The organism is Njordella aestuarii, from assembly GCF_056494165.1.
Genome location: NZ_CM151397.1, coordinates 3171925 through 3229595, shown reverse-complemented (window position 1 = coordinate 3229595; position 57671 = coordinate 3171925). Strand labels below are relative to the sequence as shown.

Annotated in this window: 51 protein-coding genes and 3 pseudogenes (2 of these 54 only partly in view); 31 read left to right on the top strand and 23 right to left on the bottom strand. The window is 50.7% G+C overall.

Going from position 1 to position 57671, the window contains the following annotated elements; all coding sequences use genetic code 11:
- The 4 genes in view from SH451x_RS12660 to SH451x_RS12645 are tightly spaced (at most 56 nt apart) and all read right to left on the bottom strand, a layout consistent with a single transcriptional unit that may run on beyond the window.
- Window positions 1-284, bottom strand: the 5' end (the start) of a protein-coding gene (locus tag SH451x_RS12660) for an alpha/beta fold hydrolase (protein WP_479362821.1). 709 nt of this gene lie to the left of the window's left edge; 284 of the gene's 993 nt are visible here — the first part of the coding sequence; its start codon is at window positions 282-284; its stop codon lies beyond the left edge, outside the window.
- 43 nt (window positions 285-327) lie between these two features.
- Window positions 328-798, bottom strand: coding sequence for a nuclear transport factor 2 family protein (locus SH451x_RS12655; RefSeq protein WP_479362820.1), 471 nt, complete (start codon window positions 796-798; stop codon window positions 328-330).
- Between the two features lie 56 nt (window positions 799-854).
- A complete protein-coding gene (locus tag SH451x_RS12650) occupies window positions 855-1250 on the bottom strand; it encodes a YHS domain-containing (seleno)protein (protein ID WP_479362819.1) in 396 nt (131 codons plus the stop codon).
- Between the two features lie 49 nt (window positions 1251-1299).
- Window positions 1300-1884, bottom strand: coding sequence for a carboxymuconolactone decarboxylase family protein (locus SH451x_RS12645; RefSeq protein WP_479362818.1), 585 nt, complete (start codon window positions 1882-1884; stop codon window positions 1300-1302).
- Between the two features lie 219 nt (window positions 1885-2103).
- Between SH451x_RS12645 and SH451x_RS12640 the strand changes: the two genes are divergently transcribed.
- On the top strand, window positions 2104-3711 hold the full coding sequence (locus tag SH451x_RS12640) for a sigma-54-dependent Fis family transcriptional regulator (RefSeq protein WP_479362907.1): 1608 nt from the start codon (window positions 2104-2106) through the stop codon (window positions 3709-3711).
- A gap of 350 nt (window positions 3712-4061) precedes the next feature.
- Here the strand turns inward: SH451x_RS12640 and SH451x_RS12635 are convergent, their stop codons facing one another.
- A complete protein-coding gene (locus tag SH451x_RS12635; protein WP_479362817.1) occupies window positions 4062-5036 on the bottom strand; it encodes a phosphatase PAP2 family protein in 975 nt (324 codons plus the stop codon).
- Window positions 5037-5190: 154 nt separating this feature from the next.
- Here SH451x_RS12635 and SH451x_RS12630 point away from each other — a divergent pair, with 154 nt between their 5' ends.
- The 4 genes from SH451x_RS12630 to SH451x_RS12615 all read left to right on the top strand — a co-directional run bounded on the left by SH451x_RS12630 (window position 5191) and on the right by SH451x_RS12615 (window position 9031).
- Window positions 5191-5379 carry a hypothetical protein gene (locus SH451x_RS12630; RefSeq protein ID WP_479362816.1) on the top strand — a complete coding sequence of 63 codons (189 nt, stop codon included), beginning with the start codon at window positions 5191-5193 and terminating at the stop codon, window positions 5377-5379.
- A 300-nt stretch (window positions 5380-5679) separates the two neighbouring features.
- Window positions 5680-7011 carry an OprO/OprP family phosphate-selective porin gene (locus tag SH451x_RS12625; protein ID WP_479362815.1) on the top strand — a complete coding sequence of 444 codons (1332 nt, stop codon included), beginning with the start codon at window positions 5680-5682 and terminating at the stop codon, window positions 7009-7011.
- Between the two features lie 429 nt (window positions 7012-7440).
- Window positions 7441-7929: a MarR family winged helix-turn-helix transcriptional regulator gene (locus SH451x_RS12620; RefSeq protein WP_479362814.1), complete on the top strand. Its 489-nt coding sequence runs from the start codon at window positions 7441-7443 to the stop codon at window positions 7927-7929.
- Window positions 7930-7990: 61 nt separating this feature from the next.
- A complete protein-coding gene (locus SH451x_RS12615) occupies window positions 7991-9031 on the top strand; it encodes a TSUP family transporter (protein WP_479362813.1) in 1041 nt (346 codons plus the stop codon).
- Between the two features lie 300 nt (window positions 9032-9331).
- Here the strand turns inward: SH451x_RS12615 and SH451x_RS12610 are convergent, their stop codons facing one another.
- Window positions 9332-10660, bottom strand: coding sequence for a DUF1444 family protein (locus SH451x_RS12610; protein WP_479362812.1), 1329 nt, complete (start codon window positions 10658-10660; stop codon window positions 9332-9334).
- A 712-nt stretch (window positions 10661-11372) separates the two neighbouring features.
- On the opposite strand from SH451x_RS12610, the gene SH451x_RS12605 reads away from it, so the two are divergent.
- The 6 genes from SH451x_RS12605 to SH451x_RS12580 all read left to right on the top strand — a co-directional run bounded on the left by SH451x_RS12605 (window position 11373) and on the right by SH451x_RS12580 (window position 16780).
- Window positions 11373-11825, top strand: a complete 453-nt coding sequence (locus SH451x_RS12605) for a transposase (RefSeq protein ID WP_479362811.1) — start codon at window positions 11373-11375, stop codon at window positions 11823-11825.
- Window positions 11826-12277: 452 nt separating this feature from the next.
- Complete coding sequence (locus tag SH451x_RS12600; protein ID WP_479362810.1) at window positions 12278-13540, top strand: hypothetical protein; 1263 nt, start codon at window positions 12278-12280, stop codon at window positions 13538-13540.
- A gap of 123 nt (window positions 13541-13663) precedes the next feature.
- Entirely contained in the window at window positions 13664-13876 is a 213-nt protein-coding gene (locus tag SH451x_RS12595; RefSeq protein ID WP_479362809.1) for a hypothetical protein, read from the top strand.
- Window positions 13877-14164: 288 nt separating this feature from the next.
- A complete protein-coding gene (locus SH451x_RS12590) occupies window positions 14165-14614 on the top strand; it encodes a hypothetical protein (RefSeq protein WP_479362808.1) in 450 nt (149 codons plus the stop codon).
- Between the two features lie 242 nt (window positions 14615-14856).
- Window positions 14857-15360: an RNA polymerase sigma factor gene (locus SH451x_RS12585; RefSeq protein ID WP_479362807.1), complete on the top strand. Its 504-nt coding sequence runs from the start codon at window positions 14857-14859 to the stop codon at window positions 15358-15360.
- A 34-nt stretch (window positions 15361-15394) separates the two neighbouring features.
- Window positions 15395-16780, top strand: coding sequence for a LolA family protein (locus SH451x_RS12580; protein WP_479362806.1), 1386 nt, complete (start codon window positions 15395-15397; stop codon window positions 16778-16780).
- Window positions 16781-16844: 64 nt separating this feature from the next.
- On the opposite strand, the gene SH451x_RS12575 is transcribed toward SH451x_RS12580, so the two are convergent.
- The 4 genes from SH451x_RS12575 to SH451x_RS12560 all read right to left on the bottom strand — a co-directional run bounded on the left by SH451x_RS12575 (window position 16845) and on the right by SH451x_RS12560 (window position 19781).
- On the bottom strand, window positions 16845-16973 hold the full coding sequence (locus tag SH451x_RS12575) for a hypothetical protein (protein ID WP_479362805.1): 129 nt from the start codon (window positions 16971-16973) through the stop codon (window positions 16845-16847).
- 206 nt (window positions 16974-17179) lie between these two features.
- Entirely contained in the window at window positions 17180-17476 is a 297-nt protein-coding gene (locus SH451x_RS12570) for a pyridoxal-phosphate dependent enzyme (RefSeq protein ID WP_479362804.1), read from the bottom strand.
- 447 nt (window positions 17477-17923) lie between these two features.
- The gene (locus tag SH451x_RS12565) at window positions 17924-19075 is read right to left on the bottom strand and encodes a hypothetical protein (RefSeq protein ID WP_479362803.1); all 1152 of its coding nucleotides are present in this window, start codon (window positions 19073-19075) and stop codon (window positions 17924-17926) included.
- On the bottom strand, window positions 19059-19781 hold the full coding sequence (locus tag SH451x_RS12560; protein ID WP_479362802.1) for an RNA polymerase sigma factor: 723 nt from the start codon (window positions 19779-19781) through the stop codon (window positions 19059-19061). Before SH451x_RS12560 ends, SH451x_RS12565 begins: the two co-directional genes overlap by 17 nt.
- A 1041-nt stretch (window positions 19782-20822) precedes the next feature.
- Here SH451x_RS12560 and SH451x_RS12555 point away from each other — a divergent pair.
- Window positions 20823-21755, top strand: a complete 933-nt coding sequence (locus SH451x_RS12555) for an ADP-ribosylglycohydrolase family protein (protein ID WP_479362801.1) — start codon at window positions 20823-20825, stop codon at window positions 21753-21755.
- Between the two features lie 128 nt (window positions 21756-21883).
- Complete coding sequence (locus tag SH451x_RS12550) at window positions 21884-22168, top strand: hypothetical protein (RefSeq protein ID WP_479362800.1); 285 nt, start codon at window positions 21884-21886, stop codon at window positions 22166-22168.
- Window positions 22169-22362: 194 nt separating this feature from the next.
- Here SH451x_RS12550 and ahr read toward each other — a convergent pair whose 3' ends face one another.
- On the bottom strand, window positions 22363-23370 hold the full coding sequence (gene ahr, locus SH451x_RS12545) for an NADPH-dependent aldehyde reductase Ahr (protein ID WP_479362799.1): 1008 nt from the start codon (window positions 23368-23370) through the stop codon (window positions 22363-22365).
- A gap of 457 nt (window positions 23371-23827) precedes the next feature.
- Here ahr and SH451x_RS12540 point away from each other — a divergent pair, with 457 nt between their 5' ends.
- From SH451x_RS12540 to SH451x_RS12510, 7 genes are all read left to right on the top strand, one after another.
- Window positions 23828-24280, top strand: a complete 453-nt coding sequence (locus SH451x_RS12540) for a four-helix bundle copper-binding protein (RefSeq protein ID WP_479362798.1) — start codon at window positions 23828-23830, stop codon at window positions 24278-24280.
- Between the two features lie 395 nt (window positions 24281-24675).
- Window positions 24676-25140 carry a hypothetical protein gene (locus SH451x_RS12535; protein ID WP_479362797.1) on the top strand — a complete coding sequence of 155 codons (465 nt, stop codon included), beginning with the start codon at window positions 24676-24678 and terminating at the stop codon, window positions 25138-25140.
- Window positions 25141-25500: 360 nt separating this feature from the next.
- On the top strand, window positions 25501-26106 hold the full coding sequence (locus tag SH451x_RS12530) for an RNA polymerase sigma factor (protein ID WP_479362796.1): 606 nt from the start codon (window positions 25501-25503) through the stop codon (window positions 26104-26106).
- A 2-nt stretch (window positions 26107-26108) separates the two neighbouring features.
- A complete protein-coding gene (locus SH451x_RS12525) occupies window positions 26109-26948 on the top strand; it encodes an anti-sigma factor family protein (RefSeq protein ID WP_479362795.1) in 840 nt (279 codons plus the stop codon).
- Window positions 26949-27046: 98 nt separating this feature from the next.
- Window positions 27047-27952, top strand: coding sequence for a hypothetical protein (locus SH451x_RS12520; protein ID WP_479362794.1), 906 nt, complete (start codon window positions 27047-27049; stop codon window positions 27950-27952).
- Window positions 27953-27978: 26 nt separating this feature from the next.
- On the top strand, window positions 27979-30201 hold the full coding sequence (locus tag SH451x_RS12515; protein ID WP_479362793.1) for an efflux RND transporter periplasmic adaptor subunit: 2223 nt from the start codon (window positions 27979-27981) through the stop codon (window positions 30199-30201).
- A gap of 6 nt (window positions 30202-30207) precedes the next feature.
- On the top strand, window positions 30208-33630 hold the full coding sequence (locus SH451x_RS12510; RefSeq protein WP_479362792.1) for an efflux RND transporter permease subunit: 3423 nt from the start codon (window positions 30208-30210) through the stop codon (window positions 33628-33630).
- A gap of 17 nt (window positions 33631-33647) precedes the next feature.
- Here SH451x_RS12510 and SH451x_RS12505 read toward each other — a convergent pair whose 3' ends face one another.
- The gene (locus SH451x_RS12505) at window positions 33648-35168 is read right to left on the bottom strand and encodes an ankyrin repeat domain-containing protein (protein WP_479362791.1); all 1521 of its coding nucleotides are present in this window, start codon (window positions 35166-35168) and stop codon (window positions 33648-33650) included.
- Between the two features lie 500 nt (window positions 35169-35668).
- Between SH451x_RS12505 and SH451x_RS12500 the strand changes: the two genes are divergently transcribed.
- Window positions 35669-35956 (top strand): VF530 family protein, encoded by a 288-nt coding sequence (locus SH451x_RS12500; RefSeq protein WP_479362790.1) that lies wholly within the window; start codon window positions 35669-35671, stop codon window positions 35954-35956.
- A gap of 109 nt (window positions 35957-36065) precedes the next feature.
- On the opposite strand, the gene SH451x_RS12495 is transcribed toward SH451x_RS12500, so the two are convergent.
- From SH451x_RS12495 to SH451x_RS12485, 3 genes are read right to left on the bottom strand one after another with little or no spacing between them, the layout of a single operon-like run.
- Window positions 36066-36524, bottom strand: coding sequence for an SRPBCC family protein (locus SH451x_RS12495; protein ID WP_479362789.1), 459 nt, complete (start codon window positions 36522-36524; stop codon window positions 36066-36068).
- A gap of 28 nt (window positions 36525-36552) precedes the next feature.
- Window positions 36553-36936 (bottom strand): VOC family protein, encoded by a 384-nt coding sequence (locus SH451x_RS12490; RefSeq protein ID WP_479362788.1) that lies wholly within the window; start codon window positions 36934-36936, stop codon window positions 36553-36555.
- A 10-nt stretch (window positions 36937-36946) separates the two neighbouring features.
- Window positions 36947-37831, bottom strand: coding sequence for a YciI family protein (locus SH451x_RS12485; protein WP_479362787.1), 885 nt, complete (start codon window positions 37829-37831; stop codon window positions 36947-36949).
- Window positions 37832-38180: 349 nt separating this feature from the next.
- Between SH451x_RS12485 and SH451x_RS12480 the strand changes: the two genes are divergently transcribed.
- Window positions 38181-38924 (top strand): phytanoyl-CoA dioxygenase family protein, encoded by a 744-nt coding sequence (locus SH451x_RS12480; protein ID WP_479362786.1) that lies wholly within the window; start codon window positions 38181-38183, stop codon window positions 38922-38924.
- A gap of 36 nt (window positions 38925-38960) precedes the next feature.
- A pseudogene (locus SH451x_RS12475) lies at window positions 38961-39853 on the top strand (M28 family peptidase).
- Window positions 39854-40322: 469 nt separating this feature from the next.
- Here SH451x_RS12475 and SH451x_RS12470 read toward each other — a convergent pair.
- Window positions 40323-42638 carry a hypothetical protein gene (locus SH451x_RS12470; RefSeq protein ID WP_479362785.1) on the bottom strand — a complete coding sequence of 772 codons (2316 nt, stop codon included), beginning with the start codon at window positions 42636-42638 and terminating at the stop codon, window positions 40323-40325.
- A gap of 229 nt (window positions 42639-42867) precedes the next feature.
- Here SH451x_RS12470 and SH451x_RS12465 point away from each other — a divergent pair, with 229 nt between their 5' ends.
- A complete protein-coding gene (locus tag SH451x_RS12465; protein WP_479362784.1) occupies window positions 42868-43041 on the top strand; it encodes a hypothetical protein in 174 nt (57 codons plus the stop codon).
- 72 nt (window positions 43042-43113) lie between these two features.
- Here the strand turns inward: SH451x_RS12465 and SH451x_RS12460 are convergent, their stop codons facing one another.
- From SH451x_RS12460 to SH451x_RS12445, 4 genes and pseudogenes are all read right to left on the bottom strand, one after another.
- Complete coding sequence (locus tag SH451x_RS12460; protein WP_479362783.1) at window positions 43114-43686, bottom strand: chalcone isomerase family protein; 573 nt, start codon at window positions 43684-43686, stop codon at window positions 43114-43116.
- A 430-nt stretch (window positions 43687-44116) separates the two neighbouring features.
- A pseudogene (locus SH451x_RS12455) lies at window positions 44117-45694 on the bottom strand (L-lactate permease).
- Between the two features lie 317 nt (window positions 45695-46011).
- Window positions 46012-46413 (bottom strand): DoxX family protein, encoded by a 402-nt coding sequence (locus tag SH451x_RS12450; RefSeq protein ID WP_479362782.1) that lies wholly within the window; start codon window positions 46411-46413, stop codon window positions 46012-46014.
- Between the two features lie 31 nt (window positions 46414-46444).
- Entirely contained in the window at window positions 46445-47002 is a 558-nt protein-coding gene (locus SH451x_RS12445) for a DUF1579 domain-containing protein (RefSeq protein WP_479362781.1), read from the bottom strand.
- Between the two features lie 177 nt (window positions 47003-47179).
- On the opposite strand from SH451x_RS12445, the gene SH451x_RS12440 reads away from it, so the two are divergent.
- The 4 genes from SH451x_RS12440 (at window position 47180) to SH451x_RS12425 (ending at window position 50261) form a co-directional block, all read left to right on the top strand.
- Window positions 47180-47644, top strand: a complete 465-nt coding sequence (locus tag SH451x_RS12440; RefSeq protein WP_479362780.1) for an SRPBCC family protein — start codon at window positions 47180-47182, stop codon at window positions 47642-47644.
- A 19-nt stretch (window positions 47645-47663) separates the two neighbouring features.
- Window positions 47664-47981 (top strand): ArsR/SmtB family transcription factor, encoded by a 318-nt coding sequence (locus SH451x_RS12435; protein WP_479362779.1) that lies wholly within the window; start codon window positions 47664-47666, stop codon window positions 47979-47981.
- Window positions 47982-47994: 13 nt separating this feature from the next.
- Window positions 47995-48453 (top strand): SRPBCC family protein, encoded by a 459-nt coding sequence (locus tag SH451x_RS12430; protein ID WP_479362778.1) that lies wholly within the window; start codon window positions 47995-47997, stop codon window positions 48451-48453.
- Window positions 48454-48581: 128 nt separating this feature from the next.
- Window positions 48582-50261 carry a hypothetical protein gene (locus SH451x_RS12425; RefSeq protein ID WP_479362777.1) on the top strand — a complete coding sequence of 560 codons (1680 nt, stop codon included), beginning with the start codon at window positions 48582-48584 and terminating at the stop codon, window positions 50259-50261.
- A gap of 69 nt (window positions 50262-50330) precedes the next feature.
- Here SH451x_RS12425 and SH451x_RS12420 read toward each other — a convergent pair.
- Window positions 50331-50658 (bottom strand): annotated as a pseudogene (locus tag SH451x_RS12420) (four-helix bundle copper-binding protein).
- A 459-nt stretch (window positions 50659-51117) separates the two neighbouring features.
- On the opposite strand from SH451x_RS12420, the gene SH451x_RS12415 reads away from it, so the two are divergent.
- Complete coding sequence (locus SH451x_RS12415; protein WP_479362776.1) at window positions 51118-51339, top strand: carbon storage regulator; 222 nt, start codon at window positions 51118-51120, stop codon at window positions 51337-51339.
- 119 nt (window positions 51340-51458) lie between these two features.
- Here SH451x_RS12415 and SH451x_RS12410 read toward each other — a convergent pair whose 3' ends face one another.
- Window positions 51459-52493 carry an AI-2E family transporter gene (locus SH451x_RS12410; RefSeq protein WP_479362775.1) on the bottom strand — a complete coding sequence of 345 codons (1035 nt, stop codon included), beginning with the start codon at window positions 52491-52493 and terminating at the stop codon, window positions 51459-51461.
- 779 nt (window positions 52494-53272) lie between these two features.
- On the opposite strand from SH451x_RS12410, the gene SH451x_RS12405 reads away from it, so the two are divergent.
- Window positions 53273-53884 (top strand): CAP domain-containing protein, encoded by a 612-nt coding sequence (locus SH451x_RS12405; protein ID WP_479362774.1) that lies wholly within the window; start codon window positions 53273-53275, stop codon window positions 53882-53884.
- Between the two features lie 121 nt (window positions 53885-54005).
- Here the strand turns inward: SH451x_RS12405 and SH451x_RS12400 are convergent, their stop codons facing one another.
- Window positions 54006-56108, bottom strand: a complete 2103-nt coding sequence (locus SH451x_RS12400; RefSeq protein WP_479362773.1) for an alpha/beta hydrolase family protein — start codon at window positions 56106-56108, stop codon at window positions 54006-54008.
- 206 nt (window positions 56109-56314) lie between these two features.
- Between SH451x_RS12400 and nagB the strand changes: the two genes are divergently transcribed.
- Window positions 56315-57671, top strand: the 5' portion of a protein-coding gene (gene nagB / locus SH451x_RS12395; protein WP_479362772.1) for a glucosamine-6-phosphate deaminase. The gene runs 572 nt beyond the window's last position; only the first 1357 of its 1929 coding nucleotides appear in the window; it begins with the start codon at window positions 56315-56317; its stop codon lies off the right edge, out of view.

Below are 57671 nucleotides of genomic sequence, written 5' to 3'. Positions count from 1 at the left end.
ACGTGGTATTTTTCAGCAAGCGCGGGGATCAGATCGCGAAACATTTGTGAGCTGGTGGGAAACCCGTGCAGTAACAAGACGCTTGGCGCATCCTTCGGCCCAGCTTCGCGATAAAAGATTTCAAGACCATCAACAGCGACAGTCTTATAAGCCACAGTCGATGCCGCTGAATGCTTCGCAGTCGCGCTGGGCGTCTGCGCAAGCGAAGTTCCGCTAGCAACGAAGGTGGAGGAAATCGCTGCTAATGCAGCGACGAATAGCTTCTTCCGAATGTTAAATTTCATGATCGTTTACTTTTCGAGTTAGATTTGCAGAGAGATATTACGCTTACTTCACGTCGACGATGCCGACGTGGTCTAGAGGACGAGGTCCTGGTGCATCCCAGAAGAACTTGCGTTCGCTTTCTGTGATTGCAACATCGTTAATGCTCGCTTCTCGGCGACGCATCAATCCGTTGTCATCGAACTCCCAGTTTTCGTTGCCGTAAGCACGAAACCAGTTGCCCGATGCATCATGCCACTCGTACTGAAATCGAACAGCGATCCGATTGTCGGAATAGGCCCAGAGCGACTTCACCAATCGATAGTCCAACTCACGATTCCACTTGTCCGACAAGAATTCTCGTATTTGGTCACGACCGGTAATGAACACGCTGCGGTTTCTCCACACCGAGTCTTCCGAGTACGCCAGCGAAACACGATGTGGATCGCGTGAGTTCCAAGCGTCCTCGGCGGCGCGGACTTTTTTCGTCGCCGTTTCGAGGGTAAAGGGTGGGCGAAGATCAGCTTGAGTTGGCATGATGAGGTTCCTTAGCCTATGTTTTCGATATCAGGATGATCGAGTTGCAGATGCGATTAGGCGTGCGCTTCGAAGCTGCCTTCGCGCCAGTGTTTGTCGGCCGCAGCGCGACGTTCCGCTTCGTTCTCGTTCCATTGCGGCAGCGTGTCACCACCGACGCCGCGATAGAACAGAGCAAGCCGATTGTCAGCAGTGATTTTGAAGTTCGTGGGGTCGACTCCAAAAAGCTTTCCTTCGCTGGCTGCGGTCGCGCAGTAGCCGCCGTAGAGCGGAATGTAACGCTGTGGGTCTGCGTCGAATTTCTGCTTGTTGGCTTCACTTGAGAAGTGATACAAGCCATCGTCGTGGATCGAACTAAACGCCGGATCACCGGCAATCGCCTGACCATCGAAGTAAGCCACTGCGTCGTACCCGCTAACTGCAACTTGAAGTTGTTTGATTTGATTCGTCATGATTCTTACCTTTGGAAAAACAATTTGTTTGATGGATTGGTTCTGAGATCTAGTTCACAGCACAGGATTGGTGAGCGTCACAGGTTTCGTGTGCGTCAACGATTGCTTCGGCGCGAGGAAAGTCGATCTCGGTTTCCGCAACGTGATTGAAGTAGTTGGTGAAAATGTTGAGCGCAACGTTGGCGACAATTTCTGCAATCGCACCATCATTCCAGCCCGCACTTCGAACGGCCGATACGTCGGCGTCGCTGACCAAGCCGCGTTTGTCAACGAGTTGGCGCGCAAAGCGAAGCACGGCGTCTGTCGTTGGCTCTGCTGATGTTCCGCGACGGCTATCGAGAATCTGCTCCGCGGTAAGTCCCACCATCTTGCCAATGGTCGAGTGAGCGCTGAGGCAGTAGTCACACGAGTTGGCTTGGCCTACCGCAAGCGCGATTTGCTCGCGAGTCTTCGCTGGCAGATCGCCACTGCCCAAGCTGCCACTAAACTTCAGGTACGCATCCAACGCGGCTGGCGAGTTGGCCATGACGCGCATCAGGTTGGGTGTCATTCCCAGCTTGGACTTCACGCCGTCAAGCAGTTCTTTAGCTTTGCCTGTCGCTAGCGTTGGGTTTACGGTTTCGATTCGAGACATGGTTAGACTCCGATAGATGCGAAGGTTTCTACTTATCAGCAAAAGCTGCTGATCATGCCTCTTCTAATCGCACTTGCGATGCCAAACACATCCTGACTACATAAGTCGTTTCTTGGCAACCACTTGCGTCAATTTATGCTAATGCGATCTGTGCACGAGATCTCGTGGAAAAACGAAAATCCGTTGTTAGTGCACGAAATCTCGTGTATACCTATCGATATGCTCGAACAACATTTGCCGTTAATTCCCGATCCTAAATCGTTGCTCTTGGCGATGGCCCAGCAGCGAAGTGTGGATGAGGTGTTGAAGCTGGTCGTTGCGGAACTGGCGAGTTCACAAGTGGTCGCCTTGGCTCGCATCTGGTTAATCCGACCGGGGGCTGGCTGCGAGACGTGTCGGATGCGTTCGGAGTGCCCCGACCGAACGAACTGCCTTCATCTGGTGGCCAGTTCTGGGACTTCGATTGTCGACCCGGGTAACGCGCTCGATCGCATTGATGGATCGTTTCGCCGCTTCCCGCTTGGCGTTCGTAAGGTGGGACGAATCGCCGTGACTGGCGAGCCGCTCGAAGTCCAAAACCTCGACGGTGAACCTGAGTGGCTGGTAAAGCCTATATGGGCTAAAGACGAGGGTATTCGTGGCTTTGCGGGACAACCGTTGGTTCACCGTGGCCAAGTGTTGGGAGTGCTCGGTGTCTTCAGCCGCACAACGATTGGTGACCAGTGTCTCGGCTGGTTGCGAATGATCGCCGACCACGTCGCTTCCGCTATCGCCAACGCCCAGGCGTGGGAAGAGATAGAATCGCTGCGCAAACGCCTGGAACTCGAAAACGACTACTTGCAAGAAGAGTTGCGCGGCGAGTCTTTCGGTGACATGATTGGACAAAGCGCGCCGCTTCAAATGGTAGCGCAGCAAATTAGTCTCGTTGCCCCGACCGACGCAACCGTCTTAGTGACAGGCGAAAGTGGAACAGGTAAAGAGTTGGTTGCACGCGAGATTCATGCTCGCTCATCGCGACACGCGAGACCGTTGATCAAGGTCAACTGCGCTGCGATTCCTCGCGAGCTCTATGAGAGCGAATTCTTCGGGCACACTAGAGGTAGCTTTACCGGTGCCCTCCGAGATCGGGTTGGCCGCTTCGAATTAGCCGATGGTGGCACTTTGTTTCTTGATGAGGTCGGCGAAATTCCACTCGATCTACAGAGCAAGCTGTTGCGGGTTTTGCAAGAGGGAGAACTTGAAAGAGTTGGTGAAGAGCGAACTCGCAAAGTCAATGTTCGCATCATCGCCGCCACCAATCGCAATCTCAAAGCTGAAGCGGATGCTGGTAAGTTCAGAAGCGATTTGTATTATCGCTTGAGCGTATTTCCCATTGAATTGCCGCCGCTGCGAAAACGTAAAGAAGATATTTCGCTGCTCGCCGAGCACCTGCTGGGAATTCTATCTCGGCGTCTTGGAAAGCAGCCGCCGCGATTGACGCAAGCCAATGTAGCCGAACTATTGCGATACGATTGGCCAGGCAATATACGAGAACTACAACATGTGCTTGAGCGTGCCTTGATCACTTCGCCGAAAGGCAAGTTGCGTTTTGAACTTAACTCTGGCGAGCCCGCCAAGTCGACAGCGACTAGTTCCACACCGCTTTCGAACGAGGAGATCTTGTCTGACTCACAGCTACGAACCTTCGAAGCGGCAAACATTCGTCGCGCGTTGCAAGCATGCGACGGTAAGGTCTATGGCGACAAAGGCGCGGCAGCTCTGCTCGGTATGAAACCCACCACACTGTCGTCACGGATAAAAAGCCTAGGAATTGCCATCAGAGATTAGGCAATGAGGCAGAATGAACTTCCTTGAGTCAGTGTTGAGCTCTGAATTTCGTTTCAGTCTGTGTTCGAGTGCCACCGACCGAATTTCCATTTAGATTAAACGCACATTGACCGGACCGCCTAACGAATACATGCGTAAAACGCCGAGGGTTTTCGAGTGTCTCAAACAAAATCTGACCCAAGCTTGCTTGTTCAAGGACTAGAGATGCCCGCAAAGAATGAAACCCAACTCAGAATCCAAACAGGACGCGGCAACTGACGTGCTTTGGCTGAGTCTGCATCTCTATGGTTTTCTGGCATATGGGCTCCGACCACGGTATTTAGGCAATTCGATAGGCGCACATAGTCGAATCAGTATCGAAATTCCGCCTTCATCCCCGAGCTGTCCCCAGTTGAATAGGGATAAAACCGCCATTGAGTGTTAGGGTTATCGGTCGCGTCGATCGCACTCGCCGCCAAGTATGCCATCCACCAACCCAATGCGACTTGCGACGGGTAGTGGGCGTTATCGTTAACTCGCGAAAGTGGTGCGACTGCTGAACCTGCATAGAAGAGAATCTTATAACCACGGTTATCAGTCATCTTGGCTGCGGTGATGAAAGGTAACGAACCCATGAATGCGTGACCGCTGATACCGTTATTGTCTCGAAACGGATGCCACTCTGAACTTTCATCAGTCTCCGTCGGTCGTGAGCCTCCAGTTAGCTGTTGCATGATGATTAAAGGCGGCGCGCCGACAACGAAACCTCTTAGCGATCGCTCCCCCCATCGGCCGCTCGTTTCCACAAGTGCGTTGTCTGGAAACAATTCGCCCGCAGCCCATGCCGATGCAAACACAGGCAGAGTGTACATTCCGTTACCGAGTTCCTTACTGGCGTGAAGAGACTCGAACCAATCGTCCGAAGTCGCGCCACGCACGCTGCTCTGAAAATGGCGATGGATACCATCATCTATCGACGAGTTCGCCATCGCTCCCCCGATGACTAGGCCACCACCGAGCAATGTCAGGGATTCCGGAGAATAAAAGTTCCTTTGATCGTTCCACATTCGGCCAACCAGAGATGCAGGTCGATCAGTTTCAAATATCTCGTTGAACTCATTCGTTTTCGTTCGAGCACCTGGAAGTGGATCGAATTGCCAACGGTCTGAATCCAAAAGATCTGAATGCAAGTCGTCGATGGCAGGCGCCGCATCGACGGTGGGAACCTTCGATTCGTTCGCGACAACAGATGAAATGGAGTCATCGGCAGTGTCAGAGCGGCGAGAACCTGGATCACTAACTAAGCTCAGCGGAGTTGAAATCAAGGCAACTTTTGGTTCGCCCATCGGCCTTTTGACCTGTCGAAGTAACGTGGGTGCAGTGGCAATCGAATGCGAAGTCACCTGAGGAACTTGGCACCCCGAAGTGATCAAAAGACTGCTAGCTATCAACCCAGTAGTGAATCCCCCCTTGATAGTACGCCAAAGGACTGCCTTGGATATGAATGACAGATTCATGCGTGGGTGGAACTTTCACTCGCCGGGGCGTGCTCGCGACCTTCGCGAGTTAACGGCTAGACTCGCAAATACAAAAGACAATAGGTACGAGACAGGCTGTGGTACAAGTCGAACTTTGGAAAGTTTAGATGTTGCGGGTGAAGACGATATACCGGTAAAAACACGGCTCTAGACGATGCGACATTACCAAATAGGCAACCCCGCGCCGTTTTCCCGAATGTTTTGCTCAATCCATACATCCGTAAAAGACGATCAAACATTGAGGCTGTGATAGAAAACTATCGAACTTCTCAGGAATGCCTGCACGAACGCAAATGCAGACTGGTTGCTAGCAAACATGTTTTATCTGCGAAGCGTCGTCTGTGTTGGTTTTGTTGCATTGTCAACCTTGTTGACATCATCAACTCTTCAAGCGCAGGTAGTCCCAACTACTGCCCCGCCTTTCTCACTGGGCAGCGAGGAAAACCTCAAAGTGATTGGAGAGACTGACCTGCTAGATCGCATGCAGGCTATGGAATCGCAGTCTATTGAGTTGCGCGAAAAGATTAAGACTCTAGAAGATGCGAACAAGCAAAAGGATGCGGCCAAGACGAAATTGCCCAGTGTGACAATCAACGGGGTATTCCAAGCTGATGGTGTCGTATTCGATCAAGACGACGACGGTCGAGCAGCGTATGGACGCGTTGAGAGTGGCGGTGATTTTCGTCGCGCCCGGCTCGGTGCAAAAGGGGCTGTCACCGATCGCATGGATTACTTCATGCAAATGGACTTTGCTTTCTTTGGACGCCCTACATTCACAGATCTGTGGGTGGATTTTAAGGACGCAGGTCCGCTCGGAACGGTTCGGGTTGGCCAGTGGAAACAACCATTTTCCCTGGAGGTTGTAAGCAGTTTTCGCTACACGACTTTCATGGAAAGAGCAGGAACTTTTCAGGCATTCACTCCGTTTCGTCACCTCGGGATTGGGTTCTACGATAACTCAGATGACCTAAACTGGACTTGGGCCGCTTCTTACTTTCGAACCGGACAGGACCAGTTTGGTGGATCGTTAAGTACCGACGGCGGAAATGGGTTGGCAGGTAGATTGACTCACCTTCTTTGGTACGACGGCGCTATGGGCGAGGATTACTTACACGTCGGAGCTGGCTATTTTTTGAATGCGCCGCCCAACGAAAGAGCTCGATTCCGCAGTATCCCTGAAATCTACGTCGGTGAGTTTGTTGTGCCAGCGGGAGAACCTATTGGTACCAGTGGTCAAGCTGTTCCGGATGTAGCCAATGGAACGCCATTTTTTGTTGACACTGGAGTGCTGAATGGTACAAGCCTGACTCAAAGTTTTGGAACTGAGGCACTGTGGGTTCGAGGGCCTCTGTCTTGGCAAAGCGAAGCGATCGGAACGGCGGTTGACACATCCACAGTGGGCAACGGTTTCCTCTGGGGCGGATACTCACAGGTTGGCTTCTTTTTGACCGGTGAGCACCGTCCCTATGATCGCAAGGCGGGTGCAATTGACCGAATCATTCCTTGCAATAGCCTTTCAAAAAACGGCTGCGGCCTCGGAGCATGGGAAGTTGCCGCGCGTTGGTCCTACCTGAACCTTACCGACAAGCAAATCCAAGGCGGCGACATGCAAAACATGACGTTAGGGCTGAACTGGTATGCGAATCCGAATTGCAAGTGCGTCTTCAACTACATTCATTCTTGGGCAGAGTCGAGGCCGATCCGCAATGGAAGCATCGTTGGGAATCAGTTGATTGCATCGGAAACGGATGCTTGGGGAATGCGAGTTCAATTGGACTTCTGATTGCGTGCACAGGATTTTCAAAGGTGTACGCATTAGTTCGTCGATCCCACAAGTCGCGTCTCTCATTAAGCGCGCATCAAAAGCGAACCGTAAAGTATCAGAGTTTTATCAAGACGCCCCTGTTACTCGTGCGAAGTCAGGTCTGAGCAGCCCGAACAGACCGACAATCTGGGTTTCTGTGTGCCCCCAGCAAACGACTGCCCGCATTGAGCAGTTGGCTTGAGTAGTATTTGGAAAGCCAATCGTCCACAAATTGGACTCGCGGCTTGGCAGCAGACTTAAATCTTGTGCAGCTCCTACGGCATCGTCCTGTTTGAACAACACTTGTTCAAACAAACCAGGGCGGCTAGCATATTGCGAAAACTTCCTGGGCAGGTAGGACTTCGCTCCCTCAATTTTCGCGTGGCCATTCAATTCGAAACCAAGACGATGACAGATTTACAGGCAGTCGAGAAGTCGATCGGCTTCGACTCGAGCGAACAACGAGTTTTTCTTCACTTGTGGAGAACGTATGACTTATTCAAAGCGATCGAGGATACCTGCCTGTCGAATTTTGGAGTGACCCCACAGCAGTACAACGCACTGAGAGTTCTCAAGGCCGCCTATCCAAATGGCATGCAGACGATGCAACTCGGCCAGCGGATGATATCCCGCGGCCCTGACATGACTCGAATGCTCGATCGCCTCGAGTCAATGAAACTCATTAATCGGGCTAGGGGGAAGGAAAATCGAAGAGCTGTTGAAGCGGTAATTACACAGGCTGGCCTAACACTTTTAGAAACGATGGCGACCGAGATCGTTGCTATGCATCAACACCAGTTAGGGCACCTCTCTCCAAATCAACAGACGCAGCTAGTTCGATTACTTCGAATCGCGCGGCAGCCACACGAAGACTTGTCATGTAACTGGCTTGAGTAATTTCCAGCGGCTTTGCAGATTCGTTCGTGTGAAACTAAGGCTTGAACCCAAAAATCTTCTGATGTTTCGAAGTAAGATATTCACCACCTGGTTCATCGCGGCATTTTGTGTCTGGGCTTGGCTCTTTCACACTTACTGCAGCGTTGGCTTCCTTCAAGAGTACTGGCACTATCCGCTGGTTATGGTGCTCGGTGCTTTCGTAGCTGGACTGACGCCTGAGGGCGGCGGAGCCGTCGCTTTTCCCGTGCTCAGCGTCTTCTTTAACATCGACCGTGTTCTCGCTCGTGACTTTAGTCTGATGATTCAAAGCGTCGGAATGACCAGCGCGTCGATATTCATCTTGACGCAACCAGGAACAGATCGGCGAGTTTTCCGACCTCTGTTATGGATGCTCCCAGTTGTGTGTGCAGGTTTCGTGCTTGGCATGGTGACACTTCAGTCGATACCCGTCTATCTGATTCAATCGCTCTTTTTAAGCATGATCACAGCGTTTGCTTTTTCATATGCGTGGGGCGATCACCGCGGCACCAAGCAGTCACTCTGTCTCGAGTCCAACTGGGATGCGTTTTTCATCGGGTTGATTCTGTTGCTCGGTGGTCTGTGCGCAAGTCTCTTTGGCACCGGTGCAGATATTCTTCTCTACTCTTTGCTCGTTACGCGATTCCGAATGTCGGAAAAGAATGCAACGCGTATCTGCATCATGCTGATGGCAGGAACAAGCGTTTTCGGTTTCGGGTACCGACACTTTTTCGAAGCCGGTTTGCAGGCGGACCAGTATAAAACTTGGATTTGCGCCTACCCCGTCGTGCTCTTCATGGCTCCGTTCGGCGCTTACGTTCTGAGTAAGATCAACGTTGAGTGGATGATCAAGGGGATCGTGGTGTTAAACATCGCTCAGTTGGCTTACTTCAACATAAATCGCCCATCGGTCGAGAAGCTCATCGCATCGCTGCTCTTCATGGCCGTCCTGCTGTTTCTCTTTCTTCGGTCCTTTGCGAGGTTGTCTGCCACGACGCCTGAGGCTTCGCCACAGCCGAGCGGTCCGGCAGAACAACCGCTTGCCAATCTGCCACAAACCGATCAGGAAGAGATTGCCGTCTAAGCACCAATCTTCTTCGCTTCGTTGCTTGTCGAATTTGTGCGCACGAGCAATACACTACCAGCAAACCAGGAAGTGGTTTGTTTGAGCTCAACTCCACAATCCGTTATTTTTGTGTGTTGACAAATCACGCTGCCAATCCACGGCAGATGGTACGTTGCACCATCGCATTCGGCATTCACTTCGCCACGCCCCTCGGGAAACACACGCTTCAGCCAAAATATGGGCGCGAGACGCTGGGACATTGCCACAGTGAACTGATTTCCGTTTTTACCTTGGGCAACGTGGACGCGGAAATCCTCGCTACAGCAGCGCGATGCCGTCGGGAGTGACTCTGAAGAGACGGTCGGAAACTGGGTGATTAGTCGTTGAAAAGTCGTGAGAAACCGCGTTCAGTAGCGATGCGCGCTGACCACGATACTCGAACAGAATCAGTGCATCGCGAGATGGGACCGCAGCGACAATTTCACCTTCCATTTGGCTGCTGGCAATTTTGTGCAGCTTTGGATGAAGCAGGTAGCTCGAGACTGCACCTGCGGAAGGTTGCAAGCCTCCGACTGCGGGTTCGTTCTCCTGAAAATGCATGACCAATAACTTTGGCTCGGGGAGTGCTTCTAAGTTCTCTATGGCAACCTGCGCAATTGTCTCAAGGGAAACATTCCAGCGCTGGATGTCATAGCTGTTGATGAAACGGAATGTCTCTTTGTCGTCGAGAGCAAAGCAAATTCTCAAATCAGCGAGCCACGGAAGACTGACTAAAAACGAAGAACTGTCTGAGTCATGTCCTTTGCGAGTCGTGCGCTCATTGGCTTCTTGAATATACTTGTCTGTTTTGAGCATCGGTTGGATACGGCTGCATACTTCGTCCCACGACTCTCGCCCGAGGGTTTCCTGGTGGCGAGATAGGCCAAGCGTGCCCCGAATAAACTGATCCACGATCTCGTCGAATCGAATCGGATTGCGCTTGACTTGAGCCAGAAGATTTTCGATCGAGACCTCGAATTTGTCTGTCTTTATGGTCAGTCCATCATTCTGCACCTTAGCGTCAGGCAACGCGGCGGTGATCGCATGGAGTACGCGAGTGAGGATTCGACTGGCGATCACCTCATCGTCGCGGTTGATTCGTAGTGACGATAGCATGCGTTCGAAATGCGGGGTGTAGGCTTCCTTTTTTTCGATCGTGCAGTTTGTAGAAATGCCGAGTATTAAATCGGCGGCCGATACGAACCAACGCTGTCCCGCTTGATCCTCCTCTGGTCGATCGGCTGCGTAGTTGTTGTAGATGATTGTTGGGTCGCTACGAACGTTGTTCGAGTTGACCTTGGCAAACATTGCAGTGGCAATTTGTTTGAAGCGACCAGACTTTTCAATCTGTTCGGCGTCAATAGGCACGGGGACGCGAAAGAGCATGATTCCGGCCCGTTCGTCTGTCTCCGTTGCCGAGAACTCGACCGAGCCGTCATCTGACTTTTCAATCTTCCAATGCGCGGGGTAGTCGATGACGAGCAGATTGTCAGGATGGAAGTAGGTTATGTAGATCGGTGCAGCGTCCGTGGAGTTGTGTTTGCGTCTTCTGTCCAAAGCCTTTCGGGCCTTCTTCAGCGATTTGATTCGATCTTGCTTCTTGTTCATAAGTGCATTCCAAGGGAGTCGCGTGTATAGACGCATTTTATCGGTAAACGCCCTCACACCGAAAGTCAATACATTACCTCATTACTTTGGCAAGGCAGCAAGCAATGTTGAACCCCGTTGGGGTTCGCGCGTAATGGTTGCCCCGATTCCCAGGGTGCGCTGCGCGACCCTGGGCTTTGATATTGAACCCCGTTGGGGTTCGCAAACGTTGAACCCCATTGGAGTTCGCACGCAACCGGCGCATCAACCCCGAAGGGGTTTAACAACAAAGCCCGGGGTCGCGCAGCGCACCCGGGTCAAGACGCAGCGCCACCGCACCAACCCCGAAGGGGTTGAACATGACGCCGTGTTGAACCCCGTTGGGGTTCGCGCGTAATGGTTGCCCCGATTCCCAGGGTGCGCTGCGCGACCCTGGGCTTTGATATTGAACCCCGTTGGGGTTCGCAAATATTGAATCCCCGTTTGGGTTCGCACGCAACCGGCGCAACAACCCCGAAGGGGTTTAACAACAAAGCCCGGGGTCGCGCAGCGCACCCCGGGTCAAGACGCAACACCACCGCACCAACCCCGAAGGGGTTGAACATGACGCCGTGTTGAACCCCGTTGGGGTGGTGTGATATTCTGTGCATATTCCAGGGTGCGCAATGCGACCCGGGGCTTTGTTATGGGATCGCTTCTCGGTCGAATTGGGGTTGAAATTGGGAGACTCCCGATGGGTCAATCACTTGTACAGATTTACGTTCATCTTGTGTACTCGACGAAAAACCGTGTGCCGTTTCTTAAATCTGTCGACGACCGGAAACGCCTGTACGCATACCTCGCCGGAATCCATAGGAACCACGGTTCACCAGCCCTGATTATCGGCGGCGTTGAAGATCATCTTCATGTGTTGTGTCGCCTCGGGAAAACGGTGGACGTGTCCGACCTGATCCGGGAGACTAAAAAGGAGTCGTCGTCATGGGTAAAGTCAGAGTTGTCGATTCCGGACTTTCATTGGCAAGCAGGATACGGCGCGTTCTCAATCAGTCCCAGTCACGTGCCAGCGTTGACGACGTACATCGAGACTCAGGAGGAGCATCACAGGAAAGTTACATTCAAGGACGAGTTCCGAAAATTGTGTAAGAAGTATGGTCTCGAGATGGACGAACGGTACGTGTGGGATTGATGGAGTTTTGTCTCGCCTGCGGTTGATGTCGCCGCGTTGAACAACGTTTTAAACCACGTGAGTGTTCGCAGGCAATCATCAACCCCGAAGGCGTTTAACAACAAAGCCCGGGGTCGCGCAGCGCACCCCGGGTCAAGCTTCAGTCGGTCTTTGGGTTAGAATGGCCTTGGGTCCGCCGAGTCGGGAAACGGCACACACCTGGACTTCTCCTGCAGACTGCGAGGTCCATCATGTTCGACGTGCTTTCGAGTACAATCAGATTTCAGATACAGCTGTTGAAACATTTGTAGAGAGACTCGATGGCCAAGTCGATTTATTGTTTCACAGAAAATACATTGGCAATTAACAAAGGGTTGCAGACGACGCCGTCGAGCAGCTGTTTTGACTTTTGGTGAGTCAACTACTCAGGCACACTGAACCCCATATTTAGTCGTTGTAATTGCTACAGTCAAATGAGACCTCGAATCACATTAAGCGTGATTGTCATATTCGCCGCTGTTTCAGCGGGTTGGTTCTTTCTTCTGCGTCAATCACTTTCGGACGCTGAGCGAGAATTAATCGCAATTAATGCCGAGTTGGAAGAAGCTTATACGGTGTTTTGGAATAAATACGAAAAAGCATCGATTGAACAGCGGCTTTCTATTGCCCAGAGCGATGATCCAATTCTTGGCTCAGCGGAACAACTTTTTCAATTCGAGTTAGAGCATCGTGGCACCGTCGAAGCATTGATGGCACTCCGAATCGTAATAGGTAACGCTGGCCGTGGTGGGCCTATTGACGGCCCGAGAGACGAAGCGAGACGCAAAGCACTTAAGCTGGTGCATTACTATGCGACTATACCAGAGATAGTTGAAACAATTTCCAATCTTAATTTTGGCAACCCCGATCCTCTTCATCAAAGTGTAATTCGCGAACTGATCGACGCGGTTGGTAGCGACACAGAGGTTGGCGCTAATCTCAGAATCGAATTGTGCAATCAACTGCTTACCAACCGCAGTCAGTTCCGGTGGATGTCAGAGAGGTGCACTGCGATTGAAAATGGATCGCCAGAGAAGTTTGCAAACGAACTGAATGGCCTTCGTGTCGTCCTGGCATTGCTACCAGACATGGAAACTATAGAGCGGCAATACGAGGAAGCGTTAGACGATCTGAAGACAATCTCTAGGTCAGGGTCTGGTTATCGCACCTTAGTAAGCCGTTCATCGGCCGGATTCCCATGCATTGTGCGATGCACTTCAAGCGAAATCGCTCCAGCAATTTCCGAGGTTGCAGAGGGGCTTTTGATTCGTGAAACTATTGCCAATGGCGGGGTTCAACGAAGTCTGAATGTAAGTCTCTTAGATGGCAGTAATTGGCGCTCTTCGGATCACGGCGATAAGTTTGTGGTAATACAATTCTCGACCATTCCATGTGCGCCCTGCGACCGGATGTACGTAGAGATGCAGCAGCTTTGTCAATCACAGCAATTCCAATGCTTGACATTATTCCGGTCAACAGACAAAGAAGCTCGTGACAAAATGCGTGATGCGAACATTGGATGGTCAGCCGCGTGTGTTGTTGAGAATGATCCATTGTTAACACAGTTCGCGGTCAATTCATTCCCAACCGCGTTTCTCGTTTCTCCAGAAGGGACGTTTCACGAACTGGGAAACACTTTTAAGGCCTCGATGCTTTTGGAATCGTTGGAGTTGGAAACCCGGCGAACAAATCAGTGAACTCACAATCCCCTAGCGGCAGCTCCGATACGGCTGTCGTTTGTACTATCAGAAGGTCTTAGTCTACGCAATGTATCCCCTTCCATTAACATCTTTTGTACTTCAAAAGGAATCGAGTTAACAATGAAAGTTTTCGTTTTTGGCATTCCGCTGATGCTTGGACTAAAAGATGAATTTTCGATTCGAATCGCTCGATGGTCAATCATGTTATCGCTGCCAATGTACGTTGGTTTTCTCGGGTTCCTAAGTTACCTAGCATACGTTCCAGGACTCGATGGAATCGGATTCACTGGCTATCTGGCTTCTACGGTTTCTTTGGCTTCTCGAGCTTTCTAAGCCTGCTTGGATGTGCTGCAATGATGGAACGGCGGACTCAGGCGCGAGGTCAAGCGTAGATAAACCGGACGAACAAAAAATGGACTGCGTTGCGGATCGGGCTTTTCCTTAAACCAATGTCTCGTGGCTGCAACCGGGTGATTTTAGGCGCTAGTGAGGCTGAAACAATTAAATCGAAATTAGACAGAGTTGGCTACAAAGTGAGACTTCAGCGGGCAGGCACTTCAATGCGGAGCAGCGACTCGCGAAATGGGCGCTTGACTCAACTTTAGAGAGGGTTTGTATGACATGCGTTCGCGTTGTGCATTAGCTTTGGTTTCTCTGGTCTTATCTGGCTGTGGTTCCGGAATAAAGTACGAACATGATGGTCTTAGGCTCGGCGAACAGGCGACGGCGAAAATGTTGGAAGGTGCACGGCTGACCAATGCGGGTTTTCCTTATGCGCAAGTCGAAAACAAACCTTCGCCGCTATATGGAACTACGTTAGTACAGTTGCATGAGAAGCGGATCGAAGACATTTGGTTTGCTTTCGAACCAGACCGAAGTGACGAAGTATTCTCCTTCAACGAAAACAAATTCGGAAAGCCGAGCGAAGTGCAACATGGTCAACTTGGTGGCGTGCAACTTCCAGATGTTTTGATTTGGAAATTAAGGGACGGTGGCCGATTCGAGTTGCATTCTGACGGTTGGGGTCGGGCAACCTCTCGCAAAATGTTGGCTCTAAAAAAACGCAATTAGCCGATTGCGATCCCTTGAACAGATGGAACTACACTCGGCCACCTCACGCCAGCCAGGGTAGCACAGATTATGAACCCGAGGTTGCTGGCTCCAGATATTGAAGAACCCTTACTGAGATTGCCTAGGATCAACTGCGGGATAGTCCGCGTGCAAAAACTTCCGTCTTCGCCGTTATAAATTGGGCTCTCCTTACGTCAGTATTGATTGAGCAGGTTGAAGATTGCTAATCCTGGAGTTTTTCGATGCACGACTGGGAAGAGATCCGTCAATGCCACGGCAAGATGGTTTGGAGCACCATTGGTAGAATCCTCCGAAACGTAGAGGATATTACCGATTGTTACCAAGACGTCTTTCTTGAGGCTTTTGAACGATCCTGCACTCGTACCATAAAGAACATGCCAGGGCTTCTTCGGTGGCTAGCAGTCCACCGTGCCTTGGACTCATGGCGCAAGATGAAATCTAGGCCGCAGGTCGCGATTAACCAGGCGATTGAAAATATCGCATGTGATGAGACTCGTGAATCGCAGCGCATTCACGAACTCTTGGAGACGGTCCAGTACGAACTGGCTTCACTTTCGCAAGAGCAGTCCGAATGCTTCTGGCTCTGCTGCGTTGAGGGACTGAAGTATCGTGAAGCAGCCGCAGTCATGGAGCTTGATCCTAAGCACGTCGGCATGCTAGTTCATCGCGCCCGGAAGCACTTAAGCCAGACGCTCATCGATTGGGAACATGCGCGCACCGTATGACTATAACGAAACTGTACACAAGGAGCGAGGAACAATGGTAAGTCACGATCTGAATCACGGTGAAAGAATCCTTGAAGTGGCTATTCAGCACTTAAGAGCGCAGGCTATCCCAGAATTTCCCGACCCAACCGTCGAATTGCCCTGGGAACATTCACAACGACAACAAATCGAATTCAAATCTGATGCGAAAAATAGAAAGGATGTCGCTATTTCTAGGCGGCGTTCGCTTTCGCTAGCGGCAGCCGTGCTTGCGACTATTGCAGGTGGCTTGGCGGTCTGGCCTTGGGAAACTTCTAGCCAAAAGGCGTTTGCGCAACTGCAAGAAGCCGTTCGCAGCCTGAACTCACTCGTATTTGAGTTGAAGTCGTATTCCGGTTCTCAAGTCACAGGACAATTCCAAATCACGTATGCAAAGTCGAGTGGCGTTCGCATGGATAGTGGCTTGGCCGTCCATGTTCTTAATACTGCAACTAGGGAGTACACGACGGTGGATGATACCAAACGGGTTGTTACGATTCAGCCCGTTTATGATATGGATGCCATACAAGACCAAATCTCGGGCCCGCTGGGCGCCCTGTTGAGCTTGCAGCCGTTGCCGTCGACCACCATGCGTACGTTGACCAACGACGGCAAACTTGCAAAGGAGTTCAAGACCGTTTGGGATGGCAGTGTTGCAACTGTACTAGTTGACGATAAAACGAACCTACCAATCAGAATCGAGTTAGATCGGGGCAAGAGCGAAGGCGACAAATCGATCCGTGAAATTGCAACGAACTTTCAATTCAACGTCAGCGTAGACGCTTCCCGTTTTACGCTGCTTCCTCCCGAAGGTTATGACGTAACGCGAATCGAAAGTCGCGCCCCAATCGTGTCGTCCGAAGAGCTAGTTTTAACTCCAGGAACAGGCGTTGGTCCCGTGCGTTTCGGGATGAGTTTGCAGGAGGTGCGAAACCAGCTTGGGGATCCGGATACATTCAGCTCAAAACCTGCTATGGTTGCAGTGCTTGATGACAAAGGGCAACTCAAGCTGCCGATGAAGCTCGTGCCGGCTAATCCACCGCAAACAATTGGCATTATGCAATACCAGTCGTTAGGATTGCAGGTAGACGTCTCATCGATCGGCGGAGTTGAGTGGATCAGATGTTATGAAAAGAGACTGACATGGAATCGGTTTGAGGGAAAGACTTCCCACGGTCTCAAGATCGGTATGTCTAAGCAAGAAGTCGAAGCGATGTTCGAAAATGATGAGTCAGTTGGCAAGAACTGGAACCAAGTCGATGATCGATGGAACTTAAATGGAATGGACATTAGCTTCGCAAACGACAAGTGTGTAGAGCTACATATTGGGAAGACAAATTTTGTCAAGCAGCAACAGGTAATAGAGTCCGGACCACACACGACAACACACACGAGCCGGTAATGCGAACCGAGCGTGTTTTACACGTTTCAAGTATACAGACGTTGAACCGGAGGCCAACACGCGTTTACAGTTCAAACGCTTCGACATCAGCGACGAATCGCTGGTTGTTGTCGGCGAGGAACGCACTGATCACGTTGAACACGGAGTCAGGAGAATTTTTATTTGAGAAGTTCGAAGGTTGTAAAGCGATCACGATGAAACCTCTTGTTTTCAAATTTCGCCATTCAGACTTCAGGCGTTAGTGGTGTCGTCCTGTTCCGACCAAGCTCTCGTTATCGCTATCGAGAACGATGCCGAAGAACTTGCGCTTCGCATGCTTGAGATGGGCATTACAAAGAAGTGTGAATTGTGCAGTTAGAAGTTTAGATGCCGAGGAAGACGAATCTTCACACTTCACAATTAGAACCTCGAACTTCTCCCGCCCATCATACGAGCCAGTGCAGCCCAAAGCTTCGGTCCCTTGGCAGCATCAGACAACAAGTCCCATCGGTCTCCGCATAACTCCGCATCCTTGACTATTTGCTTCGCAATCCGATCTTTCTTCGAGAATCCCGGATTAAGAAATTCCAATTTAGCTAGAATTCGACCGACCATGCCGCGAGTAAGTCGCGACAACTCGACCACGGGTGTGCAACCAATGGCTTCGATAACAGAGTTTAAGACTTCAGTTGAACGATCTTGACAAGATGGGGGCATTAATCGCGAACCTTGGTTATAAACGTGCGATGGTCCAATACGCAAATTACATATCAAAAAATACACAATTCTGAAAAACTAGAAGCTAGCGGGAACGCAGTGATTCGAACACTGTCCATCGGCTTTGGAGACCGAGTCCGCACATTCGCAAGCTTCGAGGAGTGAGTTACGAGTAGTGAGGCTACGCGCATAACCATCACACCCGAGTTGATGTGCCGCGTCAGTTAAACGTAGGGCAGATGAAGTGCATCGCAGAGTGCATTGGCGTGTCGCCGAGTCTGGTCGTTCTCAAGCTCCGTGGAAGCGAGCCAAGCCGTTCTCGTCGATGACTCGCTAGTTCTCGATCGCTAACGCGACGGAAAGAAAAACCTGCTGTGCCTCAGGCCGAAGCGACGCCGCTTCGGCCTGGATCTTGGATGCTATCGAGATGGTCAAACTAGCGAGTAGCTATTTCTTAGGCAGGTCAGCGTCTGCAATCGATGCGACTGTGAAGTCGCTGTAGACGGCTCGAAGCTGATTTTCTGGGTTTCGGTACCAGAAAACAATTGCTTTCTTCATGCCGACCTCCATGCCAGCCCCCACGTAGTCGTAATCATCATGGGACATACCTGTGAGATACGGAGTTAATGTTCCTAGTCGTGCAGCCAGTGTGGTCCTCGGAATACCGTCTTTCGATAGTATTGTCATCCATTCAGCACTATCTGTGATGCTCTTTGGGAACTTACCATCACTCAGCTCGGTATAACCTTTGATTGCTTCAACCAAGCTTTCTTCGAACGGCAGCAACTCCGGCAGCTTCGCGGCGGTTGACGACTGATATCCTTGAGGAGCATCGAAGCTAAACATCATCGGATCGATTGCGACATTGAATTCAAAATCCTTCATCACAGATTTCGTAACCGACGAACCTTTGGGCATCCCCATAAATTCGACTTGAACCAAATCGCTCGTTTTTGCATCGACCCAAACGGCGTAAACTACAGATGCACCAGGTTTTACTTCGAACCCCAGGCAATCACGACCATCGATTCTCTTCGAACCGAGTTCCTTATCGGGCTTCTTTCCATAGGATTTTAGCTGTTCCAACCATTTGATCTGCCACTCCGGCTCAACCTGCATGACTTCCATTGGCGCATGTACTGTTGCCGACAATGTTGCTTCGTTTAACGACAGTCGAACTTGCCCAGTCGAATCGTGAATCGAGACTAAACCTAGCATGGCTCTCCGCGCACGACCATCCTCTGAAACCGCTACTTGGACTTCGACTGGTTTCTCCTGCGTTGTCAGATAGACCAGTTCCTTGTATTGAAACGCCCCTGCATTCATTAGCTTCTCAATCGCTTCCGCGAAGGCATTGGACGCAGAGAAGAATGGCACAACGAGAGCCAACAGGGAAGCTGCGACGGCTAAAGCACCAACGCTCCATCGTCCAAGGTAGCGCTGACGGTTGGCTATAACGGTCGCGTTGCCAGCTTGCTGAGCAACCATCGTTTTAGTGGCCAAAATCAGTTCTTCGGAGGGGAGATCTCGAGGTGCACGGTCAAGTACCGCCTGAGTTGCTTGATCGAGCAGTTCGTCGTAGTCATTTTCGTTTTGCATGGGAACGGACTCCTGTTTCTGATTTTTTTGATGTCTCGGGCGCATACGAATGCAACTGTTCTTTGAGGGCCGCGCGTGCTCGGTTGAGTAGGACGCCAACATGCGACTCGGTAATCCCGATCGTCATCGCCGCTTCGTCGTAAGTCATCGCGTCCAGACATATCATGGAAAATATCTGTGCTTGGCGCGGTTCGATGGTCGCAAGCGCTGCTCGCAACGCACCGGCTAACTCAGTTGAGTCAAGCCGTTCTTGTGGGTGCGCGGTATGTGAGTCCGCAATTTCCACCAGGTAATCGCTGTGTTGAATTTGGCTGTCGCGATATCGCCGTCTAAGGCAGTCGATTGCCTTAACCGATGCGAGATGTCGAAGCGTGGCGGTCCAACTGAGGACCTTTTGTTTTCGGGAGAGGCCCAAGGCGGCCGAGAATACTTCCTGAAAACAATCTGACGCATCATCGCGATTGCCAATCAACCGACGAATTGTGGACCAAACCAATGGCCCATGTTTGTCGATCAAATCTGACCAATCATGCATGAATGTTCCTTCGCGTAAGGGGGCGAATTGTGTTAAGGAAATAAGTCGGGCGAGAAGCTTTTTCCTTACAAATAATTCCGACATCTCGGCAAAATACTGCTTTGACTTGGCAAAAGTGCTTACTTGTCTGTCGGTTTGCTCCCAAACGAACTCACTTTCCCAAAGACGCATGTAAAGTACTCGGTTGCGACGATTTTCTCAAACCACGGCCTGCTCATGGCAAAAGACGTAGTCGAATCAGAGTTGATTCACTTGGCGGGTGCGATCCGCTGGGCAACTTTTACGCCTCAAACGACTCAGGCCGAAGCGATGTAGCTTCGGCCATGATTTTCGACGACTATTCTTGCTGCAACTAGTTTTTTGCAGGTGGTTGATCGGCATCAACGATTGTCAAATCCCCACCAAAACAATCAGTCGAAGCGAGGGACTACATAGACTCGTTTCAAACGCCAATCGTAGTCGTTTCGATGAAGTGTTGTAGATCTGACTGCCGATCATGCTTGCCCGCCCGGTTCACTGGGCGGCAAACCACCTGAGGAATACGCTCGTCGCCGTGCTGCTTCCGTTACGGCTGCGCCTTCACTCCAGCCGCACAGCGATCCTTTACGTATTACACAAACGTCACTCTCATAACACCTGGACAAAAATGGGGACACTTCATGGGTAAGCTCTCGAACATTGGTGTAGAGCGTAATCACGCTGATTACACGCAACAAGAAATTACTTACTACTAGTAAGGCAATGAGTCGTTCGTTGTTAGCACACCTCATCCAATGCATTCAATTGCAGCGGAGCTCTTCGGTGCTATCGTAGAATTTGCGGTGCGGAAAAGTCAGCGAAATGAGCATAGTAATCTGGAATTTGTTGCAAGACAAAGAATGCTTACTGCGTCGGTTACTTCGTGCATATCACCGGACGACGTTTCATATACTTTGGAAGAGTTTAGGTAGGAGATGTAATGTGTCAGCGGATCCAGCCCTTGACTAAGATAGCCGGCCTCAGATATGCCTAAGTTACGCTCCGTTCATGCAGTGAAAGGTGACTATCACGTCCCGAAAATCTTATGTATTCATCAGTAATAGGGCATGGAAGAGCGATAATGCGTAAGGACCAGGTTGGTATCGCTACCTGAAAGAATCAAGCTGTCGTCCGTCAAAACAGTTCGCTTGTGTTAGAATTACCATGTGCAGGATTTGACGCCAGGAACTTATAATGAATCCAATAGCCGACAAAATTTATGGAAGCCTTATCGGTCTGGTTTTCGCCGATGCAGTAGGTGCACGCTTTGAAGGAATGCCGCAAGAACAACTTCGCTCGAAATTTAGTGACAGGTCCGCAGCTTTTGAATACGCTTTGAATCGCCGGAAGTTGCAGTACACAGACGACGGGCAAATGGCTCTGGCGCTTGCGGAACACCTTACAGAGACCTCGTCGATTGTTAGCGCAGCACTGATGCAACAATTTGTTCAGGCTTATGAGTCGTGGCGCGGATATGGCCGCGGTGCGAAAGTGTTGATTGAAGCATTCCGCGACGATGCTGAATACGAATTCATGGCAGAACATCTGTTCCCTGGTGGATCATTGGGAAACGGTGCTGCCATGCGAAGCGCTCCAGTGGGGCTGCGATTCATCGGCGACATAGCCCGAATCTGGGATGAAGCTAAGTCCAGCGCCTGGCCCACGCATCGACATGAGCTTGGTATCGAAGGAGCGCAGCTAATTGCGGTTGCCACATCGCTTGCCGCTTCTGAATCATCAATCAATCCCATATTACTTGCAGAAAACCTGCTGCCTTTGTGTTCTACTGTAGTGTTCCAAAACAGATTGGAGCGGTTGCGTCAGATCGAGACAGACGAAGACATCGAACAATTTGGAAATGGAATTGAGTCGCATGAGTCAGTCGTTACAGCGCTGGCTTGCTTCGCCCTCCATCCGCAGAACTATGAGCAGGCAGTCACAACAGCGATTTGGCAAGGAGGAGACACCGATACGATTGCCGCCATGACCGGCGCTTTGGTGGGTGCACATGTCGGCTCTCGGTATATCGACGCGCTGCCTGTGAACCGACTTGAGGAGGGCGAGACATTCATCGCCTACGTTCGCGAAATCGCAGATCGACTTACTGCCAGTGCACAGGAGGGATAACGATTGCCCACTTAACACTTCAACTTTTCCGAGCAAATCGTCCGTTCCATGAGGAAGACTCCATTGCCACTGCTACGATATCTGTTCGGACTTCTTTTTCTTGGAGGTTGCTTCTTTTCGGTATTCGTGTGGGTTCTGATTTTAATGCCGGTGGAATCCTTGTGCCTAAGTATCGATTTACCGCGCTAGACTCTGCGATTGCGCTGTTCGGTAGTCTGTTAGCAACGACGGGGTATTTCATCTGGGAAAACTGGCTTGCATATGCTTTGCGAGGCAAGTTCCTTATAATGCGTGACACAACCGTCCAGTGGCTCACTATTCTAAACTGTCTTGGCTGGCTGATCTTTCTTCCGTTTCGTCGAACAGATTCCGTTTGGGAAGTCGTCTCAGAATTGCCCTTGGTAGCTGCTTAGATCTTATTGAATCTTTGCCTCACAATATCCTTACTCCTATACTTTGCGACATTTCATAGTTGTGCTTCCGATGAAGAGTCGCTCAGTGACGGTGATACCAAGAAGGATTAGTAGTCGAGGCTTTAGCGGAACTACGTTTGGTTCCGATGGAAGGCGGTTCTATGAGCGACTGTGAAGGCTGCATTCGGGCGGAATCAAAAGTCTGCGTCCAAGACGACTCGATAACGCGCCTTACCAGCGGCGACGTGCTCGAAAGCTTTATTGATCTCGCCCATCGGAAAATGCTCGGTCTGCGGCGCGATGTCATGTCTTGCTGCAAAGGCGAGCATATCGGCCATGTCAACTGGCGATCCAGTTGGCGATGCACTAACACTAGCTTGCCTCATGATCAGAGGAAAGATGGAAACCGGAATGGGTTCTAGGACTGCACCGACGACGTGCATTCGACCGTTGGGTGCGAGCGAAGCGATCAGAGCATCCCAATCGAGTGGCACGTTCACCGTAACGATCAACAAATCAAACGACTTTTCAAGTCCTTGTATCGCGTTGCTGTCGCGAGTGGCAACAACATGCTGGGCCCCGAAGCCACGCGCTTCTTCGAATTTGCTTTCGTTGGATGTGAACGCTGTCACCTCGCATCCATACGCCGTTGCAAACTTCAAAGCCATGTGTCCTAACCCACCGATGCCAATTATTCCGACACGACTCTTGGGCGTTGCAAACATCGCGATGGGATTGAAGACGGTAATGCCTCCGCAGAGCAAGGGACCAGCATCGGCGACATTTAGTCCATCGGGAAGCGGGATTGCCCACGCCCAATGAGCTCGCACGGAATTTGCGAAGCCGCCAAAGTGACCGGCGATGGTCGGTTGCACTTCGTTGCAGAGATGTTGCTGGCCCGACATACACGGGCGGCAGTGCATACAGCTCCCACTGTTCCAACCAATGCCGACTCGTTGGCCAACGGTTAAACCTTTGGCGTGCGAGCCCAACGCCGTAACGCGCCCGACAACTTCGTGTCCCAGCACGGCAGGATATGCCGCTATGCCCCACTCGTTTTGCCACATTGAAAGGTCAGAGTGACAAATGCCGCAGTGCTCGACTGCGACCTCTACTTCTTCTGCTCCCAGCGGTGGCCGATCTAACGATTGTTTTTGGAATGCTGTCCCAGCCGCGGCCGCGGCCCACGCTTGATAGTCCATGACTTAGTCACTTTCACTGAATGTAAATGCATTGACGCAGCAGTATTGAGCTTGCTCGGTTCCATTCGATCCAAACTTTCATTGTGTGCTCGATTCTATCTTATCCGCTTGGTTTTGAATAACAGAAAATAGAATGCAGAACCAATACTTCAGCCGGTCGTTTTTCGGTGGCGCGCGGTTTTGTCTGAAGACGCTCCGAGGAACAATGAGATGTATGCATTGATCGACAAGGAATCAAAGGCAGTGCTCATTCTGCAACCATGTTGCTCGAAGTCTGTCACGTCGATTCTATTTTCAGTGGCTCTTGTCGAGCGAAGTCCTTAGATGGCGACGAATCGCGTAGCCTTCACGAAGCGGAAAAATTTCGGCGTTTCCTAGTTTCTTTCAGGAACGCCGATTGATCGGCTCTTGCGGCACAGTCCCTGCGTTAACAACGGTCAGAGCATCGAACGCTTCGATGCCGTCTACGCCATTTCACTGGAGGTCTTTTATGTCTCGTTTAGCACTTGTTGCCGTCTTCGTCCTATCGGCGATCGTTCCATTGACTGCGTCTGCTGCCCAACAAGAGGATTCAAAAATGAAGAAGTGTGCAGAAATATGTGCCGCTTGCCAAGTTGAATGTGATAGTTGTTATGATCATTGCTTGAAACTACTTTCCGAGGGAAAAAAGGAGCATCAGAAAACTGCAAGAATGTGCGCGGACTGCGCCGAGTGCTGCAAGACTTGCGCAACGCTTTGCGCTCGCAACAGCCCCCTAGCAAAACCAATGCTCGACTGTTGTGCTAAGTGTTGCGAAGAATGTGCAGCAGCATGTGAAAAATTCCCTGACGATGAACACATGGCTGCGTGCGCCAAGTCTTGCCGCGATTGCGCAAAGCAATGTCGCGATATGTTGAACCAAGTTCAGTAGTGAGCTGCAAACGTCGGTACCAACAATTATAAGGTTCTGACGATAACGTGCCATCGTTTAACCGCGCGAGCAGCGGGCTGCGCACAATGAGCAACGCGGTGCATCACGCGGTGCGTTGGCTTAAGCAATGCAATACACCATTTTTAGTTAAAAGCTGACGCGAAACGCTCGAACATACCTCAAACTGGTTTTCGTAAACCGGTCTTTATAGTGTAGAATGGCGGTTCGAGCCGATCAGAACGGGGCTTGTCGCTAGCGGAAGCACTGCCGAAGCGATATAGCGAGCCCGATCGGAGGCAGAAATTTAGAAATTAATTCATTTTGGGATGAAGGCCGCGTTTCTGACAGGCATCTAATTTTTGTCCCGGTATACATGCAAAACCCCAGCAAACTTCATGTCGTCACTTCCTATCCAAATCGTTCTGCTGTTCGCTGTTGCGTTCAGTCAGGTTTTTGGCGGAGTTTCGTGCTGCTGTCTGTCGCAGGTCTTCGTGGCTGGTGCCGAGAGTACAAGCGACGTTAGTTCGCTAACGGGTGCAATGACCGACAACCCCGTTGATGTGCCGAAGTGCCCCAGATGTGCGATGGCGCGGACTTCTAGCGCAATCAGCAAAGCTCAGGACAGTCCCTCTGGAGCAATCGGTCAAGATGATCATTGTCGATGCCCAAAACTTGCCGCCAGTGTTGGCATTCAAATTGAGTCATCTACGCCGCATATCGCCACGGCTTTTTACTTCGCACCAGTTTATGTATGGAAATTGGCGGCCACGACGAAGCTTGATACGCCACGAACCGATGGCGTTCCCGTTCGCTTTAACGGGCATTCGTGGCAATCGGTTACATGTGTTTGGAGTATTTGAAACTTAACAAACCATCTAGCAAGAGTTTGTTTTCTCGGTCTCGAGTCCATGTTAGGCAGAGTCGAGTAAGTTTCAATACTACCTAATACCAGGTGTGTGATGTCTACGAATCTAGCTCTACCAAATGTCCTTGCGCTAATGCCGTTCGGTTTTACGGCGAATGGAAGTGAGGACTCAACGACTGCGTATTGTGTCGCTTCAAGCCACGAAGTTAGCTTCGTAAGGAAGCACGCTTCCTCTTGTGTGATGCAGCATTCTTGCTGTCGCCGTTAGTCAGGCAGCGTCGACGAAGTGGAATGCGGTCCAGGATCTGAAAAGAATTCTGGACAACTATCACTTTCTGACGGTAAGGAGTGAAGAATGCAGTCATCAGAATCATCCAATACTTTGACTAATATAACAGTCGGCAGACCTTGCACAGTCACACAACAGGAACTGGAGTGCTGGGTGAGGCGAGCGGTCGATGGAGAACGAGAGTATCAGAAGCATATCTACGAGTTTTTGGCAGCTCGTACCTACCGTGTGATCCGAAAAATCGTCGGTCCATGTCACGCTGACGATGTGATGCAAGACTTTATGATCCATTTGTTTGCAAAGCTAGGTAAGTATCGTTTTGAATCGTCGCTCGAGACATGGGCGTATCGAATGGCTGTGACTCAAAGTTTGCAATACTTGCGAAAGTTGAACCGTGAAGAACAACGACTCCAAAGAGCAGCGATATTGGCGGAAGCGTCAAGTGCATCGAACAAACGTAGCCAAGGAGATGCAACCGATATGCTAGAACGAGCGCTGGAAAATATTGCAGGCGAGCATCGCGCTATTCTGCACATGAAAGAAGTCGAGGGCATGGCGTACGCAGCCATTGCCAGCATCCTTGAGATTCCGGAAGGAACGGTTGGTTCGCGATTGAACAAGGCGAGAAATGAATTGAGAAATTCTCTGATCCAGTTGGGATGGAAGGCATAACAATGCATTGCGAGCAGACAACCGCGCAATTATCGGCATACATAGACCAAGAGGTTGATGCTGGAACAAGTCGCGAGATCGACGAGCATGTAGAGCGATGTGAGCATTGTCAAATTGTGCTCGCAGACTATCGTGCCATGGGAACTTTGGCGCGTCAGTCTGAGGCTCCCGTCAACACCGACGTCATCTGGGCACATATCTCAGAGAGCATATTTATAGCTCGGCGGCATGCATTGCCAATGTTTGCACCCAAAAAGCGACGAGCCATGCAGTGGAGCGTGACGGTTCTAGCCACCGCCGCTTCACTCGCCTTTGTGTTTTACGCGTTAGCTCCCAGCAGGTCGGAGCATCAGCATACCGATGACCAATCGCACAGTCATGCGTCGTTAGCGACTGACTTCGAAGAGGTGTTTCAGTTCGCCAATCGCGAGCCACAGCGTGCGCTCTCCACGCTAGCTTCGAAATACGAGGGCCGCCAACTTAACGAACAGGAGACGACCAGCTACTTGGGGTATGAGCCTGCTCTGTACAAGGGCGTTCCGAAAGGCTTTACACTTGTTTCCACTTATGTCTTAAAAATGCCTTGTTGTAAGTGCTCGGCTACCATTTGCGAACGGCAGGATGGTTCGTCACTTATCATCTTTGAGCATAGAGATGAACAACCTATTTGGTTCGGTGGTTTGCCATCGATAGAGACGTCGTGCGCAGGTAAGACATGCAAGATCACCGAATCTGACGGGCAGCTAGCTGCAAGTTGGAAGACTGAAGATCGACAACTTACGGTGATTGGTGCGAACAATATTGAGGAAGTGACTCAGTGGGTGGCGTCACTGAGTCTTTAGCGAACGGTTTGCCTAACCAAGCGCTACGCCCAACGAGAATGAAGATTCGTTCCTATCGGCCCCAGAAGAGCAGATTACCCCTCATTACAGGTAGAAAAATGAAAAAGAGAAAATGGGTCTATTGGAGTTTAGTGCCCACATTATTTGTCGGCCTGGGCGTAATCGTTGGCTGCAAACCGGACTCACCAGATACATCAGAAGCCGCCGCAGTTCAAGGCGACACGCTTTCACAGAACTCCGACAACAGTCGGACCGCTGATGATTTGCAAGCGACCGATGTTCGAGGCGACGGGGATCATGGGCATATACCGGGCGCTCACGGAGGTATCATGGTGTCGCTTGGACGCGACAGTTATCACGTCGAAGCTGTCATTGATTCCGAAGGCACCGTCCGGTTGTACACGTTGGGCAAGGACGAGACCCGCGTGATCGATGTCGAGAGCCAAACCCTCACGGGATTTGTTAAGGCAGATGGAGAAGCGGGCTCGCAGGCTGTAACCTTCGAGCCCGCACCACAAGAGGGTGACGTGCAAGGCCGGACATCTCTTTTCGTAGCTAAACTACCCTCGGAGCTGGCGGGGCGTAAACTCGATGTGACGGTCCCTAATATTCGCATCGACGGAGAACGGTTTCGGTTGGGCTTTGTTTCGGGAAGAGCCGAACACGAAGAAGCGACGGAGATGCCTGGTAAAGTGGTCGATAGCGACGAGCGCGATCTTTACCTAACTCCAGGCGGCCGATATACCGCAGCCGACATTGAAGCGAACGGCAATGCTACTGCGACTCAAAAATTCAAGGGCCTAAAATCGGCGCATGATATGAATCCAACCTCTGGCGACAAAATATGCCCGATTACCGAAACCAAAGCAAACCCCAAATTTACATGGATTGTCGATGGCAAGCCGTATCAGTTTTGCTGCCCCCCGTGCGTAGATGAGTTTTTGAAAATGGCGAAGGCGACCAGCGATCCAATACCAGACCCAGAGTCTTATATTAAGAAGTAGATTTGGATTGAATGGCTAGGACTTCGATGACCAACCGGTTAATTACAGTGCTCGTTGCGACCTTCCTCAGCTTGAGTACAAGTTTCGCTGGTGTTCGTGCGCACGAGGAGCACCAGCCATTGCCCGCAAAAGGAGTCGAGGTCGATACTAAAGGGGGCCGCATAACACTCACTAGCCAAGCTCGGGATGCAATCGGACTGCAATCTACAGAAGTTGTTGTCGGCACAGTTTCGTCAACGCTCAAGGTCTACGCTGAATCGGTTGCACCGTGGCAGGCTCAAGCGTTCGGGTCCGCCCAAATACCTGGCCGTATCGTAAAACTATTGGCGCGCCCTGGCGACACAGTATCTAAAGATCAAGTAGTTGCTGAGTTGAGCAGTCGTGAACTTGAAGCTGTTAAACTTGCCTACTGGCAGGCAGATCGTGAGTTATTGCTTAACCAACGATTGGTGGCCATGACGCGTCCAACGGTTCAGGCTGGTGCGGTACCTATGCAGCGACTACTGGAGCTAGAAAATGCACTGGAACAGAGTGAAAACCAGCGGGAAATCGCTCGAGTGCGGGCGAGTGTTCTTGGCTTAGACATGCGAGATTCGAAACTGGAAAGAGACGACGAATTGCATTACGCAGTTCGGTCGCCAATTGCTGGAAAAGTAGTTCATTCGGATCTGGCGGAGGGAAAATTTGTAGAAGCGTTCGAGCATCTATTCGAAATCGTGAACACTGATCAGACGTGGGTGCGACTCCAACTGCTTGAGAAGGACGTATCCGGAGTTGCTATTGGAAATCACGTCGAACTTGAATTTTTGAATTCAGCGGTTGCGATCGCGGGCACTGTTGAACAAATCGATGCGAGCTTGGATCCACGAACGCAAGTCAGTTGGGCTTGGTTATCGATTTCTGATCCGGCCATTATGCCAGGCATGGTTGGAAAGGCAACGATTTACACATCGACGCAGGACGAGAAGCTTACCGTGCCAACCCATTCGGTATATAGCGATGGCTTACAGTCTTACGTCTTCATCGAAGAGGCGTCGACGCGATCCACTGGCGAGTATCGCAAAGTAAATATCAAGCTCGGCACCCGCAGTCTCGTAACCGGTGAATCTGCAGAACCAATGGTTGAGATCGTGGAGGGTGATATCTTTCCAGGCGACCGTGTCGTCGTGAAGGGAGGTCATGAATTATCGAGCTTGTTCTTTTTGGACGTGCTCAAGCTTTCGGCGGAAGATCAGCAGCGATTGGGGATCGTGACCACGCACGCAGCCTATCGTGAGATTGCCAAAACGGTTCAACTTCCTGCCCAGGTGACATTGCCGCCTGAGAACCAGTTAGTGTTGTCATCTCAGCTTGATGGAACTGTTCATTCTCACTCACTTAGTCCTGGTCGCCGTGTACGTGCAGGTGAAGTGTTGATCGAGATTGCTTCTCCTGAGTTTTATAGGCTGCAGCTCGAATTGCTGACGGCATCATTGGATAGTACTCTGTTGCGACGACGCGCCGATCGACTGGAAGAGTTGCAAGGGGATGCCGTTTCTGTGCGAACTATATTGGAAACGCGTTCGCAAGCAGAACAGTTGGAAATGCGAGCCGACAGCCTCAAACGCCAACTTTGCACGCTGGGACTTGTAGAGGATGAAATCACGTCGATCGTCGACCATAAAAAGATTCTCGACTTTCTTCCTCTGAAGTCAGCCATCGACGGAAGAATAGCTTCGTCCGAGGTAACTCTGGGTGAGACAGTTGTTGCGAGTCAGCGTTTGGCCGAGGTTCATAACCTTGACTCCGTGTGGATTGAGGCTCATTTTCCATCGTCAAACATTGGCTCTCTACCACTCACCGCCAATGGTATTGCCTCGACTTTAGCCAACCCTGAGATTCGGTTTCCAGTTTCTTTGTCACGTATCGCACCTGTCGTTGACGAGTCAACTAGGACGCAACGACTCTGGCTCGTGCCACAAGCGACCTCGAGTCTGCCCACACTACGTGCGGGTACCCTGATGTCCGTCTCCCTATCGCTGAACCATAGTTCCTCAAGACTCGCCGTGCCAGCAGCATCGATCGTGCGCGATGGACTTCGCGTATTCGCATTCGTGCAAATGCAAGAAGGTCATATCGAGCGCCGGCGATTAACTATCGGTTGCACTGATGGCGATTTTGTGGAAATACTCTCAGGCATTAACCTTGGTGATTCAGTCGTCACCGCTGGCAGTCGTGAACTACAAACTGCGTTTGCATCATTAAGGTAGCTCACTTTGCTTGACAGCATTATTCGACTCTCACTTCAGAACCGCGCGGTCATCGCTATCGCCTCGCTGCTCGTGATGCTGGCGGGAGCGTCGCTGCTGCGCACCATGCCGGTCGATGTATTCCCAGACCTCAACCGTCCGACCGTGACGATAATGACGGAGGCACCTGGATTAGCGCCGGAAGAAGTTGAAGTACTGGTGACGCGGCCAATCGAACTGCTTCTAAATGGTGCATCCGGCGTTAAGCGTGTCCGTTCTTCTTCTGCAATTGGGCTTTCCATTGTTTGGGTGGAATTTGACTGGGATACCGATATATTCATTGACCGGCAAACCGTAAATGAAAAGCTGCAACTCGCCCAAGCCAAACTCTCGCCCGGCTCCAATCCTACGTTAGCCCCCATCTCATCCATCATGGGTGAGATCATGCTGCTGGCGCTCCGCAGTGATTTCAAGCCCGCTTCTGACGCTGAAGCTGAAGAAAAGGCGATGGAGTTGCGAACCCTTGGTGAGTTTACAGTCCGCAATCGACTGCTTGGCGTTGAAGGTGTTTCTCAGATTTCTGTGATGGGTGGCATCCTTAAACAGTATCAAGTGCTGACATCGCCGGCACGATTGGCCGCCCAGAACATCACTCTCGCGCAACTAACGGAGGCCACTGCTAAGGCTAACGTACTTGCCGGTGGAGGGGTGATGAATCGTGGTGACAAAGAATCATTGTTGAGAATCCAGGGGCAATCGTTAACTCTTGAAGAGGTCGCTGCGACACCTATTCTGTGGCGCCAACAAGTTCCTATACGCATCGGCGATGTAGCCGATGTCAAGCTGGGCGGGCCAATTAAGCGAGGTGACGCATCCGCGATTGTGAAAGTCGAACCCGATACTCACTTTGCCGTGGAGCATTCACTCGAATATGAGCGCAGCAGATCGACTTCAAACTCTGAAGACGGCAAAACGGAGGAACTGGATGAGCAGGTAGTTGCAAGACCGTATCGGGAACTTCGCGGCGGCAGTGCCGTCATCCTAACGGTCCAGAAGCAACCCGATGCAGATACAATTAAGCTGGATCGAAGAATTAATGAGGTCATTGATTCGCTGCGCCGCGAGCTGCCATCCGATGTGAAGATCGAGTCGGAAATCTTTCGGCAAAGTCACTTTATTGAAGCGGCTGTCGACAATGTCGTGGAAGCAGTAAGGGACGGGGCAGTTTGGGTTGTCGTGATTCTGTTCTTGCTGATGGGCAATTTCAGGACAAGCGTTAGCTCCCTCAGTTCCATGCCATTGTCAATATTCTTGACCGTTATCGTTTTCTATTTTCTCGGCATCACGATCAACACTATGACTTTGGGCGGCATCGCGGTTGCCATCGGCGACCTAGTCGATGATTCCATTGTAGACGTGGAAAACATTTATAGACGACTTCGAGAGAACAAGCTCTTACCGGCGACGGATCAGAAGCCAGCGATCGATGTGATATTCTCTGCTTCTAGTGAGATTCGCAACTCAATTGTTTACGCTACCTTGATCGTCGTCTTGGTTGTAGTTCCGCTTTTCATGATGTCAGGTATTGAAGGTCGTTTGTTTGCGTCGTTAGGAATCGCGTACATCATAGCACTATTATGTTCGCTGATTGTCGCTTTGACGTTCACTCCGGTGCTAGCCAGTGTCCTGTTGCCAAGTGCTCCTTTCCTGGCCAACAGACGGGAACCGATGGCAATGCGATGGTTGAAACGATGGGACGAGCGACTGCTTCGTTGGACGCTTGATCGCCCAGGCTTCGTCGTAGTCGGCGTCAGTGTCTTGGTATTGCTGAGTTGCTTGACCTTGCCTTGGATGGGAGGAGAGTTTTTGCCTCCGTTTAATGAAGGGACGGCGACACTCAATCTACGTCTGGAACCTGGCACATCGTTAGCTGAGAGTCAACGCGTTGCTGGCCGAGTGGAGGCGATCCTTCTAGAGGTGCCCGAGATTCTCTCCGTTGCCCGTCGAACCGGACGCGCCGAACTGGATGAACATGCTGAAGGAGTCAACGACACAGAGTTCGAAGTTCGGTTCGCCCAGTATAAGTCCGAAAAGCATGGCTGGCATAACGCAGTTTTGCGAGCGATCCCGATTGCTCATCTCTGGAGCTTTGAGTACCGCGGCCGCCCACAACAGGAAGTGATCTCAGACTTGCGAGATCGGCTCTCGAGCATCCCAGGTGCAGCGGTAAATATTGGTCAACCGATATCGCACCGTCTGGACCACATGATGTCAGGCATTCGAGCGCAGATTGCCATTAAAGTGTTCGGGCCCGAGCTTAGTGAGCTGCGCGCTGCCGCTTACGACATTCAATCGCGAATCCAATCGATCGATGGCGTTGTGGACCTACAGATCGAACCTCAGATCGAGGTGTCTCAACTACAAATGCGAGTTAAGCGTGAAGAAGCGTCCAGGTACGGGCTTGCTCCGGGCGATGTGGCAGAGGTTCTCGAAACAGCGTTTAAGGGGCAAGTGGTATCGCAGGTCATTGAAGAAGACAAGTATTTTAGCTTAGTTGTCTGGTACGACGAAGACGCGCGTCGTGACCCCAACGTGATCGAGGAAACGATTCTGGAGACGCCATCAGGCGCGAAGGTAGCTCTGTCGCAGGTAGCAGAGATCTTCGATACGACCGGGCCGAACATTCTTAACCGCGAAAATGCCCACCGTCGGATAGCCGTTTTTTGTAATGTCCAAGGACGTGATTTGACCAACGTCGTTAGGGACATCAAGCAAGCGATTCATCCCGTCGAAGAATCCCTGTACGAGTTGCCTGGCGAGTACTATCTGGACTACAGCGGGCAGTTTGAAGCTCAGCAACAGGCGACAGTTCGACTTTGGGGTTTCGCGGCGTTAAGCATGATCGGTGTTTACCTGTTGCTGCTGAAAGCCTTAGATTCTCATAGGTCCGCGTTTCAAGTGATTGCCAATGTGCCTATCGCAGCTTTGGGAGCGATTGTCGCATTGCTGATAGTCAACCGACCAGACGCGGCAGAACTTGCCGCTACTCCTTGGTACTATTGGCCATGGGCTTGGATACAAGCCACGCATTTGTCACTGGCACATTGGGTGGGCTTTATAACACTGATCGGCATCGTCAGCCGCAATGGCATAATGATGATTTCTCATTATCAGCACCTTATGCAAGTCGATGGCATGCCTTTCGGTAAAGAGATGATTATCCGGGGCAGCCTTGAACGACTCGCGCCTGTGATGATGACGGCCATGACCAGCTTTGTTGGACTGGTGCCTTTGCTGTTTGGCTATGGCGAGCCTGGCAAAGAAATACTTTATCCGCTTTCCGTGGTTCTTTTTGGCGGAATGATCGCCTCCACAGTGCTCGACCAAGTGGTAACTCCTGCGCTCTTTTACTTATTCGGTTCGCCAAAGTCCTCTTCAGAAGCCGTGTGATTGAAAGCAGGCGCGTCTTAGTCGCTCACGAGCTGATCGAACTCCGCAATGCCACATGGAAAGAAGTTGGCGGGCACCGCGATATTCTCGGCCAGTAGCCTTGAGAGACATGCAGCTTGCTCGCGTTTTTCCCAGCGGCAATGCACTACGGTGTGCAGAGGCGATTGAAAGTAGTGCCCCGCCGGGGCTAGCGAAGCACCATGGCTTAAGAGAAAGTCGACCATTTCTGCATTCCCAAAACAGAGAGCCCAGGTGAGCGGCCGAGCTTCCATCCAACCGACGGCATCAATCGGCCACCCCAGTTCGATCATCAATCGAACGCCCGACCAATTCTGCATTTGAGCGACATGTGCAACAAGCCTCCGGTCAAACGGATTGAGTTGCTGTTTCAAGTCTGGGGACTGGTCGATCAGCGCGCGGGCGAGTTTGCGATCGCCAGCGGCCGCTGCCACGATCCACGCTTCTTTGGGTGATCGTGGCGATTCAATTGCCCCGTGTGCACGCAGCAAATCGGCGATTGCGGTCGAACCAAGGCCAAGCGCGTAATCGAGTGGCGTGTTCCCTTTACGACTTATAAAGCCTGAATGATTTGGCTGTGTGAGGGCATTAGGATTGGCGCCGGCATCAAGGAGGGCTTGAATGACGGCGATCGGAGCGCCTTGCTTGACCGCCCAATGCAGTGTTGTCTCCTGAGCCGCAGGGTGTACGGCATTAGGATCGGCACCTTGCTGTAGAAACCAATATACCGCTTCGGGCCATCGCATATCCAAGGCATGTTTCACACAGTACGAGATGTCCTTGGCGTGGAGCCCGTACTCGCCCAAGGCCATAAGCAGTTCAAGATTCCATTTTTCACAAGCGTGGTAGAGTGACTCATTGTCGTTAGGATCAGCGCCTGCATCCAACAAAATCCGTGCACCGGAGACCGAATTCGCCTCAACTGTACCATACAGAGCAGATTCCTCTTGGTTATACTGCGAGTTAAGCCAACTTGAGTTTGGATCCGCACCATGGTCCAGGAGCAGACGGAGCACGTTCAGCAAGGCTGCACTGCGGTTCGGCCAAAAGCATGACCAAGCGGCGTACAGCAGGGGCGGCCAGTCTTTGCTGCCTCCCTTGGTTACTGCAAGCGTTGGATCCTGCTTTAAAAAGTCTGCAACAGCCGTTGCATCGCCGTACGCTGCAGCGGCGTACACAGAACTTCTAGTAACCGCTGGTACGTCGGTCGCTAATGCCACAGCGCGAGCTCGATCGCCCCAGTGCCACGCCAGCTCTAAGAATTGGTCAGCCTTCTCCGCCAGATTCTTGCTTGCCATTTCGACATGCATCTTCAGTTTTGGCCAAGAATCGAACCCATATTCCCGGGCGATTGTATGTTGAGCGGCGGCGAGTGTGACTTGGGAAAGTGAACGTGAATGCTGTGCTGCAACGCGATCACAAGCCGATTTGTCACCGGCCTTCACTCCCCTTAACAGTGACTTTGCCTGTTGCTTTAGATGACCTAGGTCAGGACGGTCCGGCAGTTTGTGAGTCGACATGGTCGACCTCCTTTCTCGTTTACCCCGTGGGGCAATGAACCTGTGTCCGCTCAACAGGGAAGAAAGAAGGTGCTAAAAAATACCTTCGACGACAGATGAACTTCAGTTCTTTCCGCGGACTGGTGGCGATCTGAGACGCCGCTCTGAATCGTACTCAACCCAAAAAACAAAATCCAGTAGGGATCGATTTTGCCAAATTAAAATTTTGCAAATGCGCCTCAACTGCCAGCCAGCGGCCTTACTTCCCAAGCTGCAGCCAGGCGTCAACAACCTTCGATTATCGGCGGAGAACAAGCTTGCGAACCAATACCTTTTCGCGAGCATTCATGCGGCGGACAGCCACTCGTTGGGGGTAGACTCTTTCAATGAAACATCTAATCTGTCTGTAAAACGAGCAGAGTACATTGAGCCAACCGTTAAACGAATTAAGATTCGTCGGCTATTGAACAACGTGCAAAATTTTTGAGTCGTTCGCATCGTCTCTACACCCGAACTTATCCATGACCGAAACAAACGAACCTCTAGAAGAACCTGAACGCAAGACCAGTGCCGCAAAAGATCCCTTGCACGGGGTCACGCTTGAGCAGATGCTGGTGCGTATGTTCGATCGCTATGGTTGGGATGAAATGGCAGAACAGATTCCGATTCGCTGTTTTCAGTTCGATCCCAGCGTAAAATCCAGTCTTGCTTTTCTGCGAAAAACGCCCTGGGCGCGGAAAAGGTTTGAAGACTGGTACGCTTACACTGCTCGTCGCTTTGGTTTCGACAACAAAAACGACGCAAAGTGACTTTTAAATCGGGCCGCTTCGGCAACTTGATCGATCCGTAAATGATAGTAACAGTGTAGTTCCTCAAGCATAGTTTATTTTTGTGCGAGGATTGTCAAGCCAAAGCTGATCAAGGGTTACTTGGTATTTCATGTTCAACTAATTCTGCAAGTTGCACCAACGATTCTTGCCAGCCGTGGTAGCACATTTCAACGGGAATCATTTCAGGAATTCCCGATTGCACGATGGACAGGTCTGTTCCACAAATCGCGGGCCGGAGAGTAATCGTTACTTCCATCTCTCCTTGCAGGTTCGGATCTTCGAACCTGTCGACGTGTTTAATTCGTTCGTTCGGCACAAGCTCTACGAATTTTGCCTCAAACGAGTGGCTGTGTCCGTTTTCAAAATTGGTAAATGACATCCTGTACCCTTTTCCTACTTTGGCATCGAATTCGAGCATTTTGCCGAGGAAGCCGTAGGGAGGCATCCAGCGGCATAATGCATCGGCATCGAGAAATGCTCTGTAGACGCGTTCCGCTGGCGCTCGCAGGACGCGATGCAGTCGAACAGTATTCTTTTCGCTACTCATGGTTGTATTACTCCGCGGTTCATGTGTGTTATGCAGAAGGTGGATTATGTAGACCGAACATGTTGCCTTCGGTGTCGATGCCCAAAGCAATTGCACCATACTGGCCGATGGAAGTTTTGGGCATGTGCACCCGGCCGCCAGCGGCTTCGATGCGTGACGCCTCCGCACTGCAGTCTTCACAGCTGAAATAGACGATCGTGCTCCCGCCGCCACATCGCATACCTTCCATCTTGCAAAGCGCACCTGAGGCACCCCCTGCATCCATTGACATGGGAAAAGCCATCATCGCAAGATTGTCTGTCGGCGATGGAAGTTCTTGCAGCTTGACGTTCAGTACTGCTTCGTAGAATTTCGTCGCGCGCGATAGATCGTCGACGTAGATTTCGAACCAACTTACAGGATTGCGTTGCATGAGATGTTCCTCATTTCAAAGTGGTGATACCAGCGGCACGTCGCCACTGGTTAATTTGGGCCAAGTGATAAGACTCGTGGGACGCAAGTAGATAGACGGCGATCCTACCAATCGTTGGTGCTGCAGCTTGAAATTCCGGCGGTGGTTCACGGTGGAAATAGGATTCGTGTTTGGCCAACACGACTGACTCTAGGGTCGTGTGTAGTTGTTTTAACTGGGAAAGCAGTTCAACTTTGCTTTTGTAATCACTTCGCTTGCTGGCTGGGATCGATCCTGGCCCGAATCGGCGCCACTCGTCGTCGGAAAAATTCGCTTGGGGCTCGTCAAACATACCAAGTAAGATTTGCAGCGAAACGTTTAGATGACTAAGAGTCCATGCTGGATGATTGACAAGACCGTTCGGCTGGTCCACAAAGCGTTCATCGGGAACTTCTGTCACTGCTTGTTCGATATACCCAAGGTGATCCTGGAACACCTGGAGCAGGATATCAATTTCGGTTATGTTTTGTTGCCGAACCGCTAGGTCTCGCGATTTAATCATCGCATTCACGGTTTCGTCGGCTGGTCGGATTTCAAATGGACCGAACTTTACGCCGGGATGTTTGGCCATCAAATCCATCGCTTCGGCCATGTCTTTTGCTTCCAGGATTAGGATGCCGCCGAGCTGTTCTTTGGTTTCGGCATAGGGGCCATCTGTAGCGACAGCTATCCCATTTCGATATCGCATCGTTACTGCGCTGCTGGCCCCTTGTAGTGCTTCGCCACCAGCGAAATGCTGACCGCGACGCAATTCGTCGTCGTACGCGAAGCACTCTTGCATTGCGGCGGCCATCTCCGCTTCACTCATTTTTGCGAATAATGAATAGTCAGCGTAGCCGAGGCAGATAAACTTCATGAGGTTCGCATCCCAATCTTGATAAGATTTACAAGTACAATGCCTATTAGTCGTTTGTCGTGTATCGAAATCGACGTTGTCCGAAAATTTATCTGGTAACTCTTTAGGGCGACGGTTCCGTGGAACTTTCTATTGAAAATCGCCAACCGTCAAAGAAGCGCGAAGTCGAATAGGGACGCCGACTTACTTTTGGTAACATAAATCTTGAAGGCGGACTCGAACGAGTTCAACTGCATCCAATTATTGTGTCACAATAGCGATACTACGAAGCCTAGGTTTTACGAATGCTGTGACAATCTTCGAGGTTTTCTTTCAATTGTTTGATGTGCGAGACAGCAAAGGATAGCGAGTGAGTTGGGAACTACAACGCGATGGATTCTGTATGCTGGAAGGTGCTATCACCTCAACGGCTGTTGCCGAACTGATAACCGAGTTCTCGAACGTCCTCGGTAGAGACTCGCACGGGGTTCTGCTTCGCTCTGACCAGGGGCATGCGGTTGCAGCACGCAATTTAATCGATTCGGTACCGTTAGTGCGCACAGTGTGGCAATCCGAAGGTTTGATTCGTTTACTCGAACAAGAGCTTGGGCAGGACTTTGGTTTAGTGCGTGCACTGTTCTTTGACAAACCTCCCGATCGAACTTGGGCTTTGGCCTGGCACAAAGATACTGCGATTGCTGTTAAAGACAACTCGCTCTCCTCCGCCAGCTTCTCGCGTCCGACGGTTAAGGCTGGTGTACCGCATGTAGTCGCTTGTGATTCAATTCTCCGACGCATGTTGACGTTGCGTATACATCTGGACCAAGTTACCGACGAAAATGGGCCGCTGGTAGTCGTCGCTGGTTCGCATACATCCAGCACTGCAATTGGCGTTGGAACGGACGCTGCAGTTCCTATCCACGCGCAGCCCGGTGACGTGCTCGCAATGCGGCCGATGATTACACATGGCAGCGGCGCCTCACTGGCAGGAACGATGCGACACCGTCGAATTCTACACCTTGAGTTTTCAGCCGATGCGATACTACCCGACGGATTTTCGTGGTACCGATTCGTCGCTCCGAACTTACACTCTTGTGAGCCTGTAGCATCGTAGTAGGTCTCGAATAACATGCGATCCGTGAATCTAAATATGATCGAAGAAGAACTGCGCAAGGTGATCGAGCAACGTTTGTACTTGCACGTCGATCGTTTGGCTGGGCTGATTGGACCAAGAACGTTAAGCAAGCCGAAATCGATTAAAGCGACGCTTGGTTATCTTAAAGCTCAGTGGGAAGAAATGGGATTCCAAGTCGTCGAAGAACCATTCGATGCACTGGGGGAGCAAGCGGTGAATCTTGTTGTGACCAGAACTGGCTCGCGTGCTCCCAGCGAGATTATTCTGCTGGGGGCACATTACGACACAGTCCCTTCGACGCCGGGAGCTGACGACAATGCATCGGCCATTGCTGTTCTGTTGGAAGTGAGCCGCTTGCTAAAAGACCACATTGGAAAACGAACGTTACGCTATGTAGCGTTTGCTTGCGAAGAGCCGCCGTACTTTGGCTTAGATGCAATGGGCAGCCAACATCATGCGCGATTGTCTGCGATTCGCGGCGATAGGATTATGGGAATGTTGTGTCTGGAGATGGTTGGTTATTTTCGCGACGAAGTAGGGTCACAGCAAGTGCCACCATCGATTCCAAGGATACTGCATCGTTTCTTTCCACAGCGAGCCAATTTTCTCGCCGCAGTTGGAAATCTAAAATCATGGAAGCTTTCGCTTGGTTTCCGCTGTGGTTTCAAGCGAGGTACACGACTGCCGCTTTTTTCGATCTGTTTGCCGGAGAAGATCAACGAAATACGCCTGAGCGACAACAGCTCGTTCTGGGATCAAGGCTATCCGGCATTGATGTTGACAGACACGAGCTTCCTGCGCATCCCGCACTATGCAAAGCAACAGATACCCCCGAGACGCTCGACTATAACCGCATGACCGACGTTACACTCGGCGTAGCAGCAGCGATTCGCACCTTACTGAGGTGAGGTTATTCATCGCTGCCCTCGCACGACAATTTGGATCGACAAGGTTGCCGATATGCCTGCAATGCAGTCGCCGGGGCAATCAAACGAGCAGACTTGCAAGATAGGATACGCGAGGTCGAAAGAAGTTTTGGCTTTAGCGCGCGCTGTTGTGCATAGTGGGTACGGAGTAACCCAACGAATTTCGTGTTGGTCTACGCGAGATCAAAGCCATCTAACAATCCACGAGGCACGAGAGTGCCCCTCATTTGGCCGATCATCCCTTCGTTCAGAACGAAATCAGGCACGTTCCATCAATAGCCTGACGTTAATTCCCCAGCAACTGATAGCAAGTTTCAGACGTACTCTACTTCTGCCGAGGCGTCGTAAAGCAATCGAACAGAACTTCCCATCTCCAAAATTCGAACCGAAAATTGCGATCTTTGCTACACAAGCGCTCGATCCTTCATGCTGCCGTGAACCAAACTTAAATTCACAGCCCCAGGTCCTTAAGATCGACTTCTTGCCTAGTATCTAGAAGTAGATAATTCCATTGACCGTTAAACCAGAACAGAGATGTATTGTTGTCCTGCAGCTCAAAATTGTGCGGTGCTGTCGCAATCAACTCTTCCAGTTGCTCATCATCGACACTCAAAAGATATGAATCAATTTCAACGACACAAGGTGGTGAGACATGGCGAAAGTCATCCCAGAATGACGCAAGCGGCACACCTGACATGCCAAGATGAATTTTTTCCAATTGAGACATATTCTCCGACCTCTTAAGAAGCTGAAGCGCCCCATTTTTGTCCCCAAAGTACAAGAGTAAAGATAGAGTTTTGCTGTCGAAACCAGAAAACTGATCCACTGTTGTTGGTTTGCTAAACCTCAGCCCCAGCGCCATGAACTGGTCCGTTGGACCGGATATAGTCCTCGGCGCAAGATCGTTGCAAACGATCTGCTCAACTGCCGAATTAAGGATATCGGCGTCAAAAACCTGAAAGCCAGTTGAGTCGTCTTCGTCTCCACGGAGTTCGATAGTGGTCAGTTTAGCGCAGTCCCTGATCTTCAATTCGGTCGCTTTACTGAGGGTCTCAATCTTTGTGGAGGTTATTCGGTTGCAATTTTCAAGGACAAATGAGCTCGAGTTTTCCCCGTAAAAACGCAACTCAAGTTCATCTAGTTTCCGCCCGTCGCGCACCGTAATCCGCGCGTCATCATCGTCGCTGAAAATGTCAAGTTTATGCAAGTGATGACCATTGCATTCCAACACAGCATCTTTCGCAACAGCCACTCGGAGCTCAGTTAGATTTAATCGAAGCATCAATTCTGCAAAAATTGCCCCATCTATCTTTTCGGGTGAAACGGATAACCTGCGAAGTTGTGGGTATGATTCAAGGATTCCGATAACTTCCGAATCGATGCGATCTAAATCAATGGCATTCGCACTTCTGAGAAAACTATTCTCGGAAACCAAATCTGCTGCAGATCCAGAAACCGTGGAAATCTTTTCTAGGTTTTCTCCATACAAGATTTGTTCGATAAATGGTGCGGTAACTGTTGTGGAACTTGTGTAGAGCGGAAAATCGAGCGTTTCAAATTTTTTTGCTTGGGCCGTGTAACGTGCCAGCGCTGCTAAACCAACAGTGCTACACAGCAGTGAAGCCACTCTCAGCCAACTGTATGTTTTCGAGCGAGATATATTTCTGTTCTTTTGGAGAGTGGCGACGATCGATATGCCAAAACCAAAAAGTGCCGCGAAGACAACTAAGACGGCTATGTCGATAAAGAATGCTAAGGCATTAAAGTTTTTTTCATAGATACCAACCGGCCCCCATACAACTATCGTCTGCTGATCAACTAGTTGGACAGTCTGGAAGACATTCGGCCAGCCAACCTCAATGTATTCAGCGTTCCACTTTTCCGACGGAGGATAACCGTGAGAATACAAAAGGTTGGTCAGGAGAAATCCTAGATATGCAAAAAACGATGCAATCTGGGCGAGCTTGAATAGCATTGTTGCCACGCTGTTTGGTTGCCTGGTCGCTTCAATTCTCAGTCCAAAACGATGGGCAGCGCATACAAAAATTGCGACTACAATGACGCATATGGCAGAATCGGTAGCGGACTGACTGCTAGAACTGTATACAAAGAGCGAACGCTGATAATCGATGCGGATCGGTGACAGAAAGTAGATTGCGGCGAAGTATCCCAACGAAATCGCTGCAACAGTTAAGTACTTCCTGATCTTACGCTCGTATTGAAGTGCGATCCACAGCGGTACAGCGGCCACGGCGCTAGCCGCAGACAAAAGAACCGTTTCCGTTCCCTCATTGCGGCCATTGATCGCAAAAAAGCAAATGAGGAAACCAATCGAGATTGTTAGGACGACGAAATCGAATATCGACACCGGCTTCCGCTTGTCTGGTGCAGTCCGAGGTTCGTCTTCACGTCCGACCACAATTCTGGCGCCAGTGAAAAGTCGTAATAGTATGGTCGCAATCGAAGCCGCTGAAATAATTGCAATTCGTTTCAACGTGATGTTTACTTCCAATCCCTCAAGATCTATCGCAAGTGCTGACAGAGTGATTACAAATAGCAGTAAAATCGCAGTAGAATTCTCAAATCTAGTTCGAGGAAAGTGCATCCAATACCAGACTGAAAGTAGCGAGATAGAAACGGCGGACAAACTTTCAAAGTTGAAAAATGTCGTAGCGAGCGCGTAGATCAGCAACAGTAGTAAGATTGGAATCAATGATATCCACTGATCTCTAGCGATGCGAAATTTCTCACGAACAGGTTCGGCCATGACGAGTGCTCAAGTATCAGAATGTTGCTTGGGTTGCCTTCAGATTGTAACCGACCAATCCTTTTGAAATAGGTGCCCCATGTTGAATCAATACGCGGGCGACCAAGCTAGACGTGCCAGAATTACGCCAGGCTGGAGAAGTTCGATTAGCTTGTAGAAGGATTTAAGTGACGTTACAATTTACTTTCGACGTTTGGCCTCGACAACATCTCAAGGTCGGAGGTACCCAATGCGTAAGCTCGCGTTCTTGCCTTTCTTGCTCTATTGCACGTTATCTTCGGTAACTGCACAGGAACTACCAGTATTGATCAATAGTATTGGACTGAAGTTAGTAAAGCTTCCGTCAATGCCCATGATGGAGACGAAGCCATCTGAGTCAGCGTTGCATGCACAAGCGGCGTGATGCTAATAGCAATGGCTGAAGTTGACGCACCCTGCTAAACAAAGATTGCTTCTGTACGCGGTAAGTCAGGTTTTAACGCGCAGTCGAGGATTTCAGCAGCGCTTGCTTGAGCGAGTTGTCGGCGGGTTTGTCGGATAACCAAATGCTAAAGAGAGCTTGCTTGAATTTTGCATTCGGAACGACTCCTTTATGCTTTCCATTTTTATTGACGATTACACCGTGTTGGGGAATGTAGACCATATCAAAAAAATCCCCTTTTTTGATGTCGTCCTTGAAGAACAATCGAAATTGATCAATCTCTGTGCGGATTTCGCGAGTATCGCCGCCAGTCGCGCTCTTGAATCCTTCTTCGAGCGATTCAACAAGACTACTCTGGCTTACAAAGCCCGATGTAATGCGAATCCGAATCGCCATCGGCTCTTCGGCTGCGATGATTGCACGAGGATCATTGTTCGCTTTCGACAGGTACAAACCCGCAGAATAAAGTTCGAGGAATGCCTTTGTCCGAACACCCGATCCATTGAGTAGCAGGCGATGTTCGCCAGCTGTGATCTCAGGCGGGAGCTTCTCGGCGGCGCGAGCGCTTGGCACAGTAACGCTCATGCCGACAAGAACAAAAGCTGCTATCAATGTTATACGCGACATAATCGATTCCTTCCGCGACAGGACTTCCATAAAACTTCGCAGCGCTGCACTCCAACAACGAAGGCCTATATCGATTGCCTTCTCAAGTGCCAACGTACACTTGGCGGACTGTAGCAGCTCAGATGGGGTAAGAAAACAGGAATTGTTCGGGACCTAGTAGCCCAGAATGCCTGCAAGAGAGCTCGTCACTAGCAATAAACAACGTCGTCCACCCGTCTGAGTTTGCATGCATAGTAAAAAGGTATGCATCGTATAGGTTCGGCCAATGCTAAGATTCGATTTTGTTCAGCGGTCTTCCAGCAAGAACACTCAGCTAACATAAAATTTGTGAGTCTCGCAGACTGTCAACAAAGACTTATATAATTCAGGAGCCCTGGGTAAAGTTACTCTGCTCGGAGACTCAAGTGCATTGCAACACAATCGCGCTTCGTCAGAAAAGGCCCAACAAAGCAGCCATGAATAAGTAAGTGATCATGGGAAGTGCGGTTTTGCGAATCACATTGCCTTCTTCTCCGAGTGTCCCTGCGACTGCGCAAGCGGCAACGACATTGTGGATACAGGTCATATTGCCCGCTGCAGCTCCAATTCCTTGAAGGGCTAGTATTGTCGTGGCGTCGTAACCCAAGCTGGTTGCGATTTTGAATTGCAACAGTGCGAATAGCATGTTGCTGAATGTTGCGCTGCCAGACATGAACGAGCCGAGTGATCCAACACATGGAGCGATTCCCGGCCAAATGCCTCCAAAAGCAGTTGCGAGTCCTTCTGCAAGCACCAATGGCATAGACTGCAGCGCTCCGTCGTTGCTGCCAGATTGCAAGAAGATCCGCACGGTCATAATCGACGCCATCAATGCTAACGCAGTCTTTAAAGTAGTGCGACCAGCGATACCAGCAGCTACGCTTAACCCTTTCCAGTCTGAACGCAAAATCCAGGCGCTCAGCAGTGTACATAACACGCAGATTGGACCTGGGGAATAGAACGGTTGGAGCTGAGCGGATATTCCTGTTTCAAAAATATTCTCCAGGCCAATCTTGATCGATGACAAGTACGCTCCAATCGGCAGTGCTTGCAGTCGAGTAAGGACCAGCAGCGTGACCAACAGCAAATAGGGTGCGAAGGCACGTGGGACGCTAGGTAGCGCGTGTTCCGGACCTTGTTCAAATGTTTCTGTTTTCAGGCTAGAGAGCGACGGGCAAGCTTTGGGCACCAACCACCGGCGTCGAAGCAGCGTAAATGCCATTGCAAAACCGACTAACGGTCCAATCAGACTTGGTAACTCGGGGCCAATCGTCACAACGACAATGAAGGAGGCGAGTGCTTGGGAAAAGCCGACCATACACGCAAACGGCGCGGCGGATAATGCAAGTCGCCATCCTGACCGGCCTAGGCTCGAGAGGATCAAAGTCGCGACAAGGATCGCCGGCATGAGTGTTCCAAGGACAAGATCCAGGGCAGCAATTCGGACAGCGATTTCTGCGATCAATGGCGCACCTTCAGCTTCAGAAAGCCCCTGTCCAAAACCGATCAGCATCGGCGTTCCTATCGCGCCAAAGGATACCGCCGTGCTGTCCCCTACCAGCGCGATCACAACTGCTTGCACAGGACGAAAGCCAAGCCCAATTAGCAGCGGCGCAGTTATCGCGGCGGGAGCACCGAAGCCAGCGCTTCCTTCCAAAAACGAGCCAAGCGTCCAACCAATCAAGACAGCCTGAACTCAAGGGTCGTCGCTGAGCCCAGATACGGACCGCTGCAAAACTTCTATAGCCTTCGTCTGACGTAAGACTGCCAGGAAGAATAACGCTCCAAAGACGATCATTAGAATTGAGAGCGTCACAGCAGCTGCTTGAACGATCGACGCAGCGATGCGTACCCCTGGAACCTGCCATAGCCACCAAGAACAGACCGCAGTGGTGCCAGCACACACAGGCATGGCAAGCTTCGCTGGCCACCGCACTCCGACCAGCAAGAGCAAGGCTAGCAGAATTGGAATCGCTGCAATGAACGCCAAGATAGTGCCTCGTGAAAAATCAACAACGCCGCAGTTAGGTCCGATGTTCCTAAAAGGTGACTCGAAACCGCGATTACAAGCAACGTCGGAGCCAGGGCAGCTATCGATGCATTACACAAAATGCGAAAACGTAAATCACGCAGTCGCGGTTTGAGCTGAGTCGCCTAAAGAGTACTCGGCAAATGCAACTGCGACAACCACTCAATTTGCCTTCGGCACAGACATACTACTAGCACATCTAGCTCTTGGTCCTGAGCTAGATGTGCAAATCGATTCCTGCTTGCGAAATCGCAGAAGCAGCACTGACAGCAGACGTGCTATGTTTTCGGTTCATTTACGGAAGGAGCCTCGGCGTTGAATGCGACTTGGAAAACTCGCCGATCACGCAGTCCCAATGCGATCCATGCTATCACGCCTACAACGATAGGTACCAAAAACGGATCGCCGATACGGACATGCGTCGCAGTTGCGCCGCCCAGATACGCGGACAACAGAATCGCCGCAATGAACGCTGTCCGCGGAATCAAAAAGAGTATGGCAATTGCGACCTCAACGACACCAACGACATACATTAGATCGATGGACCAGCCCATCTTGCTAAACATCGCTTCCTTGTCGGGGAAGTCGACAAACTTTGGAATTGCACTGCCCAAACAAAGAAACGCCGATAGGAGAACACTCAAGCTCCAGCCCGCAATTTTCGCCTTGGATCGTTTCATCGACTGCCTTTATCTATGTAAAACCTAAAAACTATTTGACTCGAGTCGCAGTGCCCGACATAAAGGTAACCCACTTGCCGTCTGTATCAAGCATGCGAGATGTCATTTTCATTTCAGTCTCGGAAGTGAATTCATAAATATCTTCAAACTTCGTCGTTTTGCCATCAGCCATGAAATTAGGCCCATCGGCTTGTAAGGTTAGTATTTTGCCAGAGCTATCGACAGAGCCTTCATATTGCCACATCATCGCACTCATAGTGTCGACCCAAGTGCCAATGTACTTTTGTTTCTCTGCATCGTATCCAATCGTCTGAACGCCTGTCATTGGGTCGCCGCCCATTTCACCGTTCATTTCGTTCAATACCCAGAAACCACCGAGCGCTCGACACTTCAAAGTCGCGGTGCATTCTACAGGAGGTTGGTCGGGGCTCATCGTTGCCTTCGATTTTGACTTCCATTCTCCGACAAATTTGGTCAGCCAAGCATGTTCAGCAACTGGTTCTGGCAGCACCAATGCCTCTTGCGCAAGAGATCGCCCTCCAACAATGGCTAAGCAAAGCACTAAAACGCACGACAGAGCATTCTTCATTTGAAAATCTCCCTTTTGAATGTGGAACGACAGGTCCTTTTACAGTTGTCGAAATCGCCAAGCCAAAATCGACAAGCTGCCAAAGTAATTTTGTGACTTGCAAAAGTCTAATCGATAAAGTTTAATATGCAACCACAAGGTTGCATAACATGGATTACAGAAAGGCAGTCATAGACAATGGACAAAAGCTCGACAGATCGAATTGAAAAACGGATAGAAATCAACGCTAGCGTGTCGCGAGTGTGGCGAGCAATTACGGATTACCGCGAATTCAGTCAGTGGTTTCGCGTGAATCTCGAGGCACCATTCGTGGTCGGAACAACGGTGCGCGGCAAGATCACTTATCCTGGGTACGAACACGTTACGATGGAAGTGATCGTTGAGACGATTGAACCGGAGCACCGGTTCGCTTTCTGGTGGCGGCCGTATGCCATTGACCCGCAAGTCGACTATTCAGCTGAACCTCGCACATTGGTAGAGTTCACATTGGAAGCCACTACTGCGGGTACGTTAGTTAAAGTCACCGAGTCGGGCTTCGATGGCATTCCAGCGCATCGACGGGACGAAGCGTTTCGCATGAACGACGGCGGATGGGCTGCTCAAGTAAAAAATATTAGAGACCATGTCGAAACAAACCCTTAAAAGTTACAGCAAAGGGCCCATGCGTGACAACGCAGTGGTCTTTCACGCGTTGGGTGATACCACTCGGCTGCAATTGCTAGTTAAGCTCGGCAAAGGATCGCCAAAATCGATCACTCAGCTGACGCTCGATTTTCCAGTAACGCGACAGGCCGTTACAAAGCATCTGAGGGTATTAGAAAAGGCCAAGCTTGTAACAAAAGAGGCTCACGGCCGAGAGCAGCATTTTGTTGCGCGTAAGGCTGCTATTAAGGAAGCGCAAGCTGCCTTACAGGAAATTGCAAAACAGTGGGACGATGCGCTAGTCCGCCTTAAGAACTTTGTCGAAGAAACGTCATAACGGTAGGAACATCATGATCAATATTACTCACCGCGTCGGAATAAGAGCATCAGTTTCGGATGTCTATTCCGCGATCGCTACAACTGAAGGCATTTCAAGCTGGTGGACACGTGAGACTACCGGTAATTCCGAAATTGGGGGGGAAATCGAAGTACGCTTTACCGACACAAGTGGTATTGAAATTGGGTCGATGACGATCGTGGTTGTCGAGCTCGTGTTAAATCAACGGATCTGTTGGCAATTTGAAGCGGGGCCAGCAGAATGGATGGGAACTGAAGTGACGTTTGAACTTAAACAAGAGGGAGATTTTACGATTCTGATTTTCAGTCATCGCGACTGGCGCGAGGCGATTGAGTTCACGGCTCACTGTAGCATGAAGTGGGCGATATTCCTGCTGAGCTTGAAAGAGTTTCTGGAGACGGGCTCGGGAAGACCTTCGCCAAATGATGTCAAAATCGACAACTGGAATTAGTTCGCGAACGGCTTTCCAGTTTCCTACCGCGGGCATAGTGTCTTCTTTGACCGAAGGCCGTAAAATCCGAGTATGTTTGCATCGAACATATCCGCAACGCTAACATAGCTCAATCGGAAGGAACTGTTATGAATTACTCGGCCAGGATCGTCCTACCAACTCTAATTTTCGCGACGTTGTTCTTTACTGCTGCTTTGGTTGCCCAGGAACTAAAGTTTGCAATTCCGAAGCCAGCCGAGAAGATTCACACAAAGCAAGGTGGAACTGATGGCTCCGGTGCAGTGCTGCAAGATAATCTGCCTCGACGAGCGAGCGGCACAATCTTCAGTCAGTTCGGCGAGCGAGTGAGCGACTGTTTGATCGTGTCTGAAACGATGAAATCCGACGGCACATTGGAAACAATAGCCACACATTCGGACGAGCAAGGAAATTATGACATCACTTTTCCAGGCGATGTGTCCTACCCCCCATCCTACTACGCGTGGGCCTACAAGGCCGGTTACGGATTGCGACCGCTCGCGTTTGGCAACACATTGATGAAGCGGCACGAATGGAGCGGAGCGGATATCGTCCTTCCAGATGAATCGCCTATCGATGTAGTTGTCGTCGACTCGAATGGCATGGCCTTGCCAGGTGCTGTGCTTGAGCCGTACCATTACAACATGCCCAACGGAAAATTCTGGACTGACGAAGACCGAGGGATGGCAGGCGCGCCTCCCGAGCCAATACTTAGTTTCATGCGAGCAACTACCGATGCGAATGGATCTGCAAGACTCTTGGGATGCAGTTCGCACTTAATGGGTAGCGTTGTCGTGCGAACGCAAAACTATGGCAACCAGGTGTTCGGCATTGGCGAAAAGCAGAGTTTGACTTTGGAACTGTCGCCGACGGGCGGTATTTTTGGGATTCTGGAGACTCCGGATCCAGCCAAGTACGCGGGGACGAAGCTTAGCATTCAGACTTGGTTTCCGCGAAGGTCGGAAAGCGATGATCGTGTACTGAGCACGAGTGGTTTTGCAGAAGTTGAAACGGATGCGAATGGCGAATTTGTCGTAAACTCAATTCTTCCCGGACAGGCAACCATACGTTTCGTCAACTGGCAACATGGACGCGATGCGATTCCCAGGTTGCCAGTACAAAATGAAGTGCCAGCGGGCGATGTCCTCAATGTTGCGGTGGAACTACTCCCGTCCGTCGAATTGCAAGGCCGCATACTTTTTGAAGACTCGGAAGCGCCCGTGGAAGGAGCACTAGTTTCGGTGTCTCGGGTCGATGATTCTATTCAAAGACTTGACCCCAGCTACTTTGGTCGAGGCACAACAGACTCAGACGGACGGTACTCAATCTTTGTTGTTCCTGGGCAGCATCGTATCCAACTGATACACCTTGGACCGAAAAGCTCGGGCTACACAAGGCCGCACAAAATGGTGGGCGATATTGCGGTTGATCCGCTGCAGAATCCTTTTGAAGTCGAGACCATACTTCTTCGACGAATCCCGACTGTGAAGGTTCATTTCGCAGATTCGAAGGGTGAGCCACTCGCCAACACATCCATTCAGCAAGGCTACTGGTTGTCTAACAATTTCAGTCCTGGAAAAGCGTTTGTTACCGACGCCGAGGGAGTTTTCGTGCTAACAATTGATCCAATTACGGTATCTACGGAAACAGGCTCTCGGCCAAGCTTCTTTCTCACCGACGAGATCGAAGGCAAAAAGCCAGATAAGAAAAACTCGTTTCAATTCAAACGTTATGAGAACGGTGAACTTTGGTTGCAAAAAGCGGAAGCCAAAATGATCAGACTTCCTTAGCTTTAAGGAGACTCGTATCCGAGATATGGTACGAGCCTCGCTGGTTGTCCATTTTAGGTGTCTGCTGAATCAGGCATTGGCTCCTGCCATTTGGCGGCATTCCTCGGCGCATCGCAGGCATTCTTCCGAGCACTTCCGGCAGTGGTCTGCCTCATGCTTGCCGCACTCCGCCGCGCATGCTTCGCAGACTTCCGCGCAGAGTTTGCAATATTCATTGGCATAGGCGGAATCGCGACTCATAAGCGCCGCCGCGCCCCAGCAAAGATCCGCGCAGTCACGGTCAAGCCGGATGCACTCCGACATCTTTCTCGCTAAGACAAGCGTCAGCACACGCTTCGCATGCTTGAGCACAGCGTACACAAGCTTCAATGCACGATTGAAATTGATTCGTAGACATGTCTTATTCTCCCACGCTATTTGGTAATACTGACTTACAAGCTGTCGCTAGTGGCGGTGCAATGATCATGCCAGTACCGCCGCATGGAAATGCCTCAAAATTTAGTGAATCACACTGCTTGTTGAGCGTCCAGCTCGCATCCGGATCGTTCACCACAAACGGGCGGACACGATAGCTAGATGATTCACGGGCTGCAGCATCAATCTTAAAGCTGCTTCTTTCAGGTATGCAGCGTTGGCCTTGAGTTCCGTTGTTCTGTCCTATTTGCATGCGGACTGTGGGAGCAGACAAACATCGGGGAGACGTTCATCAAGGAGGTTTCTGGAAAAACCCATTGCTCAGTGACCAGACGTGTCACGACGCTGCTGATAATAGATGGTGTTGGGACGCTGCTGACCAACAGATTTTTCAAGTCGCAGTAAAATAAGAATCTAAAAATCAGAATCAAGGAAGAATCCAATGCTTGTTTTAGGTCGCAAAGTTGGTGAGAAGTTGACGATCAATGGCAATATCGTTGTGCAGATTGTAAAGATTCAAGGGAATCGAATCACGATTGGTATCGAGGCGCCGGCGGATGTAAAAGTACTACGCAGTGAGCTGAATGAAACGAAGCCCCTGACTCAATTTGTTGATCTTCTCACCACCGATTCCAGTTACCTAGCGGATTTCAACCGGATTTGATCGATCCAGTTTAGTTCAAAGTTGTCACTACAAATGTGTTTATCAGTTGGCGACGAGCTCATTGAAGCTCGCTCTTGCTGATCAAACAGGGCAGTAGAACGTCAACATCAGCTCTTAACTTAGCAGTCTCCAAGATCTGCTTTTTTCGATCGCTCGGAGTTGAATCCCGAATTTACTAAGACCATAAGCACGACGACAAACGGGGCCGCCATCATGACGCCGACGATCCCCACCGTAACGCCCATCAATAACTGCGCGGAAATGGTCAGCACCGGCGGGAGTGAAACTTCCTGTTTCTGAATAATCGGTGTCAATAAATAGCTCTCGACGGTTTGCAAGACAACGTTGAACAGCAAAACGTAGAGCATCATTTCCGCTCCAAGTTCGATGGCGAGCAACATTTGCGGGATGGCTGCTAGCAAAGGTCCGATGTTAGGTATGAAAGTCAACAGCGCCGCTATGACGCCCAACGATATAGGCAAGGGCACGCCGAAGATCGACAACCCGACCGCAGTTGCGATGCCCACGACGGCCATCGAAAACATTCTTCCAACAATCCACCGTTGCAGTGTCGATCTCAAGCGATTTAGAACTCGCCTAACGTGGTCCCGTCGACCTTCGGGAAACAGCTCAATCAGCCCAACACGGTATAACTCCGGATCGTACGCCGAATAGAGCCCCACGAAAAAGATAACGAGTCCGGCCGTTATGGCCCATGCGAATGATTGGAGTCGATAAAACATCGCGGGAAGAATGTCGCTGCCAGACTGAGTTAGCTGAGTTTGAATCTCTGATACACTTGGCAGGTACTCTTCGGCCCAAGGATACTGGTCCAAGCGTTTGTTAATCTGTTTAGACGCGGATTGTAGCTGAGTCCAAAATTCGTCCGCTTGGTGGAACACCTGTGAACCAAGATAGAATGCACCCAAAACAATGAAGACCAGCATCAGCGACACAACCACCAAGTAAGACGTGCGGTACGACAATCTGAAATGTGCAGTCGGCCATGCACTAATCGCGTGGACAAAAATGCCAAACAGCAGTCCTGCGAATATCAGAAATACGACGCCCAGAGTTGCGACCAGCAAGTCTGCCGATGCAAGGATAAGCGCAAGCAACAGCAACGCGAAAACGATTCTCAGTGCGTTGGTCATTGTGCGTCCTTCTAGTTTTATCCCTATGGGTTCAACTGCATAGCCACATTAAATTGTCATATGAATATGCAGTTCATTGCGGCAATGAGTGTGCCAACCGGGGCGATTGCGCAGAAGTTGTTTCGCAGCGAGCGCTGTGCGAATACTGAAGGGATCCTCAGTATTTTTAGCGGGTCTCAGAAAATCTTAATCGAGACTTACAACCCGACTGGCGCGCATGTTGCGGCCCTTACGCCCTGAACATTTGACGCCATCGCCCCCGGGAGCAATGGCTTGTCAGGAGTTCAACACATGTCGCGTTTCGTATGCGTGACATAAACGCAATTTCATTAGAGGACGTAGAACGAATGGGACGCATCGTTTGTACAGGCACAGGAATGCGAAGATTACACGCCCTTTTATGAAGACGACGCCTGGTGGGACGTTACCGAGTGGTTTGATGGCAATGACTACAACTCGACAAGCGAAACAGCCTGGGATACGGACAACGACTACGATTACTATGGCTACGAGGATGACTCCGACAGCTATAACTAAGATAGCTATAAAAGCGAAGGTTCGTACGACGATTAAGGGTCTCATATTTGCATAGAGTTGGCTCATTGCGTGAGCTCTCGTAAGTGCGTCGCACAGAAAGAGTTCGCAATTCATTCCGCTCAATAGATTGCCGATATGCCATGACCAGAGTTTTGTCTTTGATTGTTGTTCTTAGTTGGGCCGCGACTGCCCGGGCCCAAGAATCCGAGGAGTCAATGGTGAGCCAAGTTGAGAATACAATAGTGGAAAAAACTAACGCGTTTCGGCAAGAATACGACTTGCCAGCCGTCAAGGTGGAAGATCACCTGTCAGAGGCTGCCAAAAAATTCGCATCGTTCATGGCAGCGTCCGAAAAATATGGACATCGAGCCGACGGCAAAACTCCGGCTCAGCGGGCGCAAGCTGCCGGCTACGAGTACTGCGTTGTGCGCGAGAATATCGCTTACCGCCTGAACACGGGGGAAGTCACTGCGGAGGGGCTGACCGATGTATTTGTCGAAGGCTGGAAAGACTCGCCGTCGCATCGAGAGAGTATGCTCGCTGACTTCGTAACGCAAATTGGCGCCGGAGTAGCGACGGAAGACGACGAGACCTATTACGCAGTACAACTGTTCGGCCGCCCCAAGTCAGAAGCGATTAAAATCAAGGTGCGAAATGAAAGCGGCGAAGCAAAGACGTTAATTGTCGAAGCGAATGACAGCAGCGATGAAATTGAAATGCCATCTCGCACCATCATCACGATGACCCGTTGCTTTCCCGTCACCATGCGACTGAGTGGCAATGACGAAACCATGAAGCTAGAAGAGTCAGCTGAGTTACAAATCACCGACAACGGACTTCAGAAGCAGCAGTAGCGATTCTGGGACGTCGATTCCAATTCACCTTCAGCCTGTTTGGCATTTTGCCGCTAATTAATTATGAGCTGGCTCGAAACATCGAATCGATTTTTGTAAGCACCGAGCAACTGGGCAAAGGTCATTCGTTGACGATCAACTTCGTTTTTGCCTTCAGAAGCTCATCTAATTCCGCAGGAGTGACGACGCGGGACCAATTTAAGAAGTCAGGCGCATTTTTGTCGCTTCGATTGAAATGAGTCAACTCCAACGTTTCGACATCATCACTAAACAGCGTCGCGAACGATGTCACTTCCGTCATTGCAGAAGCAGCTTTCAGATGGATTGGTACGGTTGAAAAGCGATCGAGCGTTCGCAATTGGCGAATGGCTTGGATAACGTCCAAGGCTTGGTAAGTTGCGAGCGTGGATCCGAGCAGCATAATACGCCGCCGCACATGCGTTTTGTAAGCCTCGTTGCCTCCAAGCGCAGTAGGACCAGTGCCAATGGGTGCGACGACTATGATTGCTTGACTGCTATCATCAGCTACAAGCTTCTCAAAATCAATTGGTGGCCCCGACGCGTTGTTGTTAGGCTTGTTGTCGTTCTCAGTAGCGAGCTTGAAGTAATCCGGAAAATGAGATTTTATGAAATCGGACCATGCCGTCCAGTTATCGTCATCAACGACGATTAGCCTAACGCTTTTTGCTTCCGTCGAGCTCGGTTCAAGCGCGAACATTTGTATCGCCAAGTGAGGCTGGCTGGAGAATTCATAGACTGTAAGAGCAAGATTGTCTGACTTCGAACTCGCTAACTCACTCAGCTTCGTCGCAGGCTGATTGCTGGTTATCGCGGCACGAACGGCGGAGAATGTATTGGAAAGTAACTCTTCCTTGAGAACTTCGGAATTGACCTGCTGGTTTTCATCAGCAAGTTTCGTAAAGCTTTCATGACAGACGCTTGAGATTTGGTCGCTTGGAATCCTCTCCAGTACTTTTAATTGTTGCGGCTGAAAGAGCTTTTTAGCATAGCCGTTGATCGGCCCATCCTCTTCTTTGAGCCATCGATTGAACCACCTCATGACGGGAACCTGTAAGTCAGCTGAGTCCTGGTGGTCACCCTCGGTGATTAGCAACCCCAGTTTGTCGTGAGCATCTAGTAGGTCGTAGACGTTTCTGGTTTTGCTGTGTAATCGCAGAACACCGTCGAGCGGAAAGATGGTGTCCTTGTCGGTGTTGCAGATCAAAAGTGGTCTTGGAGCATGCAATGCGGCGACTTCAGCAAAGTCCCATTGGTGCTTATTCACCATGAACATGCAGTCGCAGTGTCCCTCGACGCAGCCGTCCACGACGTGGTTCTGCATATCGGTGATTCCGGCTACCGGGCATGCTGCGGCGATTCGATCATCGATTGCCGCAGCCCACCAAGAATAGACGCCTCCGCCGCTTCGTCCTGTTATGCCGATCTTACTTGGTTCAACATCATCACGCGTTTGCAAGTAGTCGATCGCTCGCACACAGTTCCAAGCCTCTACCCCGGCAGGCGTATAGCCTCGGGAGCTCCACCACCACATCCCTTCGCGGTAAGTGCCGTGATGGATGCCTTCAATCTCACCCATTTGTACCGTGTCCATAACCATACAGACATAGCCATTCTGAGCGAACCATGCACCGTGGTGTTGATAGGATACTTTGTTGCCGTAGCTAACGCCGTCGATTTTCACCGGGCCATGTCCGCTTACGTACAGCACAGTCGGTGCAGGTTTTGATAAACCGTCGGGCACATAAATATTAGCAGTGACGTAGAGTCCGGGCCGAGACTGGAAGACGAGCTTCTCTACGGTAAAGCCCTCACCTTGGACGGCTCCCGTAATCGTTGCCTGAAGATCAGTACGGGCCGGCATTGGACTCAAGCCCAGCATATCCTTCAATTGTTCGACACGCATTTCGCGTGACTCCAACCATTCTTCTTTCGTAGATATGTTGTTTAACGATGATGAAGCAAGTTTGGCAGTCGCAATTTTAAAGAACTCTTGGAAAGCCACGTCGCCGCGTGTAGCATCCCGAGGTAGCTTCCCGTAAATGTTGCGATACGCGGAACCTTCCAGCGGCTGTGCGGACGCGTGGTTGGGGGCTGATTCTTGCCCCAGAGCGTCGCGCTTAAGAGCCAGAGGGCTGCTCAGAAAAACGAACGATACTGCAAGAGTGAAGTTGATTTTAAACGGAAGGCAGCGTGTAAGCTTCATCGATTCATCTGACCGCTATAGGAGTGATCCAAGCTTAAAGGGACTAATCGCCGCGACTGATTATACGCCAATCGAACGCTCCGTGCTTGCGTATATTCAACTCAGCGATGACGTGTTTACCACGTTTCTGTTTTGCTATAGCATGTGCAACCTACGGGCGCTTGCATCCAAGACTGGCGATTTTCCTAAATCATTTGACGGCTGCGATGATACATCAGAAGAACGAAAGAATCGCGACTTCCATTTACGCGACAGCTGCGGAAGCAAGCTGTGCGGTAGCGAGAGAGATTGCCGATCTGATCGTCGAACGGTCCAATGAAGGTCGCATGTGCGTGTTAGGCTTGACGACGGGCAGCACGCCTACCAGCGTTTACGACGAACTTGTTCGGCTGCATAAAGAGGAAGGGCTGTCATTCAAGAACGTGATCACGTTCAATTTGGACGAGTACTATCCCATGCAGCCCGATGAGTTGCAGAGTTTTGTCCGATTCATGCGCGAACATCTGTTTGATCATGTGGATATCCTTGCAGAGAATACTCATATTCCCGACGGAACACTGCCACTTGAAAAGATCTCTGAATACTGCGCGCAGTATGAAGCGGAGATTGAACGTGTTGGCGGTATCGATCTGCAGATTCTGGGGATTGGGAGAACCGGCCATATTGGGTTTAACGAGCCTGGTTCGGGTAGCGAGAGTAGGACGCGTTTAATCACGCTTGATCGCGTAACGCGGCGTGATGCGGCAAGTGATTTCTTTGACGAAGCACATGTTCCGCGGCGAGCCATCACGATGGGCGTCGGCACGATCTTAACTGCACGACGATTGGTGTTGATGGCTTGGGGCGAAGGTAAGGCTTCGATCGTAGCAAGGACGGTGGAAGGCGATGTTAGTCCCGCTATACCGGCAACCTTCTTGCAGAATCATCCGAATGCCAAGGTTGTTATCGATCAAGCTGCGTCGGAGGAGCTGACGATAGGTCGCGAGCCGTGGCGATGTGTTGATGTTGTCTGGGACGACGCGATGATTCGCAAAGCCGTCATCTGGCTGGCTCGCAAATGCGGCAAGCCCTTACTCAAGCTTACTGCCGAGGATTACAACGAAGAAGGCTTACAAAATCTGCTCGCCACGCGTGGCACAGCGTACGATCTGAACTTGCAGGTCTTCCGACAAGTGCAAGCGACGATTACGGGTTGGCCAGGAGGCAAACCGGAGCGGCGTAAGCAACCGGGCGATCGGCCGCGACCCGACGATCATATCTTTCCCAAGCGAGTACTTGTCTTTTCACCTCATCCGGACGACGACGTCATCAGCATGGGGGGAACGTTGTTGCGGCTGGTTGACCAAGGGCACGAAGTTCACGTTGCGTATCAAACTTCAGGAAATATTGCCGTATTTGATGATGATGCATATCGGTTCGCAGAGTTCGTGGCCGAGTTCAACAGGCATTTCGGAATCGACTTTGCGCAGACCGAAAGCGTAGAAAAGAAAATCAAAGAGTCGCTGAACAACAAGCGACCCGGGCAAATCGATAGTGATGAAGTTCGCTATATCAAAGGCTTGA

Excerpts from the sequence above, each read along its gene's own strand:
- SH451x_RS12655 (WP_479362820.1), bottom strand. The coding sequence starts at position 798 with ATGCCAACTCAAGCTGATCTTCGCCCACCCTTTACCCTCGAAACGGCG.
- SH451x_RS12650 (WP_479362819.1), bottom strand. The coding sequence starts at position 1,250 with ATGACGAATCAAATCAAACAACTTCAAGTTGCAGTTAGCGGGTACGAC.
- SH451x_RS12645 (WP_479362818.1), bottom strand. The coding sequence starts at position 1,884 with ATGTCTCGAATCGAAACCGTAAACCCAACGCTAGCGACAGGCAAAGCT.
- SH451x_RS12640 (WP_479362907.1), top strand. The coding sequence starts at position 2,104 with ATGCTCGAACAACATTTGCCGTTAATTCCCGATCCTAAATCGTTGCTC.
- SH451x_RS12635 (WP_479362817.1), bottom strand. The coding sequence starts at position 5,036 with ATGGGCGAACCAAAAGTTGCCTTGATTTCAACTCCGCTGAGCTTAGTT.
- SH451x_RS12630 (WP_479362816.1), top strand. The coding sequence starts at position 5,191 with ATGAATGACAGATTCATGCGTGGGTGGAACTTTCACTCGCCGGGGCGT.
- SH451x_RS12620 (WP_479362814.1), top strand. The coding sequence starts at position 7,441 with ATGACAGATTTACAGGCAGTCGAGAAGTCGATCGGCTTCGACTCGAGC.
- SH451x_RS12615 (WP_479362813.1), top strand. The coding sequence starts at position 7,991 with ATGTTTCGAAGTAAGATATTCACCACCTGGTTCATCGCGGCATTTTGT.
- SH451x_RS12610 (WP_479362812.1), bottom strand. The coding sequence starts at position 10,660 with ATGAACAAGAAGCAAGATCGAATCAAATCGCTGAAGAAGGCCCGAAAG.
- SH451x_RS12605 (WP_479362811.1), top strand. The coding sequence starts at position 11,373 with ATGGGTCAATCACTTGTACAGATTTACGTTCATCTTGTGTACTCGACG.
- SH451x_RS12600 (WP_479362810.1), top strand. The coding sequence starts at position 12,278 with ATGAGACCTCGAATCACATTAAGCGTGATTGTCATATTCGCCGCTGTT.
- SH451x_RS12595 (WP_479362809.1), top strand. The coding sequence starts at position 13,664 with ATGAAAGTTTTCGTTTTTGGCATTCCGCTGATGCTTGGACTAAAAGAT.
- SH451x_RS12590 (WP_479362808.1), top strand. The coding sequence starts at position 14,165 with ATGCGTTCGCGTTGTGCATTAGCTTTGGTTTCTCTGGTCTTATCTGGC.
- SH451x_RS12585 (WP_479362807.1), top strand. The coding sequence starts at position 14,857 with ATGCACGACTGGGAAGAGATCCGTCAATGCCACGGCAAGATGGTTTGG.
- SH451x_RS12580 (WP_479362806.1), top strand. The coding sequence starts at position 15,395 with ATGGTAAGTCACGATCTGAATCACGGTGAAAGAATCCTTGAAGTGGCT.
- SH451x_RS12570 (WP_479362804.1), bottom strand. The coding sequence starts at position 17,476 with ATGCCCCCATCTTGTCAAGATCGTTCAACTGAAGTCTTAAACTCTGTT.
- SH451x_RS12565 (WP_479362803.1), bottom strand. The coding sequence starts at position 19,075 with ATGCAAAACGAAAATGACTACGACGAACTGCTCGATCAAGCAACTCAG.
- SH451x_RS12560 (WP_479362802.1), bottom strand. The coding sequence starts at position 19,781 with ATGCGTCTTTGGGAAAGTGAGTTCGTTTGGGAGCAAACCGACAGACAA.
- SH451x_RS12555 (WP_479362801.1), top strand. The coding sequence starts at position 20,823 with ATGAATCCAATAGCCGACAAAATTTATGGAAGCCTTATCGGTCTGGTT.
- ahr (WP_479362799.1), bottom strand. The coding sequence starts at position 23,370 with ATGGACTATCAAGCGTGGGCCGCGGCCGCGGCTGGGACAGCATTCCAA.
- SH451x_RS12540 (WP_479362798.1), top strand. The coding sequence starts at position 23,828 with ATGCCGTCTACGCCATTTCACTGGAGGTCTTTTATGTCTCGTTTAGCA.
- SH451x_RS12535 (WP_479362797.1), top strand. The coding sequence starts at position 24,676 with ATGTCGTCACTTCCTATCCAAATCGTTCTGCTGTTCGCTGTTGCGTTC.
- SH451x_RS12530 (WP_479362796.1), top strand. The coding sequence starts at position 25,501 with ATGCAGTCATCAGAATCATCCAATACTTTGACTAATATAACAGTCGGC.
- SH451x_RS12525 (WP_479362795.1), top strand. The coding sequence starts at position 26,109 with ATGCATTGCGAGCAGACAACCGCGCAATTATCGGCATACATAGACCAA.
- SH451x_RS12520 (WP_479362794.1), top strand. The coding sequence starts at position 27,047 with ATGAAAAAGAGAAAATGGGTCTATTGGAGTTTAGTGCCCACATTATTT.
- SH451x_RS12515 (WP_479362793.1), top strand. The coding sequence starts at position 27,979 with ATGACCAACCGGTTAATTACAGTGCTCGTTGCGACCTTCCTCAGCTTG.
- SH451x_RS12505 (WP_479362791.1), bottom strand. The coding sequence starts at position 35,168 with ATGTCGACTCACAAACTGCCGGACCGTCCTGACCTAGGTCATCTAAAG.
- SH451x_RS12500 (WP_479362790.1), top strand. The coding sequence starts at position 35,669 with ATGACCGAAACAAACGAACCTCTAGAAGAACCTGAACGCAAGACCAGT.
- SH451x_RS12495 (WP_479362789.1), bottom strand. The coding sequence starts at position 36,524 with ATGAGTAGCGAAAAGAATACTGTTCGACTGCATCGCGTCCTGCGAGCG.
- SH451x_RS12490 (WP_479362788.1), bottom strand. The coding sequence starts at position 36,936 with ATGCAACGCAATCCTGTAAGTTGGTTCGAAATCTACGTCGACGATCTA.
- SH451x_RS12485 (WP_479362787.1), bottom strand. The coding sequence starts at position 37,831 with ATGAAGTTTATCTGCCTCGGCTACGCTGACTATTCATTATTCGCAAAA.
- SH451x_RS12470 (WP_479362785.1), bottom strand. The coding sequence starts at position 42,638 with ATGGCCGAACCTGTTCGTGAGAAATTTCGCATCGCTAGAGATCAGTGG.
- SH451x_RS12465 (WP_479362784.1), top strand. The coding sequence starts at position 42,868 with ATGCGTAAGCTCGCGTTCTTGCCTTTCTTGCTCTATTGCACGTTATCT.
- SH451x_RS12460 (WP_479362783.1), bottom strand. The coding sequence starts at position 43,686 with ATGTCGCGTATAACATTGATAGCAGCTTTTGTTCTTGTCGGCATGAGC.
- SH451x_RS12450 (WP_479362782.1), bottom strand. The coding sequence starts at position 46,413 with ATGAAACGATCCAAGGCGAAAATTGCGGGCTGGAGCTTGAGTGTTCTC.
- SH451x_RS12445 (WP_479362781.1), bottom strand. The coding sequence starts at position 47,002 with ATGAAGAATGCTCTGTCGTGCGTTTTAGTGCTTTGCTTAGCCATTGTT.
- SH451x_RS12440 (WP_479362780.1), top strand. The coding sequence starts at position 47,180 with ATGGACAAAAGCTCGACAGATCGAATTGAAAAACGGATAGAAATCAAC.
- SH451x_RS12435 (WP_479362779.1), top strand. The coding sequence starts at position 47,664 with ATGCGTGACAACGCAGTGGTCTTTCACGCGTTGGGTGATACCACTCGG.
- SH451x_RS12430 (WP_479362778.1), top strand. The coding sequence starts at position 47,995 with ATGATCAATATTACTCACCGCGTCGGAATAAGAGCATCAGTTTCGGAT.
- SH451x_RS12425 (WP_479362777.1), top strand. The coding sequence starts at position 48,582 with ATGAATTACTCGGCCAGGATCGTCCTACCAACTCTAATTTTCGCGACG.
- SH451x_RS12415 (WP_479362776.1), top strand. The coding sequence starts at position 51,118 with ATGCTTGTTTTAGGTCGCAAAGTTGGTGAGAAGTTGACGATCAATGGC.
- SH451x_RS12410 (WP_479362775.1), bottom strand. The coding sequence starts at position 52,493 with ATGACCAACGCACTGAGAATCGTTTTCGCGTTGCTGTTGCTTGCGCTT.
- SH451x_RS12400 (WP_479362773.1), bottom strand. The coding sequence starts at position 56,108 with ATGAAGCTTACACGCTGCCTTCCGTTTAAAATCAACTTCACTCTTGCA.